The sequence below is a fragment of the Pelagimonas phthalicica genome (assembly GCF_004364805.1).
GTDB classification, from domain to species: domain Bacteria; phylum Pseudomonadota; class Alphaproteobacteria; order Rhodobacterales; family Rhodobacteraceae; genus Pelagimonas; species Pelagimonas phthalicica.
This window is the reverse complement of sequence record NZ_SOAP01000002.1, coordinates 854,003-910,722: the sequence shown is the minus strand read 5'-3', so window position 1 is coordinate 910,722 and position 56,720 is coordinate 854,003. Positions and strand designations below refer to the sequence as shown.

General features: G+C 57.1%; 56 protein-coding genes and 1 tRNA gene (2 of these 57 running past the window's edge). 39 read left to right on the top strand and 18 right to left on the bottom strand.

What is annotated here, in order from left to right; genetic code table 11:
* The 5 genes from CLV87_RS14555 to bioB form a co-directional block, all read left to right on the top strand.
* A protein-coding gene (locus CLV87_RS14555) for a trypsin-like peptidase domain-containing protein (RefSeq protein WP_099246495.1) crosses the window boundary here: on the top strand, nt 1–344 show its final stretch. Its footprint begins 2,281 nt before the window's first position; only the last 344 of its 2,625 coding nucleotides appear in the window; its start codon lies off the left edge, out of view; it ends in the stop codon at nt 342–344.
* 232 nt (nt 345–576) lie between these two features.
* The gene (locus CLV87_RS14550; protein ID WP_099246493.1) at nt 577–1,161 is read left to right on the top strand and encodes an HNH endonuclease; all 585 of its coding nucleotides are present in this window, start codon (nt 577–579) and stop codon (nt 1,159–1,161) included.
* Between the two features lie 208 nt (nt 1,162–1,369).
* Nucleotides 1,370–1,969 (top strand): GntR family transcriptional regulator, encoded by a 600-nt coding sequence (locus tag CLV87_RS14545; RefSeq protein ID WP_099246491.1) that lies wholly within the window; start codon nt 1,370–1,372, stop codon nt 1,967–1,969.
* 157 nt (nt 1,970–2,126) lie between these two features.
* Nucleotides 2,127–2,690: a biotin transporter BioY gene (locus CLV87_RS14540; RefSeq protein ID WP_099246489.1), complete on the top strand. Its 564-nt coding sequence runs from the start codon at nt 2,127–2,129 to the stop codon at nt 2,688–2,690.
* On the top strand, nt 2,683–3,639 hold the full coding sequence (gene bioB / locus CLV87_RS14535) for a biotin synthase BioB (RefSeq protein ID WP_099246487.1): 957 nt from the start codon (nt 2,683–2,685) through the stop codon (nt 3,637–3,639). Before CLV87_RS14540 ends, bioB begins: the two co-directional genes overlap by 8 nt.
* A 143-nt stretch (nt 3,640–3,782) precedes the next feature.
* Here bioB and CLV87_RS14530 read toward each other — a convergent pair whose 3' ends face one another.
* On the bottom strand, nt 3,783–5,444 hold the full coding sequence (locus tag CLV87_RS14530) for a U32 family peptidase C-terminal domain-containing protein (RefSeq protein WP_099246485.1): 1,662 nt from the start codon (nt 5,442–5,444) through the stop codon (nt 3,783–3,785).
* A 216-nt stretch (nt 5,445–5,660) separates the two neighbouring features.
* Here CLV87_RS14530 and CLV87_RS14525 point away from each other — a divergent pair, with 216 nt between their 5' ends.
* On the top strand, nt 5,661–7,268 hold the full coding sequence (locus CLV87_RS14525) for a tryptophan halogenase family protein (RefSeq protein ID WP_099246483.1): 1,608 nt from the start codon (nt 5,661–5,663) through the stop codon (nt 7,266–7,268).
* Between the two features lie 247 nt (nt 7,269–7,515).
* Here CLV87_RS14525 and CLV87_RS14520 read toward each other — a convergent pair whose 3' ends face one another.
* From CLV87_RS14520 to bcp, 5 genes are all read right to left on the bottom strand, one after another.
* Nucleotides 7,516–7,974, bottom strand: a complete 459-nt coding sequence (locus CLV87_RS14520) for a macro domain-containing protein (protein WP_099246481.1) — start codon at nt 7,972–7,974, stop codon at nt 7,516–7,518.
* Between the two features lie 73 nt (nt 7,975–8,047).
* Complete coding sequence (locus tag CLV87_RS14515; protein WP_099246479.1) at nt 8,048–8,575, bottom strand: bactofilin family protein; 528 nt, start codon at nt 8,573–8,575, stop codon at nt 8,048–8,050.
* Entirely contained in the window at nt 8,565–9,875 is a 1,311-nt protein-coding gene (locus CLV87_RS14510; RefSeq protein WP_099246477.1) for a M23 family metallopeptidase, read from the bottom strand. The genes CLV87_RS14515 and CLV87_RS14510 overlap by 11 nt, the downstream gene beginning before the upstream one ends.
* Nucleotides 9,876–10,038: 163 nt before the next feature.
* Nucleotides 10,039–10,869 carry a ferritin-like domain-containing protein gene (locus tag CLV87_RS14505; RefSeq protein ID WP_099246475.1) on the bottom strand — a complete coding sequence of 277 codons (831 nt, stop codon included), beginning with the start codon at nt 10,867–10,869 and terminating at the stop codon, nt 10,039–10,041.
* Nucleotides 10,870–10,926: 57 nt separating this feature from the next.
* On the bottom strand, nt 10,927–11,391 hold the full coding sequence (bcp, locus tag CLV87_RS14500; RefSeq protein WP_099246473.1) for a thioredoxin-dependent thiol peroxidase: 465 nt from the start codon (nt 11,389–11,391) through the stop codon (nt 10,927–10,929).
* Nucleotides 11,392–11,475: 84 nt separating this feature from the next.
* On the opposite strand from bcp, the gene CLV87_RS14495 reads away from it, so the two are divergent.
* The 6 genes from CLV87_RS14495 to CLV87_RS14470 all read left to right on the top strand — a co-directional run bounded on the left by CLV87_RS14495 (nt 11,476) and on the right by CLV87_RS14470 (nt 19,901).
* On the top strand, nt 11,476–14,763 hold the full coding sequence (locus tag CLV87_RS14495) for a YhdP family protein (RefSeq protein WP_235871936.1): 3,288 nt from the start codon (nt 11,476–11,478) through the stop codon (nt 14,761–14,763).
* A gap of 18 nt (nt 14,764–14,781) precedes the next feature.
* The gene (queA, locus tag CLV87_RS14490) at nt 14,782–15,840 is read left to right on the top strand and encodes a tRNA preQ1(34) S-adenosylmethionine ribosyltransferase-isomerase QueA (protein ID WP_099246471.1); all 1,059 of its coding nucleotides are present in this window, start codon (nt 14,782–14,784) and stop codon (nt 15,838–15,840) included.
* 111 nt (nt 15,841–15,951) lie between these two features.
* Nucleotides 15,952–17,217 carry an MFS transporter gene (locus CLV87_RS14485; RefSeq protein ID WP_099247792.1) on the top strand — a complete coding sequence of 422 codons (1,266 nt, stop codon included), beginning with the start codon at nt 15,952–15,954 and terminating at the stop codon, nt 17,215–17,217.
* 117 nt (nt 17,218–17,334) lie between these two features.
* On the top strand, nt 17,335–17,919 hold the full coding sequence (locus CLV87_RS14480) for a DUF924 family protein (RefSeq protein WP_099246469.1): 585 nt from the start codon (nt 17,335–17,337) through the stop codon (nt 17,917–17,919).
* A gap of 147 nt (nt 17,920–18,066) precedes the next feature.
* A complete protein-coding gene (gene lpdA, locus CLV87_RS14475; RefSeq protein WP_099246467.1) occupies nt 18,067–19,461 on the top strand; it encodes a dihydrolipoyl dehydrogenase in 1,395 nt (464 codons plus the stop codon).
* Between the two features lie 11 nt (nt 19,462–19,472).
* Nucleotides 19,473–19,901 carry a DUF1801 domain-containing protein gene (locus CLV87_RS14470; protein WP_099246465.1) on the top strand — a complete coding sequence of 143 codons (429 nt, stop codon included), beginning with the start codon at nt 19,473–19,475 and terminating at the stop codon, nt 19,899–19,901.
* Between the two features lie 74 nt (nt 19,902–19,975).
* Here CLV87_RS14470 and CLV87_RS14465 read toward each other — a convergent pair whose 3' ends face one another.
* From CLV87_RS14465 to CLV87_RS14455, 3 genes are all read right to left on the bottom strand, one after another.
* The gene (locus CLV87_RS14465; RefSeq protein ID WP_099246463.1) at nt 19,976–21,133 is read right to left on the bottom strand and encodes an HD domain-containing protein; all 1,158 of its coding nucleotides are present in this window, start codon (nt 21,131–21,133) and stop codon (nt 19,976–19,978) included.
* A 37-nt stretch (nt 21,134–21,170) separates the two neighbouring features.
* Nucleotides 21,171–21,452, bottom strand: a complete 282-nt coding sequence (locus CLV87_RS14460; RefSeq protein WP_099246460.1) for a hypothetical protein — start codon at nt 21,450–21,452, stop codon at nt 21,171–21,173.
* A 67-nt stretch (nt 21,453–21,519) separates the two neighbouring features.
* Complete coding sequence (locus CLV87_RS14455; RefSeq protein WP_099246458.1) at nt 21,520–22,173, bottom strand: alpha/beta hydrolase; 654 nt, start codon at nt 22,171–22,173, stop codon at nt 21,520–21,522.
* A 198-nt stretch (nt 22,174–22,371) separates the two neighbouring features.
* Between CLV87_RS14455 and iscR the strand changes: the two genes are divergently transcribed.
* The 15 genes from iscR (at nt 22,372) to CLV87_RS14380 (ending at nt 32,314) form a co-directional block, all read left to right on the top strand.
* Nucleotides 22,372–22,839, top strand: a complete 468-nt coding sequence (iscR, locus tag CLV87_RS14450; protein WP_099246456.1) for a Fe-S cluster assembly transcriptional regulator IscR — start codon at nt 22,372–22,374, stop codon at nt 22,837–22,839.
* A gap of 69 nt (nt 22,840–22,908) precedes the next feature.
* On the top strand, nt 22,909–23,952 hold the full coding sequence (locus CLV87_RS14445; RefSeq protein ID WP_099246454.1) for a cysteine desulfurase family protein: 1,044 nt from the start codon (nt 22,909–22,911) through the stop codon (nt 23,950–23,952).
* Between the two features lie 13 nt (nt 23,953–23,965).
* Nucleotides 23,966–25,489: a Fe-S cluster assembly protein SufB gene (gene sufB / locus CLV87_RS14440; protein ID WP_099247790.1), complete on the top strand. Its 1,524-nt coding sequence runs from the start codon at nt 23,966–23,968 to the stop codon at nt 25,487–25,489.
* Nucleotides 25,490–25,491: 2 nt separating this feature from the next.
* On the top strand, nt 25,492–25,743 hold the full coding sequence (locus CLV87_RS14435; protein ID WP_099246452.1) for a hypothetical protein: 252 nt from the start codon (nt 25,492–25,494) through the stop codon (nt 25,741–25,743).
* A 51-nt stretch (nt 25,744–25,794) separates the two neighbouring features.
* Nucleotides 25,795–25,995 (top strand): hypothetical protein, encoded by a 201-nt coding sequence (locus CLV87_RS14430; protein ID WP_099246450.1) that lies wholly within the window; start codon nt 25,795–25,797, stop codon nt 25,993–25,995.
* Nucleotides 25,992–26,195 carry a hypothetical protein gene (locus CLV87_RS14425; protein ID WP_099246448.1) on the top strand — a complete coding sequence of 68 codons (204 nt, stop codon included), beginning with the start codon at nt 25,992–25,994 and terminating at the stop codon, nt 26,193–26,195. The genes CLV87_RS14430 and CLV87_RS14425 overlap by 4 nt, the downstream gene beginning before the upstream one ends.
* Before the next feature lie 36 nt (nt 26,196–26,231).
* Nucleotides 26,232–26,543, top strand: a complete 312-nt coding sequence (locus CLV87_RS14420) for a heavy metal-binding domain-containing protein (RefSeq protein ID WP_099247788.1) — start codon at nt 26,232–26,234, stop codon at nt 26,541–26,543.
* Between the two features lie 106 nt (nt 26,544–26,649).
* A complete protein-coding gene (locus CLV87_RS14415) occupies nt 26,650–27,129 on the top strand; it encodes a hypothetical protein (protein WP_141561256.1) in 480 nt (159 codons plus the stop codon).
* Between the two features lie 16 nt (nt 27,130–27,145).
* Nucleotides 27,146–27,742: a hypothetical protein gene (locus CLV87_RS14410; protein WP_099246443.1), complete on the top strand. Its 597-nt coding sequence runs from the start codon at nt 27,146–27,148 to the stop codon at nt 27,740–27,742.
* A 22-nt stretch (nt 27,743–27,764) separates the two neighbouring features.
* Entirely contained in the window at nt 27,765–28,520 is a 756-nt protein-coding gene (gene sufC / locus CLV87_RS14405; RefSeq protein ID WP_099246441.1) for a Fe-S cluster assembly ATPase SufC, read from the top strand.
* On the top strand, nt 28,520–29,800 hold the full coding sequence (locus CLV87_RS14400; protein ID WP_099246439.1) for a SufB/SufD family protein: 1,281 nt from the start codon (nt 28,520–28,522) through the stop codon (nt 29,798–29,800). Before sufC ends, CLV87_RS14400 begins: the two co-directional genes overlap by 1 nt.
* Before the next feature lie 23 nt (nt 29,801–29,823).
* Complete coding sequence (locus CLV87_RS14395) at nt 29,824–30,312, top strand: YIP1 family protein (protein WP_099246437.1); 489 nt, start codon at nt 29,824–29,826, stop codon at nt 30,310–30,312.
* Entirely contained in the window at nt 30,309–30,890 is a 582-nt protein-coding gene (locus CLV87_RS14390; protein WP_099246435.1) for a YIP1 family protein, read from the top strand. The genes CLV87_RS14395 and CLV87_RS14390 overlap by 4 nt, the downstream gene beginning before the upstream one ends.
* The gene (locus tag CLV87_RS14385) at nt 30,883–32,103 is read left to right on the top strand and encodes a cysteine desulfurase (RefSeq protein WP_099246433.1); all 1,221 of its coding nucleotides are present in this window, start codon (nt 30,883–30,885) and stop codon (nt 32,101–32,103) included. Before CLV87_RS14390 ends, CLV87_RS14385 begins: the two co-directional genes overlap by 8 nt.
* A gap of 134 nt (nt 32,104–32,237) precedes the next feature.
* Nucleotides 32,238–32,314: transfer RNA gene (locus CLV87_RS14380), tRNA-Arg, on the top strand.
* Between the two features lie 66 nt (nt 32,315–32,380).
* Here the strand turns inward: CLV87_RS14380 and CLV87_RS14375 are convergent.
* Entirely contained in the window at nt 32,381–35,029 is a 2,649-nt protein-coding gene (locus tag CLV87_RS14375; protein WP_099246431.1) for a methyl-accepting chemotaxis protein, read from the bottom strand.
* A 75-nt stretch (nt 35,030–35,104) separates the two neighbouring features.
* On the bottom strand, nt 35,105–36,265 hold the full coding sequence (locus tag CLV87_RS14370) for an ABC transporter substrate-binding protein (protein ID WP_099246429.1): 1,161 nt from the start codon (nt 36,263–36,265) through the stop codon (nt 35,105–35,107).
* A gap of 273 nt (nt 36,266–36,538) precedes the next feature.
* On the opposite strand from CLV87_RS14370, the gene CLV87_RS14365 reads away from it, so the two are divergent.
* A complete protein-coding gene (locus CLV87_RS14365) occupies nt 36,539–37,057 on the top strand; it encodes a DinB family protein (RefSeq protein WP_235871935.1) in 519 nt (172 codons plus the stop codon).
* Nucleotides 37,058–37,093: 36 nt separating this feature from the next.
* Here CLV87_RS14365 and CLV87_RS14360 read toward each other — a convergent pair whose 3' ends face one another.
* Entirely contained in the window at nt 37,094–37,471 is a 378-nt protein-coding gene (locus CLV87_RS14360) for a VOC family protein (protein ID WP_099246427.1), read from the bottom strand.
* 144 nt (nt 37,472–37,615) lie between these two features.
* Here CLV87_RS14360 and CLV87_RS14355 point away from each other — a divergent pair, with 144 nt between their 5' ends.
* From CLV87_RS14355 to CLV87_RS14325, 7 genes are all read left to right on the top strand, one after another.
* Entirely contained in the window at nt 37,616–38,815 is a 1,200-nt protein-coding gene (locus CLV87_RS14355) for an aminotransferase class V-fold PLP-dependent enzyme (RefSeq protein ID WP_099246425.1), read from the top strand.
* The gene (locus CLV87_RS14350; RefSeq protein WP_099246423.1) at nt 38,812–40,251 is read left to right on the top strand and encodes a cryptochrome/photolyase family protein; all 1,440 of its coding nucleotides are present in this window, start codon (nt 38,812–38,814) and stop codon (nt 40,249–40,251) included. Before CLV87_RS14355 ends, CLV87_RS14350 begins: the two co-directional genes overlap by 4 nt.
* 84 nt (nt 40,252–40,335) lie before the next feature.
* Entirely contained in the window at nt 40,336–40,776 is a 441-nt protein-coding gene (locus CLV87_RS14345; protein WP_099246421.1) for a TrgA family protein, read from the top strand.
* Nucleotides 40,758–41,918: a gamma-glutamylcyclotransferase gene (locus CLV87_RS14340; RefSeq protein WP_306438022.1), complete on the top strand. Its 1,161-nt coding sequence runs from the start codon at nt 40,758–40,760 to the stop codon at nt 41,916–41,918. The genes CLV87_RS14345 and CLV87_RS14340 overlap by 19 nt, the downstream gene beginning before the upstream one ends.
* Before the next feature lie 69 nt (nt 41,919–41,987).
* On the top strand, nt 41,988–43,013 hold the full coding sequence (locus tag CLV87_RS14335; RefSeq protein ID WP_099246417.1) for a cysteine synthase A: 1,026 nt from the start codon (nt 41,988–41,990) through the stop codon (nt 43,011–43,013).
* Nucleotides 43,013–45,355: a DUF3772 domain-containing protein gene (locus CLV87_RS14330; protein ID WP_099246415.1), complete on the top strand. Its 2,343-nt coding sequence runs from the start codon at nt 43,013–43,015 to the stop codon at nt 45,353–45,355. Before CLV87_RS14335 ends, CLV87_RS14330 begins: the two co-directional genes overlap by 1 nt.
* Entirely contained in the window at nt 45,352–46,068 is a 717-nt protein-coding gene (locus CLV87_RS14325; protein ID WP_099246413.1) for an alanyl-tRNA editing protein, read from the top strand. Before CLV87_RS14330 ends, CLV87_RS14325 begins: the two co-directional genes overlap by 4 nt.
* Nucleotides 46,069–46,185: 117 nt before the next feature.
* Here CLV87_RS14325 and CLV87_RS14320 read toward each other — a convergent pair whose 3' ends face one another.
* From CLV87_RS14320 to CLV87_RS14305, 4 genes are read right to left on the bottom strand one after another with little or no spacing between them, the layout of a single operon-like run.
* Nucleotides 46,186–47,463, bottom strand: coding sequence for an aspartate aminotransferase family protein (locus CLV87_RS14320; protein WP_099246411.1), 1,278 nt, complete (start codon nt 47,461–47,463; stop codon nt 46,186–46,188).
* Nucleotides 47,464–47,466: 3 nt separating this feature from the next.
* Entirely contained in the window at nt 47,467–48,570 is a 1,104-nt protein-coding gene (locus tag CLV87_RS14315) for a mandelate racemase/muconate lactonizing enzyme family protein (protein WP_099246409.1), read from the bottom strand.
* 1 nt (nt 48,571) lies between these two features.
* On the bottom strand, nt 48,572–49,168 hold the full coding sequence (locus CLV87_RS14310; protein WP_099246407.1) for a dimethylsulfonioproprionate lyase family protein: 597 nt from the start codon (nt 49,166–49,168) through the stop codon (nt 48,572–48,574).
* Nucleotides 49,165–51,609: an FAD-dependent oxidoreductase gene (locus CLV87_RS14305; protein ID WP_099246405.1), complete on the bottom strand. Its 2,445-nt coding sequence runs from the start codon at nt 51,607–51,609 to the stop codon at nt 49,165–49,167. Before CLV87_RS14305 ends, CLV87_RS14310 begins: the two co-directional genes overlap by 4 nt.
* A 67-nt stretch (nt 51,610–51,676) precedes the next feature.
* Here CLV87_RS14305 and CLV87_RS14300 point away from each other — a divergent pair, with 67 nt between their 5' ends.
* Genes CLV87_RS14300 through CLV87_RS14285 form a run of 4 tightly spaced genes read left to right on the top strand, consistent with a single transcriptional unit; the run spans nt 51,677 to nt 55,518 of the window.
* A complete protein-coding gene (locus tag CLV87_RS14300; RefSeq protein WP_099246403.1) occupies nt 51,677–52,564 on the top strand; it encodes a MurR/RpiR family transcriptional regulator in 888 nt (295 codons plus the stop codon).
* Nucleotides 52,561–53,649 (top strand): aromatic ring-hydroxylating oxygenase subunit alpha, encoded by a 1,089-nt coding sequence (locus CLV87_RS14295; RefSeq protein WP_099246401.1) that lies wholly within the window; start codon nt 52,561–52,563, stop codon nt 53,647–53,649. Before CLV87_RS14300 ends, CLV87_RS14295 begins: the two co-directional genes overlap by 4 nt.
* Nucleotides 53,650–55,125: an aldehyde dehydrogenase family protein gene (locus CLV87_RS14290; RefSeq protein ID WP_208293344.1), complete on the top strand. Its 1,476-nt coding sequence runs from the start codon at nt 53,650–53,652 to the stop codon at nt 55,123–55,125.
* Between the two features lie 3 nt (nt 55,126–55,128).
* Nucleotides 55,129–55,518, top strand: a complete 390-nt coding sequence (locus tag CLV87_RS14285) for a carboxymuconolactone decarboxylase family protein (protein WP_099246399.1) — start codon at nt 55,129–55,131, stop codon at nt 55,516–55,518.
* On the opposite strand, the gene CLV87_RS14280 is transcribed toward CLV87_RS14285, so the two are convergent.
* Both CLV87_RS14280 and CLV87_RS14275 read right to left on the bottom strand, forming a co-directional pair.
* A complete protein-coding gene (locus tag CLV87_RS14280; RefSeq protein WP_099246397.1) occupies nt 55,515–55,934 on the bottom strand; it encodes a Fur family transcriptional regulator in 420 nt (139 codons plus the stop codon). The two genes, CLV87_RS14285 and CLV87_RS14280, sit on opposite strands and share 4 nt — an antisense overlap.
* 91 nt (nt 55,935–56,025) lie before the next feature.
* Nucleotides 56,026–56,720, bottom strand: partial view of a DUF533 domain-containing protein gene (locus CLV87_RS14275; RefSeq protein WP_099246395.1) — the 3' portion only. It continues 88 nt past the right edge of the window; only the last 695 of its 783 coding nucleotides appear in the window; its start codon lies beyond the right edge, outside the window; its stop codon occupies nt 56,026–56,028.

Sequence of the window (56,720 nt, the reverse complement as noted above, 5' to 3'; positions counted from 1 at the left end):
ACGAGCGAGGGGAAGGCGTAAATCAATCTGACCTTACAGCGGTGAGGTGGTACCGTCAGGCGGCAAACCAAGGGCATGCAAGGGCGCAAAACAATCTTGGTTTCTTCTATGAAAATGGCCGTGCTGTTCAAAAATCCCCCAAAAAAGCGGTAGAGTTGTACATCTTGGCGTTGAAGGGCGGGCGCAAGTGGCTGGTGACGAACCGAGACCGGTCTGACTGGGATCCTGATACGGCGCGCGCAATGCAGCGTGAGCTCAAGAAATTGGGTTATTATTCGGGTCCAATTGACGGAAAAATTGGCAATGGAACAGTTTCCGCAATGAGAAAGCTGCTGCCCGGGTAAAGGTCTGTTTTGGAGGTATGGTTTAACCGCCCCAAAGTGGCAATCCTGATGCCCGGGGCGATTCAAATCGCCTGTCACACACCCGTAACAGAATCGTCTTATCCACAGGGACAATACTGTATCTAGCGGGGGTTGCCTTAGTCTAAACGCGAGATATAGTGTTACAGAGGTTGGGGCGGTCCCCGCCCCGGTCGCTTGGCGTAAAGCAGACAGGGCGAGGGAAGAGTCCCCAATGGATGGTGATTTCAGGACAGAATTTGTACGCGAGCCGGGTGCGCTCAAACAACATCCTGCATTGGTGTTGAATGCGGATTATCGTCCGCTTTCCTACTACCCGCTCAGCCTTTGGCCCTGGCAGGATGCGGTCAAAGCGGCCTTTCTCGACCGGGTCGATATTGTCGCTGAATATGACGAGGTGGTGCGCAGCCCCAGTATGACGCTGCGAATACCCAGTGTGGTTGTCCTCAAAGATTATGTAAAACCGAGAAAGCGCGTGGCCTTCACGCGCTTTAATCTTTTTTTGAGGGATGAGTTTCGCTGTCAGTATTGCGGGGCCAAGGGGGATTTGACCTTTGACCATGTTGTGCCGCGCGCAGCGGGCGGGATCACCAGTTGGGAAAATGTGGTGGCGGCCTGTTCGCCGTGCAACCTCAAAAAAGGATCGCGCAGTCTGCGCCAAACCGGAATGTCGCTGTTCAAACCCCCGCGCCAACCCTCGGCGCAAGAGCTTTTGAACATGGGGCGGCGTTTCCCGCCAAACCATCTGCATGACAGCTGGGTGGATTACCTGTATTGGGACGCAGAATTGGACGCCTAGGGGCAAGATCAGGTAAATCCTACGGACGCATGGAGCGCTGCAAAGCAGCGGCGTTGACCGCTTGAAATTGACCCCGCCAGTTCCTGCGCGTTCAAAGCCCCTGCTTTATTGCCCTTCCTGCGCCAGTGGTGTCAAATCAATGCATCCTGCCCCTAAGGTCTTTGCTATCGGCTTGCAGAAGGGGCGCGGGCGCGGATAAGTTGCCGCCATGGCTGATATCCCGCTCTCCACCAAAATCGCACAGACCCTTGCCGAAGAAATCATCCGCTCGGATTTTCAGCCCGGTGACCGTTTGGCGCAGGATCACATTGCGAAACGGTTTGAGTGTTCCCATGTGCCAGTGCGCGAGGCCCTGGGGCAATTGGTGACCATGGAACTGGCCGAGGCGGTCCCGCGTCGTGGCGTGCGGGTGGTCAAGCTGAGCTCTGACGATATTCGCGACATTCGCGATATGCGCCTGGCTCTGGAACCTTTTGCTGTGTCTCTGGCCGCGTCCAGGGTGACACCGGCGCAGTTGTCCGAGATTGACGATCTGCGCCTGAGCTGCGATCGCGCGCAGGATGCGGTGTCATGGGAGCGTGCCAATCGTGACTTTCACCTAGCGATTCTGCGCCCCTGCGGCCGCAAACGTCTGTTGAAGACGGCAGAAAATCTACAAAATCTCTCAGCCTGGCATTTTCATGTCAAATGGAGTCAAGGCTGGCGTCGCAAAAGTGATCCAGACCATCTTGCCATAACCTTGGCAATGAAAAAGGGTGACGGACCAACGGCTTCTGCGGTTTTAAAGCGGCATTTGTCGCGCGGGTGAGCCGCCTCAAATCATAGAGAAATCTGAACTGGTTGCAGCATCCAAGGGGGCTGACCCCGTGTTGCTGCAAAATTCTTCTTGCGGGTCACTTTTTTATATCGATAAAAAGGGTGAATCTTAACCTTGTTGCAAAAAATATCGATAAAAGGAAAATCCAATGCAGATCGCACTCACACGCAACGGATTGCTGACCCGTGTCTTGCTGGTTGTCTTTGCCACAGCCTTGCTGACCCTGTCGGCCAAAATCAAAGTCCCGTTTTACCCGGTGCCCATGACGATGCAGGTGGCTGTTGTCCTGCTGCTTGGCGCGGCGGGTGGTGCACGCTTTGCCTTCCAATCTTTTGGCGCGTATCTGCTGGCAGGTGCCGCCGGCCTGCCTGTCTTTGCTGGCACTCCGGAAAAAGGCATTGGCTTGGCTTATATGACTGGTCCGACCGGGGGCTATCTGCTCGGCTTCCTTGTGGCGGCCGTTTTGGTTGGATGGGCTGCGGATCAATTTGGGCGCAAGGGCATGGTGCTGTCACTGCCTGTCGCGCTGGTGGCCATCTACGCGCTTGGCGCGGCTTGGCTGGCGCAGTTTGTTCCTGCTGACAAAGTCATGGCCTACGGTGTCTCCCCCTTTGTTCTGGGGGATCTGTTCAAGCTTTGCCTTGCCGGCGTTCTGGCCTGGTTTGCACCTGCCAAACTGACCAGCCTCATCCGAGGCAAAACGGATGTTTGATCTGAACAACTCCTCCGTGGCCGAGACTGCGGATCAGGCAGAGGCGCTGTTAAAAGCGCCTCTGCTCGACCTTCTGCATCAGTCGGCAGACGTCCATCGCGCACATCACGACGTCACCGATATCCAAAAGGCGAGCCTACTATCGGTGAAAACCGGGGGCTGCCCTGAGGATTGCGCCTATTGCCCGCAATCAGCGCATCACAAAGAGGTTGGGCTGCAAAAAGAGCATTTCATGAACCCTGACGCGGTGATCCAGATGGCGCAACGGGCCAAATCCGCCGGGGCCGAGCGTTTCTGCATGGGGGCCGCCTGGCGCAAGGTGCGCGATGGGGCCGAATTCGACGCAGTGTTGGAAATGGTGCGCGGTGTGCGCGGGTTGGATATGGAGGCCTGTGTCACCCTTGGCATGTTGCAGCGTCATCAGGCCGAGGCTTTGGCCGAGGCGGGGCTGACCGCCTATAACCACAACCTCGATACCGGGCCGGAGTTCTACGGCGAGATCATTGGCACCCGCACCTATCGCGACCGGTTGGAGACGCTGGAGCATGTGCGTGTTGCGGGTATGTCCATCTGTTGCGGCGGCATTATCGGCATGGGGGAAAGCTTGCGAGACCGGGCGGATATGCTGGCGGTCCTCGCCAATTTCACCCCGCCACCGGAAAGCGTGCCGATTAATGCTTTGATTCCGGTTAAAGGCACGCCTTTGGGGCATTTGCCGCGGGTGCGTGCGCCGGAGATCATTCGCATGGTGGCGACGGCCCGTATCCTGATGCCAAAGGCCCGTGTGCGTCTGTCTGCAGGGCGGGATGGGTTTTCGATCTCGGATCAGATCCTGTGCTTCATGGCCGGGGCCAATTCGATCTTTTACGGCGATGAATTGCTCACCGCGCCTAACAGCTCGCTTTCTTTGGACAAAGAGCTGTTCGAAACCTTGGCGGCGATAGAATAGACCGCTTGTCGGCCCCCGGGGTTTGCTCTCGGGGGCACCGCATGGGGCAGGGGCAAGATTAAGCTCGGCGGTACACCCTAGTTTGTCTGCAACCGCGCGTCTAGGCACCCAAAAATTTTGCAAAATTTTTGCAGCGTCGAGGCTCAACCGGGGAGCTTGAGCTCTGACGCTTCGGCCCGGCTCAACTGTTCGCCTTGCTTGCGTCTCAACAAGACCTCCCGGGCTTTGGCATATTGTTCGTCCTGCCAGAAAATCAGGCATCCATTGCAACCCTTGCCACAACATCCATCAACGCCAACACGGTTGGTCTTGAACCGACGTGCATTGTCGTCTTTGCCGATCTCTTCGATCAGGGCGTCGCGGCGTTTTTCATAAGCCTTGTCATTGCGCTGCCCTTTGAGTTCCAGCCCCTGAGTCAGCTTGTCAAAGCGCACCCTGGCCCAATGTTCCTCGGTCAAGGCGCGTTCCTTGCGCAGCACGGTAAAGGTCGGGAAGCGGGCGCGCAGCTCGTCCAGATCTTCGTGATCGAACAGGGCAAATGGGATGCGGATTTTGGTTTTCGTTGATCCATGCACGGTGTCGAGCATTTTGCCATTCTCGGCATTTTCAAACTCATACATGCGCAGCAACACAGTGTCTCGCGCGATGGGGGAGACAAATTCCAGCACTTCGCCAGCCGTTAGCTTGTTTTTGACCTCAACAAGGAAAGCATCCTCCGTGACCTCAGTCACGACCCCGGCATATTCCCACTGGGCAATGGCGGCGGTGTGTTCATAGTCATGGGAATAATTGGTCAACCGCCCCTCGTGAAAGGCCAGCGTATAGCCGCGGTTCCCGACTGATTCCAGCTCGCGCATATAGGGTTTTGGGTCCCAGTTTTCCGGGTCAGCATAGTAGTCGTCAATCGCCATGCGATAGGCGCGCGCCACGATGGCGGCGTAATATTCCGACTTGCCGCGCCCCTCGACCTTGAGGCTGTCAACGCCGATTTTCAGGTATTCATCCAGTTTCGGCATGATGCAGAGATCGCGTGAATTCAGGATATAGCTGCCGCGATCATCCTCTTCGATCGGCATCAGCTCACCGGGGCGGCAGCCTTCTTCGAGCAGGAATTCAAACAGGTCAGCGTTTTCTTCGGTGATGCGGATCTCTTCACGGGTACCATCCTTGAGACGCAGCTTCAGCCCATAGTTCCAACGGCAGGAATTGGCGCAATTGCCCTGATTTGCGCCGCGCTCGGCCATAAAGTTGGACAGAAGGCAGCGACCGGAATAGGTCATGCACATTGCCCCGTGGACAAAGGCTTCGAGTTTGATATCAGGACACTTTTCGCGGATTTCGACCAGTTCCGGATAAGAAACTTCGCGCGCCAGAACAACCAGTTCTGCGCCTTGTGCTATCCAGAAATCTACCGAGAGCCAGGAACAGATATTGGCCTGGGTAGAGATATGCAGCGGCAGTTCCGGCGCGCGTTGGCGCACATATTGGAACACGCCTGGATCAGCGATGATCAACCCGTCGGGCTGCACCTTGCGCACCGTGTCAATATATTCGTCGAGTTTGGGGATGTCTTTGTTATGGCTGAACAGGTTCAGCGTCAGATAGGCGCGCCGCCCGTGATCATGGCAAAACTGAACGCCTTCGATGACCTCTTCGAGGCTGAATTCCGACTTTGTGCGCAGCGACATATCTGGCGTCCCCAGATAGACCGCATCCGCACCATAAAGGATGGCCATCTTGAGTTTGCGCAGATTGCCCGCAGGCATCAGAAGTTCGGAACGATGAGTGGTCAGATCAAAGGACATGGCGATACCAAAGCTTGGGAAGCTGGCTGTTTAGGGGAATTCAGCGCGTTTGTGAATGCGGCGATCTGATCTCGTGTTTCGGGGGTGAGGGGCGCTGCCCCGTCTCGAGCAGGCTCGAGACTCCCCGGGATATTTTTGGCCCAGAGAAACACGAAAAAAGTGGCGATGTGGCGGATTTCTTGCTTACCTTGGGGCAACCGGCCTGAGGGGGACGCCATGGCAAAACCGATCACATCCATCACAATTGTCGGCGGGGGAACGGCTGGTTGGTTGGCCGCCACGTTTTTGCGAACCAAATTGGCACGCAAGATCAAGGTCACACTGGTCGAAAGCCCCAACGTTCCAACCGTCGGTGTGGGCGAGGCCACGGTGCCCAATATGCCCGCCACTTTGCGTGAGATGGGGCTGGATGATCAGGAATTCTTTCGCCGATGTAACGCGTCGATCAAGATGGGTGTCATGTTTCGCAATTGGAACGTGGATCACAAGGGCGACTTTATCAGCTACATGAACCCTTTCATTACGCCGCCGATGATTGACGGGATGGAGGCCGGGTATTTCTACCATGCTTATGGCGCGGGCAAGCGGGATTTCATCCAGAGTTTTTGCCCATTGATCGACCTGTTGGAGGCCTGGAAATGCCCGCTATCGCTTGGCGGGAAAGAGGACCCGATGCCGAAGGTCGGCTATGCCTATCACCTGGATGCGGTCAAATTTGCAGGCATGTTGGCCGAGGTTGGTCGCGAGCGCGGCGTGACGCATATTCTGGATGATGTCGACGATATCGAATTGGATGAGCGTGGCCATGTCGCTGCTCTACAACTGCGCGAACGTGGGCGGCATGACGTGGAATTCGTGATTGATTGCACCGGGTTTCAGGGGTTCCTGCTGCAAAAGGCCTTGGGTGAACCGTTTGAAAGCTATGCGGACTACCTGGGCAATGACCGTGCCATGGCGCTTCAGATCCCGCATCAAGATCCGTCAAAAATTCCGGCAGCGACCAGTTCCACGGCACTTGGGGCAGGGTGGTCTTGGTCGGTGCCTTTGTTCAACCGCGTTGGGACCGGCTATGTGTTTTCCTCGACGCATCGCACGGATGATCAGGCCCGCGATGAGTTCATGGCACATCTTGGAGACAAAGCCCCTGAAGGGGCTGAACCGCGGGTTATTCCGATGCGGGTGGGGCGCACGCGGCGTGCCTGGGTCAAGAATTGTGTGGCTCTGGGCCTGTCGGGCGGTTTTATCGAGCCTCTGGAAAGCACGGCCATTCACATGATTGATATGGGGCTGCGTTGGTTGCTGATGTATTTCCCCAGCCAGGATTTCGATGAGGCGACCCAGAACCGTTACAATCAGATCGTGGACAGCATGTATAATGAGGTGCGCGATTTCATCTGTCTGCATTACCAGTTGGGCAATCGCACGGATGATCCATATTGGATCGATGCGCGCACGCAGTTGAAAATACCAGACCGTCTGGCTGAGAATCTGGAATTGTGGAAGCACCGCCTGCCGGGGCCCTTGGATCTGCCGACCAGTTTCCTATTCACGCATACGACCTTTCAGGCCGTTCTTTTGGGCAAACGGGTATACGAGATGGGTTATGGCGACGGAGCCTTTAGCCGGCCCTATGCGATGAATGAGAAAAGCTGGAGAGAGTTCCTGCGCAAATCTGCGGCCCATACCCGCGCGACGGTGGCCTATAAGGGGGCTCACCGAACGATCCTACTGGCGCTGCGCGGTGAGCTGGGGCCAAAGGCAACGGTTACCAAGAAGTTGGGTCAGGTCGAAGAAGATCTGTCTTTGGAGCCGGGGCTATTTTAGGCGCGTGATCTGCTTATTCGGGGTGTCTCATCCGGGCGTCGCCATGCCGCCCGCAAGACGGGCAGCGGATGATGCGGCTGACGACATCTGACCCGCTGACGCGTGCATCAATGCAGGTAAGCTCTGTTGTCGGACAATAGGGGCAGAAAACAGGGCTCTCCGGGGATGCGACCTTGGCGATGCAGGCTTGTGTCCATTCTGATTGTGAAGCCATGAAATGATCCCATCGGTTTTCTTGGAATCTGTCTTAGTTGGGAGCAAATTCCACGAGCGTATGATTTAGGCCTTGCAGTTGTGTTTCGATAATTTTCACGATGCGGGTCCAATCTCCGCCAGCCAGTCCGGCCCCGATCATGGGATATCCGATGCGCTGCTTGGAAAACCGCTGGGCGATCTCAGCAAAGCAGCGCTCCAATGCCGCATAATCGACCTTGGGTCCGCGCCCCTTGTAGGAGAACTGCGTATAGGCATTGACGATGATCAGCTGCCTGCCATTGCGGCTGACCTCAGCGACAGAAAGACTGCCAAGCTTGTCGCGGCTGCCATAATCGGTGTCTTTGTCGGCGGCCAAAGCTTCGGGAAAACTGTCGCGGATCGGGCGCGCGATCCCGGCCCCCATAGTGTGAAAGCAATTGCAGCCATGCACGATTACATCAAATTCACCCTGTAAGGCTAGGGCGATAAGATCGCCTTTTACGGTTCTCATTAATCATACTCCCTAAAACACAACGGGCACCTCGATTGCTCGGGTGCCCGCAGTTTTCTTACTGAAGATACGGTTAGCCTTCCGCTTTTGCCGCCGGTGCTGGGGCAGGGGCCGGTGCTGCCGCAGGGGCGGCTGCGCGGGCCTTGCCGCCGTTGAGGGGGTCGTCCTGGCGCTGAACCGAACCCTCGAAATGGGCACCGGATTCGATGGCGATGGTCTTGTGGATGATGTCACCCTCGACGCGTGCCGTCGCAGTAAGACGAACCTTGAGACCACGAACGCGGCCCACGATGCGGCCATTGATCACCACGTCATCTGCGATGACTTCACCCTTGATGGTTGCGCTTTCGCCAATGGTCAGCAGGTGGGCGCGGATGTCGCCTTCGACAGTGCCTTCGACCTGGATGTCACCGGTTGTCTTGATGTTACCGGTGATGTGCAGGTCCTGGCTCAGGATCGAGGCAGGGGGCTTGGCCTTGGGCGCGGCAGGCTTGAAATCGCCAGCCGGAGCGCGCGGGGCTTCTGCTGCTGCGGGCTTGGCCGCGGCGGGTGCATCTTCGGGTTTTTGGCCCGGTTCATTGATTTTGCTTTTAGAAAACATCGTTCGCAGCCTTGATAAAGATCATCGGATTGACGGGTTTGCCGCCGACTCGGGTTTCATAGTGCAAATGGGTCCCTGTCGACCGTCCAGTGTTCCCCATATCACCGATCCGCTGCCCGCGCGAGACCCTTTGGCCGACCTTCACGCGAATTTTCGACAGATGTGCATAGCGGGTTTCGATGCCGAACTCATGCTGAACCTTGATCAGACGGCCATAGCCGGAGGACCAACCTGCATGAATGACAACACCATCGGCGGTTGAATAGATCGGGGTGCCATGCGGCGCGGCAAAATCGGTGCCCGCATGCAACCGACCCCAGCGATAGCCAAAGCCCGAGGTGAAGCGGAACTTATCCTTGAGCGGGCTGGCAAAGGGCGCTTTTTCAGCGGCAATGCGGTAGAGGTTCAGACGGTCCATCTGACCCAGAATGGTATTGGCGCGCTCGGTATCCAGCGTTGGCGCGGCCCCACGGGTGGTAAAGCTGATCGGGGTCAGCGGGCCACCCTGACCGCTATAACCTTTGCGCACCTGGCGCAGGATGGTGTCCGGGTTCATGCCAGCCGCCTTGAACATTTTGTCCAGCGGTTTCACCGAAACGGTCATGGCTTCTTCGAGTTGGCGGAAGATGCGGTCGTTCTTGTCTTCCATCGCCTCGATTTCGGCCTGCATTTCTGCGGCGCGGATCAGGGCGCTTTGCGCATCGGCAACAACCTGGTCGCGTTCGGCGGCAGTCTTCGCCAGCGCGTCGGCCAGAATATTCATCGTGCTGTCAGCCCCGCCCGAGGCCGCAACGGCAACATCGCCGCCTTCGATCTGCGCCTCAAGCGCGGCGAGGCGGTCATTGACCAACTCGCGCTCTTTCATCGTGTTGCGCAGGGTTTCCTGGATCACGTCGATCCCGGTTTCCAGCTCGCGACGGCGGGTTTCGCTGTCCAGCAGTTCTGACTGCATCAGCGAGATTTGCCTGAGCGCGGAGTTGAAGCGATCCTGAGCGGCCACAGCCTCGGCGGCGCGGGTGTCGCGCTCGGAGGACAGGGCGTTGAGGCGCTGCTGATACGTGATCTGTTCGCGCTTGGCCTGTTCGCGGAAATTGCCTGACCCGATGGAATCCATCAGCAGGATCGCGGTCGCGACAATCGTCCAAGCGACAACCGCCGTTGCGCCAAAGAAGGCGACGGCCTGCGTTTCCGATTTCAGCCTGATAAAGCGTGTGTCATTGTCAGAGCGCAGGAATAACCGGCGTTCTGGAAAGAAGCGCTCTAGAAGCGCATGTGTCTTGATTGCCAGACGTGTTCTCACCCGACTGTCCTTTGTCACCCGTCCCAAATGTCGGCCTGCGGCTGTCCCCCTCCGCGTCCAACAGGAAATGGCTTAGCCGGGCCTTCACAATAGCGCAAGAATTTTAGGCGGGTGATTCGGTCTCATGGGCGAGCTGTGGCCGAAATGGCAAAAAACCGCCGATTCAACGGGTTCTTGGCGGGTGTTGATCTGCGAGCGGCCAGTAAAAATCCGGTGGCAATCCGGCTTCCGCGCGCTTTTCCTCGTTAAAGGGCGGTTTCAAGGCACCGTGAAAATATTTTCTCACAAGTGTGTGAAACTGCTCTTTCGGGTCCAGGTTGTGCCGCCCACAGAGGAAATGGAACCATTTGCTACCATAGGCGACATGGCCAACCTCTTCGGCATAGATGGTTTCCAAGGATGCGACGGCGCGATCCGCCTTGGCCTTGCGAAACAGGTCAATCATGCCGGGAGTTACATCCAAACCGCGCGCCTCGAGAACCATGGGAACCACGGCCAGCCGCCCCATGAAATCGTCCACTGTGTCCTCAGCTGCGCGCCACATGCCAGCATGGGCGGGCAGGGCCCCATAGAAACTGTCCAACTCCTTAAGACAGTCACATATCAAATTGAAATGCTTGGATTCTTCGTCGGCGGATTTGACCCAATCGTCATAAAACCCCAGTGGCATTTCGATATGAGCAAAACGCGGGATGATGTCCCAGTGCAAATCGACCGCGTTCAACTCGATATGTGCAACAGCGTGCAGCAGGGCGATGCGCCCCTGCGGGCTGCCGGGTTTGCGCTTGGGCACGTCGCGCGGGTCAAGCAATTCCGGTTTGGCAGGTCGCGAGGGGCGCAGGGGCGCGTCCGCCCGTCCAATGCTCAACGGTGTGCCAGCCTCGCGCGCGGCGAACCATTGCGCGGCATAGTCACGGGATTTCTTGGTTTTTTCGAAACCATCGGCGGTGGTCAATACATCCACCGCCATCTCGGAAAGGGTCATCTCAGCCATAATGGGCGGTCTGACACGATGTGATGGGCTTGCCAAGAGGCGGCAAGCCCAAATGGGTCAAAGCGCGCGAACCGCGTCGAGCACCTCTTGCGCGTGATCTTTGACTTTGACCTTGCGCCAGGCCTTAACGATCTGACCGTCGCCATCGATCAGAAAGGTCGCGCGTTCGATGCCCATAAAGGTTTTGCCATACATCTTCTTTTCCACCCAAACGCCGAAATCTTCGCAGAGCGTGCCGTCTTCATCGGACAAAAGCGGCACGGCTAGCGCTTTTTTGCTGATGAACTTTTCGTGGCTGGCCATGCTGTCTTTGGAGACGCCGAATACCGCACAGTTCAGGCTCTGGAACTCGCCGTAAAGCGCTGTGAAGTCTAGGTTTTCCGTTGTGCAGCCCGGTGTGTTGTCACGCGGATAAAAGAACAGAACCGCCGGGTTACCTGCCAGATCAGACAGCGAAACCGTCTCGCCGGAGCTGGAGGGGAGTGAGAATTCTGGGGCGGCGGTCAAACTTGTGTCAGACATGGGTGTCTCCTGCGCGGGAATGGTTTAGACTGGTTTCTAACGTCAACTCGACAACAAGAATAGATCGCCGAGGCCGAGCAGCAAGTGAGCGCGCGCGAAACAGACACATCTAAAGAAAAGCCCAAGCGCAGCCGCCGCCGCACTGGCGGTTTGATTGCTTTGGGCAGTCTGGTTTTTGTTCTGGTATTGGCCGGGATTGGGGCGGCGCTGATGGTTGGGCGACCGGTCGATGCGCCCCCTTGGCTACGTGATAAGATCGAAGAGCGGATTGCGCAAACCGTGCCTGGCATTGATGTCCATTTTGGTCGGATGAGCCTGTTGGTGCAGCGCAGTGGCCTGGCCCGGATCATCCTTTGGGATGTGAATATCCAGAACAAGAGGGGCGAACAGATCGCTGCCTTGTCCGATATTGAGGCTGGCCTGTCGCCGACGGCCCTATTGCGCGGGCAATTGGTGATGAAAGAGGCGCAGGTCTCGGGTGCCTTTGTGACATTGCAGCGTGATGAGCACGGGCGATTGGGACTGGCTTTGGGCGATGCCTTTGCCGAGGGCACGGACATGCCCGATGTCACTGAAATTCTGGCACAAGTGGATCAGGCGATGCTTGATCCCCGCCTGTCCGAGCTAAAGCTGTTCGAGGCGGATGCCCTGACTCTGCGCTATGAAGATCTGCGCGCCCGCCAAGGGTGGACTGCGGATGGCGGCCGTCTGCGGTTGGAAAACAAGGACGGCGAATTGCAGCTATCCGGCGATGTTGCCTTGCTGGGCGGCGGCGACGGGGTTGCGACCCTGTCCATCAATGCGCAAAGCCCGATTGGCAAGCCTGAACTGGATTTCGGCTTTGCCTTTCGTGATCTCGGCTCGCGCGATATTGCCACCCAAAGCCCGGCCTTGGCCTGGCTCAAGGAGTTGGACGCGCCGATCTCTGGCTCTTTGCGCTCGCGGATGCGGTCCGATGCCACTTTGGGGCCCTTGAATGCGACGCTCAAGATTGGGGCAGGGGTCTTGCAGCCCAACCTTGCCACCCGCGCCATTCCGTTCGACGGGGCCAAGACCTATTTCTCCTACGACCCGCAAAACGCGCTTTTGCAATTTGACGAGATCTCGATTTCCTCGGATCTGGGACAGATTTCAGCAGAGGGCAAAGCGCAACTGCAAGGCATCGAAACCGGCTGGCCCGAGGGGTTGTTTGGCCAGGTGCGACTGTCTGATATCAGACTGGCCAAGGGCACGTTGTTTGATCGCGCCTTGGATGTCAGTGGGGCTGATCTGGCCTTTCAGCTGAAACTGGATCCGTTTCAATTTACGCTGGGCGAATTGTCGGTCACCGATCCCGATTTTCCGATCATGGCCAAGGGCGATGTCTTTGCCCGCTCAAACGGCTGGGCCCTGTCACTAGACGCAACGGCCGAACATACGACGCCCGAGCAGGTCATGTCATTCTGGCCCGAGGATTTTCGCGTGAAGTCACGCAAATGGGTGAGCGAGAATGTGAAATCAGGCGTGCTGAAGGATGTGACCTTTGCCCTGCGCGCGGAGCCCGAGGAAAAGCCCCAGACCTTTGTCGATTTTCGTTTTGATGAGGGGGTGGTGACCTTTAACAATCGCTTGCCACCGATACAGGATGCGATCGGGCGGTTGAACATTTACCAGGGGCGTTTGGGGCTTACTCTGGAAAGTGGGGTTTTGTACCCGGAAAAGGGCGGGGCGATTGCGCTGGATGGTTCGGAATTTGTCATTCCCGATTTCAAACAAAGGCCCACGATGGGGTTGCTTGATCTCAAAGCGGCCTCATCGTTGACGGCTGGTTTGAGCTTTTTGGACAACGAGGTGTGGCGCGTTCTTGCCAAGGTCGGCAAAACGCCGGATCTGGCCACCGGGCGGGCCGAAGTGGCAGGCAAGGTTGAGATCCCGTTGGTCAAGGGCCTGAAACTGGCTGATGTTTTGCTTAGGCTTAAGGGCACGCTGCGCGATGTTGAAAGCGCGACATTGGTGCCCAATCGCACTCTCAACGCCAAATCCCTGGCCTTGGATCTAACCAACAAAAAAGTGTCAGTTTCTGGCGACGTCTTGCTGTCCGGGGTGGCTGCGCAAGGCCGGTGGGAACAATCGCTGACCGGGGGCAATGGTCGCGTGCTTGCCGATGTGTCGCTGTCGCCGAAATCGCTGGCGGCATTTGGTGTGGCCTTGCCAGATGGAATGATCCGAGGAAAAGGCACCGGAAAATTTGTGCTGGATCTGGTTAAAGATCAAACACCCAAGTTCACCTTGTCCAGCGATCTCAAGGGGATCGGTCTGGCCATTGCGCCACTGGGTTGGGCCTTGCGCGAAGGGTCCACCGGGGCGTTCACCGTCGCCGGGCAGTTGTCGCAACCGGTGAAACTAGATCGAATGACGTTGAACGCTGCCGGGCTGGAGGCGCAAGGAAATGTGGCCTTAAAGGCCGATGGCAGTTTCGACCGCCTGACCCTGGCGTCGCTCAAACTGGGGTCCTGGCTGGATGTGGCCGGATTCATTCGTGGGCGCGGCACTGGCAATGCGCCGGCTATTGAGGTCACCTCTGGGCGGGTCGACCTTAGACAGGCGCAATTCGGCACTGGCGGTGGATCGGGCAGTGGCGGGTCTGGCGGTGGCCCCTTATCGGTGACGTTGGAGCAATTGCAGGTCACAGACAGCATTCAAATGCTGAACTTCCGCGGCAATTTCGATCTGGCCAAGGGGATGGAGGGGCGGTTTGATGCCGCTCTGGGCAAGCGGGCCAATATCACCGGGCGTGTGGTGCCGCAGGGCAATCGAAGCGCGTTTCGCATCAGGGGCGAAGATGCGGGAGATATTCTGCGCGACACCGGCTATTTGAAAACGGTTCAGGACGGATCGTTCAAACTGGACCTTGCCCCGGTGAAAGGCACGACAGGCAGCTATGATGGCAAGTTGGAGATCGAGGGCGCGCGGGTGCGGCAGGCTCCGGCGATTGGGGCCTTGCTGGATGCGATCAGCATTGTGGGGCTTTTGGATCAGCTGAACGGGCCCGGCATCTTTTTCGCCAATATCGAGGCCAAGTTTCGCCTGACCCCAAGCCAAGTCATCCTGACCGAAGCCAGCGCTGTTGGCCCTTCGATGGGGATTTCCATGAATGGCTATTACGATTTGGCCCGAGGTCGCATGGATATGCAGGGTGTTCTGTCGCCGATTTACTTTGTGAATGGGATCGGGCGCCTGATTGCGCGCAAGGGCGAAGGGTTGATCGGGTTCAACTTTGATCTGACCGGATCGGTTGACAATCCGCGTGTGGCGGTTAATCCGCTGTCGGTCTTCACCCCCGGCATGTTCCGGGAAATCTTCCGACGCCCACCTCCCGAGGTGAGCCAATAGTCCGCAGGTATGTGTCCGATGCAGCTCAGCGATTTTGATTTTGATCTGCCCGAAACCTTGATCGCGACGCGCCCCGCACGCCCGCGCTCTTCGGCCAAGCTGTTGGTGGCAGAAGGGGACAAGATCCATGATCGGGTGGTGACCGATTTGCTGGACTGGCTGCGGCCCGGCGACCGTTTGGTCCTGAACGATACCCGGGTTATCCCGGCGCGCCTTAGCGGCACGCGGCACCGGGTCAGCGCGCAGGGCGAAACAGAGGCACGCATCGAAGTCACCCTGTTAGAGCCGCGCGCAGATGGTTGCTGGTCTGGTCTGGTCAAGCCTCTGAAAAAAATCAAAGAAGGCGAGGAGGTTGTCTTTTCACCTGAACTGTCGGCGGTACTGGAGGCCAAGGAGGATGGGCAAGGCGTTTTACGCTTCAACCTGACCGGCGAAGATTTCGACACCGCGTTGAACGCGGCCGGGGCCATGCCCTTGCCGCCTTATATCGCTGCCAAACGCGCGGCTGATGAACAGGATCACGAAGATTATCAGACAGTCTGGGCCAAAAACACCGGCGCGGTCGCCGCCCCGACCGCGTCACTGCACTTTGACGATGCATTGTTAAAGGCATTGCGCGAAAAGGGCGTCACATTTACCCATGTGACTTTGCATGTCGGCGCGGGAACGTTTTTGCCGGTCAAAGTGGACGACATCACCACCCATAAAATGCATGGCGAATGGGGGGAAGTCTCGGATCAGGCGGTGGCCGAGATCAAAGCTACGCAAGAGGCCGGCGGGCGGGTCATTCCCGTGGGAACCACCGCCTTGCGTTTGATTGAAACAGCGGCGCGCAGCGGCGACATCGCCCCGTTCAAAGGGGTGACGGACATTTTCATCTATCCGGGTTTCACCTTTCATGTGGCCGACGCGCTGATGACCAATTTCCACCTGCCAAAGTCTACCCTGATGATGCTGGTATCGGCCCTTATTGGCAAAGACCGCATCATGGACATCTATGCACACGCCATCGAAAACCAGTATCGGTTCTTCAGTTATGGCGATGCCTCTTTGCTGATCCCTGACCGCAGTCTTTGACGCAAAGCGCTTGCGATAGCGCAAAAATTTTCCCGGATGTCGTTTGCGAAATAGTCAGCGGGTCAAAAGCACTCTAGCGTCCTAGGTCTGATTGCGTTGGACGAGGGCATCATGCTGGACGTATTGAAAAATTCCTGGGCTTTGTTGCTGGGCATGTTGTTGCTGATGTTGGGCAACGGGTTGCAAGGGTCGCTCTTGGGTGTGCGTGGCCCCGAGGCCGGGTTTTCAACCCTGATGATGTCGATGGTGATGTCGGGCTACTTTGCCGGGTTCCTCTTTGCCAGCCGCGTGACGCCGGGCATGATCAAGCGCGTTGGCCATGTGCGGGTGTTTGCGGCGCTTGGCTCGCTGGTATCAGCCGTGCTGATCCTGTTTCCGGCTGTGGTGAACCCCTTTGCCTGGATGGCGGGGCGGGTGATTATCGGGTTCTGTTTTTGCGGCGTCTATGTGACGGCGGAAAGCTGGCTGAATGACAGTGCCAGCAATGAGACCCGTGGCCAGGCGCTGTCTGCCTATATGATCGTTCAAATGGCCGGTGTCATCGCTGCGCAGGCGCTTTTGGTTGTACCGGATAGCAGTGGCTTCCTGTTGTTCGTGATCCCGTCGGTGCTGGTCAGCGTGGCATTTGCGCCAATTCTCTTGTCAATTTCGCCCACTCCAGCCTTTGAAGCGACCAAACCGATGACCCTTCGTGAGCTCTACGGTTTCTCGCCTTTGGGCATGGTCGGCATGTTCTTGCTTGGCGGCGTTTTCTCGGCGCAGTTCGGTATGGCGGCGGTCTATGCCACCGAGGTCGGGCTGAGCCTGGGGCAGATTTCTATGTTCATCGCGGCCTTTTATGTGGGGGCCTTGGTACTGCAATACCCGTTGGGCTGGCTATCCGACCGGATGGATCGCCGCATGTTGATCTTTGCCGGGGCGGGTTGTGGGGCGGCAGGGGCAGGGGCCGCGATGGTATTGGGGGGCAATTTTGTTATTCTCCTTGTCGCGGCCTTTATCATTGGGGGGTTCTCTAACCCTTTATATTCATTGTTGATTGCCCATGCGAATGACTATCTTGAGCCTGCGGATATGGCCAGCGCCTCGGCTGGGTTGCTGTTTGTGAACGGGCTGGGTGCGATTGCGGGCCCGCTTGTCATTGGTTGGGTCATGGCCATGGTTGGGCCGCCGGGCTTTTTCCTGCTGATCCTGCTGCTCTTGGCCGCTCTGGCGTCTTACGCCCTGTATCGTATGACGCAGCGGGCAGGTGTTTCTGTCGAAGACACCGGTATTTACACGGCATTGTCCCCTAGCGCGACGCCGATTGCCGTAGAAGTTGCGCAAGAATACGCCATCGAGGTTGCCGAAGAGCTTGATGATGAGGCAAGCGGCGACTAAATGCGTGTAAGCCCTGTTATATATTGACAGAATTCGTGACTTGGATTGTAGATTCATTGCACGGTAACGTTTTTATGACGCAAGGGTTTGCGTGGCGTGGGAGCAGGAGGAAGAGTGATGTCGACGCCCGAGGAGATTCTGTCATTTTGGCTTGATGAGGTTGAGCCAAAGGCATGGTATCTGCACGACGACGATCTGGATCAGCAGATCAGAGACCGGTTTTTGAAAACATGGGAAGGGGCGATGGACGGGCGCTATGCGCTGTGGCTGACCTATCCCAGCGGCGCTCTGGCCTATATCATCCTGCTGGATCAGTTCTCCCGCAATATGTTCCGTGACAGCGCCAAGGCGTTTTCAGCGGATCGCGTTGCCTTGGCTGCTGCAAAACAGGCGATCAATCGCGGCTGGGATCTCAAGATTGACGAACCGGCCCGCCAGTTTTTCTATCTGCCACTGATGCATTCGGAAAACCTGTGTGATCAGGATCGTTGCGTGCGTCTGATGAAAGAGCGAATGCCAGAAGCCGGTGAGAATAATCTGCTGCATGCGCAGGTGCATCGCGAAGTGATCCGCCAATTTGGCCGCTTCCCTTATCGCAACGACGCGCTGTCGCGCCGCTTTACCGAGGCCGAGAAACGCTATGTGGATCAGGGTGGTTATGGAATGACCCTGCGCAGTTTGCAGGAAACGCAAGCCGCTTGATTTTGCCGGTGGGCCTCTCCGTTTTGGAGACCGCCCACCCGCCCACCCCGGTCTCCAAAACGGAGAGGGGAGATGTTGCCGCCCGAGTTGCTCTCTCTCACGCCCTGCGTTAGCGTTCTCATGGGATGCTAGCAGGAGGAGACCCACATGGCCGCACAGCAATTCGACATGATCGTCATCGGAGCAGGCCCCGGAGGCTATGTGGCTGCCATTCGTGGCGCGCAGCTGGGCCTGAACGTTGCGGTGGTCGAACGCGAGCATCTAGGCGGTATCTGCCTGAATTGGGGCTGTATTCCGACCAAGGCCATGTTGCGGTCTGCCGAAGTGTTCCACCTGATGCACCGCGCCAAGGAATTTGGTCTGAAAGCCGAGGGGCTGGGCTATGATCTTGATGCGGTGGTGAAACGGTCGCGCGGGGTGGCCAAGCAGCTTTCGGGTGGTGTTGGGCACCTGTTGAAAAAGAACAAGGTCACCGTGATCATGGGCGAGGCGACGATCCCCGCCAAGGGGCGCGTTTCTGTCAAGACCGACAAGGGCAGCCAAGAGCTACAGTCCAAGAATATCGTATTGGCCACGGGCGCGCGGGCGCGGGAATTGCCCGGGCTTGAGGCTGATGGCGATCTGGTCTGGGCCTACAAACACGCCTTGAACCCGCCGCGCATGCCGAAAAAGCTCTTGGTGATCGGATCGGGGGCCATCGGCATCGAATTCGCGAGCTTTTTCAACACGCTCGGAGCCAAAGTTACAGTGGTTGAGGTCATGGATCGCGTGCTTCCGGTTGAGGATGCCGAAATTAGCGCCTTTGCCAAGAAACAGTTCGTCAAACAGGGGATGGAGATCCGCGAAAAGGCCTTGGTCAAGCAATTGGATCGCGGCAAGGGAGAAGTGACGGCCCATATCGAGCAAGGTGGCAAAATTGAAAAAGTGATCTTTGATACGGTCATTTCTGCGGTTGGAATTATTGGGAATGTCGAAGGGCTGGGCCTTGAGGCGCTTGGTGTGCGGGTTGAGAAAACCCATGTTGTAACGGACCCACATTGCCGGACCGGCGTTGACGGGCTTTATGCCATTGGCGACGTGGCCGGAGCCCCTTGGCTTGCCCATAAGGCCAGCCATGAGGGCGTCATGGTGGCCGAGTTGATTGCTGGTCAAAAGCCCCATGCCGTCGATCCCGACAGCATCGCCGGTTGCACCTATTGCCACCCGCAAGTGGCCAGCGTCGGTCTCACCGAGGCACAGGCCAAAGAGCAAGGATTTGACATCAAGGTTGGTCGTTTCCCCTTCATCGGCAATGGCAAAGCCATCGCACTTGGCGAACCCGAAGGGCTGGTGAAAACCGTGTTTGATGCCAAAACCGGCGCGCTGCTTGGCGCGCATATGGTTGGGGCCGAGGTGACGGAATTGATCCAGGGCTATGTCGTTGGGCGCCAGTTGGAAACCACCGAAGAGGATCTGATGCAAACCGTCTTCCCGCATCCGACCCTGTCCGAGATGATGCATGAAAGCGTGCTCGATGCCTTTGGCAAGGCGATCCATTTCTAGAAAGAGTAGCGATGGCTGAGAACAAGACCGTTCCGACAGGCGCTTCGGTGGCAGAGTACCTCGCCACCGTCATGCCGGATCGTCGGCGCTCGGATGCTCTTGTTCTCGACGCTTTGTTTCAGCGAACCACAGGCTGGCAGCCGCAAATGTGGGGGCCAAGCATCATAGGCTATGGGCAATATCACTACACCTATGACAGCGGGCGTCAGGGCGATTTTCTTGCCACCGGCTTTGTCCCACGCAAGGCGAATATGGTGGTCTATATCATGCCGGGATACGCGGATTTTTCTGACATCCTCGCCCGGCTCGGGCCGCATAAGCTTGGGAAATCCTGCCTCTATCTTGGCGCGCTGAGCCGGATTGATCTGGATGTTTTGGCGGAACTGATCACCGCAGGCCTGCAAGATTTGCGGCGACGCTGGCCCATTGACGCAACCTGACCTGTTTCTTTGGGCCAAAAATATCCCGGGGAGTCCCAAGCTTGCTTGGGACGGGGCAGCGCCCCTAGCAAGCGTCACGCATTCGCCTTGATCCCGTCAAGAAACGCCCGAACACGAGGCGCGACCCATGCCCAAAGCCCCGGTGCCCCATTGGCGATCTTTTGTCCGACCCGCGTCTCGAACATCTCCCAAGTGACGTCATAGTCGACCCAAGACCCGCCACCGGAATTGAGGTTTTGGATAGGCGGTACAAAACGGTCCAGCGATTTGGCGAATTGCGCCTCGGGGCTTTGATTGGCTTCAAATTCGTCCCAGATGGCCCGAAAGCTGTGGTTGAGCTGATCCGGCAGCAAGCCGAAAATTCGGTCCGCGGCGGCCTGTTCCGCCGCCTCAATCGCGCTTGCGTCATGGTCGCCAAAGACCGGCGCGTCACCGGCGTCAATCTCGACCAAGTCATGGAGCAAGAGCATTTGAATGGTCTTGTAGATATCAACGGTCGGGGCTTGATCGGCCAGGATCAAGGCATAGAGAGCGACATGCCAGCTATGTTCGGCGCTGTTTTCAAAACGCGACCGATTGCAAAGCAGTGACGCTCTCTGCACAGATTTCAACCGGTCCGCCTCGGCAAGAAAACTGAGGCACCTGTCCAGATCGCTGCTGATGGAAAAAGGCGTGTCAAACAGCTCGGACGCGCGCCTGTAGAGCGTAGGCCAGTCTGATTTCATCCGCTTTGCGCGGCCTTCAAACAAGGTGTGGCGGGCAATGTCTTCGTGGCCCGGTTGGCGTTCTGGCGCGCAGAGCACCTGAAAAATCGGCTGAATATGGTCGATGCGCTTGGCAAAAACAGCCGAAGGTGTCTGGTTGGTCTCGAACTCTTCCCAAAGCGCGCGGATCTCTTGCGCTTGCCCCTCGGGCAATAAGGCAAAGAGCCGGTCTGCGGCCTTTTGTTCCTTGGCTTCGATCTCGGCCTGATGGTGGTTTTGATCGACCGGGTGGTCGCCCGCGTCGATTTCCACCACATCATGCAAAAGCAACATAGACAAAGCGCGGCCCAAATCGGCCCCGGCTGGCATGTCATTGGCGAAAACCATCGCCCAGGGCGCCACATGCCAACTGTGTTCGGCTGAGTTTTCCGGGCGGCTGCGATCCAAGAGAACATTGGAGCGCGTCACGGATTTCAATTGGTCCGCTTCGACGAGAAAGGCGATCTGCGCGTCTAGCCTGTCATTCATGTCCTGTCCTCATTACCAGGGCAGGGGGGTGCCTGCCTCACAGTGCTTCGTTGTCCGTGCCCGGTGCGACGGCCTTGGGCACGTCTTTGCCTTGTTTCTTGGCCTCGAGCGCAGTTTTGACATGTTCTGTCAAAAATTGCCGTGCGCGGCGTTCGGCCAGACGAATGCGAACCGCAGCGCGAAAGATCTCTTCTGAGCTGGGTGAAGAGGCCCCAAGCACATTGGCAACCTGCTCGGGCAGTTGCTCATCGCCCAGGGCATCCATGGCTTTGATCACATCCTGTGCAAGCTTGTCAGAAAGGTCTTCTACAACGGACATCTGCGCCTCTGCTCCTTTGGGTTAAAAAAGGCCGCGTCATGCGCGGCCCTTTTGTCTTTTCGCTGTCTTAGCGTGTGTTTTCGGTCAACCGGCGTTTCACGTAACCGGTGACATTGTCGATCATGGTATCCATGTAAGGCTCTTCGAAGAAGTGGCCGGAGCCGTCGATTTCTTCATGGGTGATCGTGATGCCCTTTTGCTCATGCAGCTTGTTCACCAGCGCCGTTGTGTCAGCGGGCGGGGCGACACGGTCGGCCTTGCCATTGATGATCAGGCCAGAGCTAGGACAGGGGGCCAGGAAGGAAAAGTCATACATATTCGCCGGGGGCGAAACAGAGACGAAACCGGTGATTTCCGGGCGACGCATCAGCAGCTGCATACCGATCCAGGCCCCAAAGCTAAAGCCGGCGACCCAGCAATGCTTGGAATTGTTATTCATAGATTGCAGGTAGTCGAGCGCGGAAGCCGCATCAGACAGTTCGCCGACACCTTGATCATATTCACCCTGCGACCGGCCAACACCGCGGAAGTTAAACCGCAACACGGTAAAGCCCATATTGTAGAACGCGTAGTGGAGGTTATACACCACCTTGTTGTTCATGGTGCCGCCAAATTGCGGATGCGGATGCAACACGATGGCAATCGGGGCGTCACGGTCTTTTTGCGGGTGATAGCGGCCTTCGAGGCGGCCTTCGGGTCCAGGAAAGATGACCTCGGGCATGGGGCGGTAACGGGCTCCTGCAACGGTGCGTACAAATTCTTGACGAATTCGCTTGGGCACTTTAGAATTGTTCTAAATCCGGGTGAATCCCGGTTTTGGCTTTTGAAGCAGATAGGCAATTGCTGCGACAAGGTCAATTGTTTGAGCGTTTGGAACCCGGAAAGTTCCAGAAAACGTAGGGAAAAGCGGGGGGATCAGATGAAGTTGAGCACCAAAGGCCGGTACGCCATGGTCGCGCTGACGGATATTGCTTTGCAAAGCGAGGATGCTTTGGTGACGCTGGGCGAGATTTCCAAACGTCAGGATATTTCGCTGCCCTATCTTGAGCAGTTATTCGTGAAGCTGCGCCGCGCAGGTCTGGTTGAATCGGTGCGTGGCCCCGGTGGAGGCTACCGTTTGGCACGGGTGCCCTCTGATATTCGGGTCGCCGATATTCTTGCTGCCGTCGATGAGACGGTGGATGCCATGCATAAAGGGGCCGGGGCCTCTGGCGGTTTGTCGGGCAGTCGGGCGCAATCCTTGACCAACCGGTTGTGGGAAGGCCTCAGCGCGCATGTCTATGTGTTTTTGCACCAGACCCGCCTATCGGATGTTGTGAAAAACGATCTTGCCCCGTGTCCGGCGGTTCCGACCCTCTTTGCGGTTGTGGACGAGGAAAAGGATTAAGGGGCGCTGCCCCTCTTGGTGCCTGAAAGGCCCCAATTCACCCCGGGATATTTGGAGCCCAAAGAAACCATGAACCGCACCTATCTTGATTGGAATGCAACAACCCCGCTGCGCGATGAGGCGCGGGCGGCGATGATTGCGGCCATGGATGTGGTGGGCAACCCGTCTTCGGTTCATGCTGAGGGACGGGCGGCCAAAGCGCTGGTCGAGCGGGCGCGGGGGCAGGTGGCATCTGCCTTTGGCGCGGATGGCGCGGATGTGATCTTTGTCTCTTCGGCGACAGAGGCGGCGGCTTTGGCCTGCGCCGGGCGTGGACTGGTTGGTGCCGATATTGAGCATGATGCGGTTGGGGCGTGGATCGATCCGGTCTTGAGCGTGGCTGGCGATGGCCGAGTGGCTGTCGAAGACCCGGCGCAGACCGCTTTGCAACTGGCCAATTCCGAAACAGGGGTGGTGCAGGAGTTGCCGCAGGGGCTAGCCGTGGTGGATGCGACACAAGCCTTTGGCAAGATCCCGACCGCTTTCAATTGGTTGGGCTGCGAGATGGCCCTGGTGTCGGCCCATAAGCTGGGTGGGCCAAAGGGGGTCGGCGCCTTGGTGATCAAGCGCGGCACCGATCTGGCAGCGCAATTAAAGGGCGGTGGTCAGGAAATGGGGCGCCGGGCTGGCACCGAAAACGTGCTGGGGATTGCCGGTTTTGGCGCGGCAGCCGAAGCAGCGGCCCGGGACCTGGATGCAGGGCACTGGGGTGCAATTGAAGAAATTAGAAACATTCTAGATTCAACTATTGCAGCCGAAGCTCAAGAGACTATTTTTGTCGGGAAAGGCGCGACTCGTCTGCCAAACACCACTTGCTTTGCCGCTCCGGGATGGAAGGGCGAAACGCAGGTGATGCAGATGGATCTGGCGGGCTTTGCCATCAGTGCGGGCAGTGCCTGTTCCAGCGGCAAGGTCAAGGCCAGCAAGGTGCTGCGCGCCATGGGATATGAAGAGCATGTCGCCCAGAGCGCCGTGCGGGTGAGCCTGGGGCTGACCACAACACAAGATGACGTGATGCGTTTCGCAGAAACGTGGATCAAAGCATACAAGCGGCACCGTGCGCGGGCTGCATAAGAAGGGGAAAACCATGTCGTTGAACGAAGACGTGCAGGTCAAAGAAGGCGTTGATCAGGAAACCGTGGATGCGGTCAAAGCGGTCAGCACCTACAAATATGGCTGGGACACAGAGATCGAGATGGAATACGCCCCCAAAGGCGTGTCTCCCGAGATCGTCAAACTGATTTCCGAAAAGAACGAAGAGCCGGAATGGATGCTGGAATGGCGTCTGGCCGCCTTTGAGCGTTGGACTCAGAAGGAAGAGCCGAAATGGGCCATGGTCAACTATCCTGAGATCGATTTTCAGGATCAGTATTACTATGCCCGTCCCAAGAGCATGGCGGAAAAGCCCAAATCCATTGATGAGGTCGACCCGAAGCTGCTGGCCACCTATGAAAAGCTGGGTATTCCGCTGAAGGAACAGATGATCCTGGCCGGGGTTGAAGGCGCTGAGGATGCGCCAGCCGAGGGTCGCAAGGTGGCCGTGGATGCGGTTTTTGACTCGGTCTCCGTGGGCACCACCTTTCAGGCGGAGCTGAAAAAGGCCGGGGTGATCTTTTGCTCGATCTCCGAGGCGATCCGCGAACATCCTGAGCTGGTTAAGAAATACCTCGGCTCGGTAGTGCCGGTGTCCGACAATTTCTATGCCACGCTGAACAGCGCGGTTTTCTCGGACGGGTCCTTTGTTTATGTGCCCCCGGGCGTGCGCTGCCCGATGGAACTGTCGACCTATTTCCGTATCAACGCGGAAAACACCGGCCAGTTTGAACGCACGCTTATCATTGCCGATAAGGGCAGCTATGTGAGCTATCTTGAAGGCTGTACCGCACCGCAGCGTGACACGGCCCAGTTGCATGCGGCGGTGGTTGAGATCATCATCGAAGAAGATGCCGAGGTGAAGTATTCCACCGTGCAAAACTGGTTCCCCGGCGACGAGGAAACCGGCAAGGGCGGTATCTATAACTTTGTGACCAAGCGTGCCGATTGCCGTGGCGATCGCTCCAAGGTGATGTGGACGCAGGTGGAAACCGGCTCGGCTGTGACCTGGAAATATCCAAGCTGCATCCTGCGCGGCGAGGAAAGCCAGGGTGAGTTCTATTCGATTGCGATTGCCAACAACTTCCAGCAGGCGGATACCGGCACCAAGATGGTGCATCTTGGCAAGAACACCAAGTCGCGGATTGTCTCGAAGGGGATCAGCGCCGGTGTGGCGCAGAACACCTATCGCGGGCTGGTCTCGATGCACCCCAAGGCCAAGGAATCGCGCAACTACACGCAGTGTGACTCACTGCTGATCGGGGATAAATGCGGAGCCCATACAGTGCCGTATATCGAGGTCAAGAATAACTCATCCCGGGTGGAGCATGAGGCGACCACGTCCAAGGTGGATGACGATCAGCTCTTCTATTGCCGCCAGCGCGGCATGGACGAAGAAGAGGCCGTCGCCCTGGTGGTCAACGGCTTCTGCAAAGAGGTGCTACAAGCGCTGCCGATGGAATTCGCCATGGAGGCGCAACAATTGGTGGCGATCTCGTTGGAAGGGTCCGTGGGGTAAGAATGAAACCATCAGAATTGATTTCTTCGAAGGTCAACGAAGTAACAAATGCCATTTTGGAAATGGATGACAATCCAGCTGTTAGGAAAGCTTTGGTAGAGGAAGCATTGCTCACGCTTATGGCAGATGCCGCTGAGCGTGTAGAGATCGACAAAATCGACTTGGTTCCGATGGTGAGCTCTGCTCTTCACTACGTTGGGATAGGTGTGCGTGACTTACAGGAAGGATACCATCCTGATGTAGTCGGTCGCTGAAACCAAGTTTTTGAAAGGGTGCTGGAAAATGTACTCGGAAAGAGAAAATAATTGGCCAAAACCCTTCTCACAACCTCAATTCTGACCGGCCTGTTCTGCGCCATCTTCTCGCTGATGGTTAGCTTGGTGGCGGTACAATTATCGATGGTTGCGGTGCTGCTGGTGTCCTTTGTGTCGGGCTTTCTGGGCTCGACCGTGGCGCAACTGGTGCAACGCTGGAGAGACGCGCGCAAACAAGGAGAGTTGACATGACCGACTATAACAAAGGCGGTTTCTGGGATTTCCTGCCTTACGCGCTTCCGGTGTTGGGCGGGGCGATTGGTATGTTCTGGGCTCGCTACGGGACCGAGCATTTCAACCCGGTGATTGCCGTGGCCGTTGGCGTGATCGCGGGCATTGTGATCGCACGCGGGGCGCTGCATTTGGCTGACCGTTTTGGCTGGCGGGGGTAGGGGCGCATGACCCCTTGGAGTAAAAAGGAAAACAAGATGATTGTGACCACCACCCCCAGTGTCGAAGGCTATCAGATCGCCGATTACAAAGGCATCGTCGTGGGTGAAGCCATTCTTGGGGCCAATGTGTTCCGCGACATCTTTGCCGGGATCACCGACATCATCGGTGGGCGCTCGGGCGCTTATGAGGCCAGCCTGGGCGAAGCGCGTGAGACCGCGCTGCGCGAGTTGGAAGAGCGCGCCAAGGCCAAGGGGGCCAATGCGGTTGTGGGCGTCGATCTCGACTATGAGGTGATCAACAATATGCTGATGGTGTCAGCCAGCGGCACAGCGGTGGTTCTGGGCTAAGACGTGACGATTTTTTCTGAAATATCCCGGGCATTGCCTCATTTTTGGCGCTATTCAGCGTCACAACCCGTACGTGTATTAAGTAACGCACACGGGATTTGCGGCAATGTCATATCAAAGAACGGATTTTCAGGAAAGGCTCTCCCAGCTAGACAGATTGGATTGCGTCGAATTGACGGATCATCTTGCACATGTTGGGTCAAACGATCGGCAACTGAATCGACGGGTGCGCAAAGACATTCTAGGCTATCCCCTGGCCGTCATCATCGGCTTGGCGCTGGGATACGTGGCACTGGTTCTGATCTTTGTCTTTTTTCCACCGCAAACGGGTTTGGTTGCTCCGCAAAACATGGTCTACGTGATGGTCTCCAGCGCGTTGACCTTTGGGCTCGGGGCCAGTTTCGGCCCGGCTTTGGCGATTATGGGAATGATTTTAATCGGCTATCGAGAGTTGAACTTTCTGTTCGTCGCCGGTCTGTTTGGTTACCTCAGCTATCACACGTCGCAAGTTCTGGTGGATTTCTGCAATCAGGTGATCCTGATCGCACCCCCCGCATGGTTGGTGCACGCCGCGTCCAACCTCTGAGACAGGGGGGCTGCGCATGACGGCCCTCGTGCAGAGACCGGAACTCACACTACCGCAGGCAGAGGCCGAATTGTTGTCACACGCCTATAAGGCGGCGGATTTCATATTAGAATTTGGCTCGGGCGGCAGCACTGTCATGGCGTCCGAACTGCCCGGGAAACGGGTGTTTTCGGTCGAATCCGATCCCGATTGGGCGGCGATGATGAAAGGCTGGCTGGAACAGAACCCGCCCGCCACCGGAACCAAGGTTGACATGATCCATGTCGATATCGGCCCGACCAAGGAATGGGGCTATCCCCAGGATGACAGCCATTGGCGGCAATATCAAAACTATGCGCTAGGGGTCTGGCGGCAAAAGAATTTTGTCCAGCCTGATGTCGTTCTGGTTGACGGGCGCTTCCGTCAGGCCTGCGCGCTGGCCACCGCGTTTCTGTCCAAGAAGCCGGTCGATCTGTATTTCGACGATTACACAATCCGCAAGCATTATCACAAGGTCGAGGACTATCTCGGCCCCCCGCAAATCACCGGGCGCATGGCGTATTTCCGCGTCACGCCCATGGCCATTCCGCCTGAAAAACTGTTTCAGGTGGTGAAGTTTTTGCAGAACCCATAGGGCTGCCGAGGAAGGAAAAGACATGCTGGAAATCAAGAACCTGCACGTGCAATTGGAAGAAGAGGACAAGCAGATCCTCAAGGGCGTCGACCTGACCGTCGAGGCGGGCAAGGTGCACGCCATCATGGGCCCGAACGGCTCGGGCAAATCGACCCTGTCTTATGTCCTATCGGGCAAAGACGGCTATGAGGTCACCGACGGTGAAGCCACTTTGGCCGGCGAAGACCTGTTGGATATGGAACCCGAAGAGCGCGCCGCCGCAGGCCTGTTCCTGGCCTTCCAATACCCGGTGGAAATTCCCGGTGTCGGCAACATGACCTTTCTGCGCACCGCTGTGAACGCACAGCGTAAGGCGCGCGGCGAAGAGGAAATGTCAGCGGCTGACTTCCTCAAGCTGGTGCGCTCCAAAGCCAAAGAGCTGAAGATCGACGCGGATATGCTGAAACGCCCCGTGAATGTTGGCTTTTCCGGTGGTGAGAAAAAGCGTAACGAAATCCTGCAGATGGCGATGCTGGAACCCAAGATGTGCATCCTGGACGAAACAGACTCGGGCCTTGATGTGGATGCGATGAAGCTGGTTTCCGAGGGCGTGAACGCCCTGCGTGACGAGGGCCGTGGTTTCCTCGTGATCACCCATTATCAGCGCCTGCTAGATCACATCAAACCCGATGTTGTGCATATCATGGCGGCGGGTCGTATCGTCAAAACCGGCGGGCCCGAGCTGGCGCTGGAAGTGGAACAAAACGGCTATGCCGACATTCTGGCGGAGATCGCGTAATGGCTTTGACGCAAGTGAAACAAGACGCCACTGCGGCGCGCCTTGCCGGGCTGAGCCTGCCCGAGGGCGGCTGGTCGGCGGGTGCGCGCAAGGATGCGCTGGCGCGGCTTCAGGCCATGGGGCTGCCCCATGCCCGTGACGAATACTGGAAATACACCAAGCCAGCCGGTCTGGTCGCAGCGGAACCGGCTAAAGCGGCCATCTTTACCACTGACGAAGCCCCAATGTTTGACGGTCTGGACCGTCTTAAGATTGTTTTTGTCGATGGTGTGTTTGATGCCGAGACCTCGGATGATCTGGCGCTGGAAGGGATCACCATTGATCGCCTTGCCGACGTGAAAGATATCCATTGGGCCAATGGGTTATACGGTGTTCTTGAAGCCAGAGGCCAGGACCCGGTTGAGCGCCCCTTGGCGGCGTTGAACACGGCATTTGCGACGGATGGTATTCTGATCCACGCTGCCAAAACCCCAAGCAAGCCGATCAACCTGATCTATCGCCACGGCGATGAAAGCTCGGACGCGATCCTGCATCATGTGGTTAAGGTCGATAGCGGTGCCAGCCTGACCATTCTTGAAAACGGCCCAGCCGCGGCGCGTTTCAACAAATGCCTTGAGGCTGACATTGCCGATGGCGGCGCGCTGCATGTGGTGCGCACGCAGGGGCGTGATCACGAACGTCAGGCGGCGACGCATATGTTTGCCCGTCTTGGCAAGGAAAGTGTGTTCAAGGCCTTTACCCTGACCGTCAATGGCGTGCTGACCCGCAATGAATGCGTGATCGAACTGACCGGCGATGATGCGGTGGCCCATGTGGCGGGTGCCTGTATGGGTGACGGCGATTTTCACCATGATGACACGGTGTTCGTCACCCATGACGCGGTGAACTGCGAAAGCCGCCAGGTCTTTAAAAAGGTGCTGCGCAACGGTGCGACAGGTGTGTTCCAGGGCAAGATCCTGGTGAAACCGGATGCGCAAAAGACCGATGGCTATCAGATTTCCCAGTCGCTGTTGCTGGATGAAGACAGCCAGTTCCTCGCCAAACCAGAGCTCGAGATCTATGCCGATGACGTGGCCTGTTCGCATGGCTCCACCTCGGGCGCGATTGACGAAGATGCACTGTTCTATCTGCGCTCGCGCGGTGTGCCGCATGCCATTGCGCAAGATCTGCTGGTACTGAGCTTCTTGGCGGAAGCGGTAGAAGAGATCGAGGATGAGGCGCTTCAGGAGGAGATCCTGACACGTGCCGAGGCTTGGCTCTCGCGTCACCGCAAGGACTGAGACAGGGGTATGAGGCCAGAGACATGGCGCTGAGCAGCGATATCGCGGCAACCTATCGGGGGCCGGGCAAGGTGATTGCCCGCCTCTTGGGCTATGGTATCCGCGAGGATAGGGCGCTTGCCATGCTGATGGGCGGCTGTTTCGTGATGTTCATCGCGCAATGGCCACGTCTGGCGCGGGATGCGCATTTCAGCGGTGGCTCCGTGGGCGAAGTGATTGGCGGCGAATTTGCCACGATGATCTTTGTCCTGCCTTTGCTGTTCTATCTGCTGGCCTTTGCCGCCCATGGCCTCATGCGGTTGCTGAAAGGGCAGGGGGACAGCTACAATGCGCGACTTGCCTTGTTCTGGTCCTTTCTTGCGGTCTCGCCATTGATCTTGTTGCAAGGATTGGTAGCCGGTTTTATCGGGCCGGGGCTGCAATTGGAGCTGGTCAAGCTTTTGTGCTGGTTGGTGTTTCTCTGGTTTGGACTGTCTGGCCTGCGCAAAGCCTATTGGGGAGCGCAGGGATGATCCAAGCCGCGCTATCCCTTGCCCTGCGATCAATCACGCAACCACGCCAAGTCGCGCGGTGGCTGATTGACCTGCGTCTGAGCCGCGAAGCGTTGGTTACCGGTTTCGCTCTGGTGGTTGTCATCAACAGCTTGCTGTTTGGTGTGTCGGTCCTTTTGGACCCCGCCCCCTTGCCATGGTTCCTTGCGCGTCCTGCCGTATATGGCGGCCTTCAAGCTCTGTCATTGATTGCAACCCTGCTGGGCTTGTACTTTGGCGGCCGTGTGCTTGGCGGGCAGGCATCGATCCAGGATATTACTGTTCTGGTGATCTGGATGCAGATCCTGCGCGCGCTGATTCAGGTTCTCTTGCTTGTTCTCTTGCCCATTTCGGCTGTTTTGGGCGGGTTCCTTTTGTCGCTGACCTCGGTGATTGGTATTTGGATCATGGTCAGCTTTGTGGATGAAGCACATGGTTTCTCCAATCTTCTCAAATCTCTGGGCGCGATCATCATCGGGCTTTTCGGTATGGCCGTTGTGCTGTCCATTCTTCTGATCCTTCTTGGGATCGACCCATCGGGAATAACTGCAAATGTATGATGTCAACAAAATCCGCGCCGATTTTCCGATCCTGTCGCGCGAGGTGAATGGCAAGCCGCTGGTTTATCTGGATAACGGGGCCTCGGCGCAAAAGCCGCAGGTGGTGATCGATGCGGTGACCAGGGGCTATGCCGAGGAATACGCCAATGTGCATCGCGGCCTGCATTACCTGAGCAACCTAGCGACTGAGAAATACGAGGCAGTGCGCGGTATCATTGCACGTTTCCTGGGCGCGCCGGATCCGGATGAGATTGTCTATACCACTGGTACGACGATGGGCATCAATATGGTGGCCTATGGTTGGGCCATGCCGCGCCTGCAACCCGGTGATGAGATTGTCCTGTCAGTGATGGAACATCACGCCAATATCGTGCCTTGGCATTTCCTGCGTGAACGGCAAGGTGTGGTGCTGAAATGGGTTGATGTCGATGATCAGGGGGCGCTTGATCCGCAAAAGGTCATCGACGCGATTGGCCCTAAGACCAAGCTGGTTGCGATTACGCAGATGTCTAACGTTCTGGGCACGGCTGTGGATGTGAAATCCATCTGCCATGCGGCGCGTGAAAAAGGCGTGCCGGTGTTGGTCGATGGCTCACAAGGGGCGGTGCATATGCCGGTCAATGTGGCGGATCTCGGCTGTGATTTCTATGCGATCACAGGCCACAAACTCTATGGCCCCTCCGCCTCGGGCGCGATCTATATGAAGCGTGAGCGCATGGAGGAGATGGCTCCGTTTATGGGCGGCGGCGATATGATCCGAGAAGTTCACAAGGACTGTGTGACCTATAACGACCCGCCGATGAAGTTTGAGGCCGGAACGCCGGGGATTGTGCAACAGATCGGTCTTGGCGTGGCGCTTGACTATATGATGGGCGTTGGCATGGAAAAGATTGCCGCTCATGAGGCGGAGCTTCGGGATTATGCCATAGCGCGTCTGGAAGGGATCAACTGGCTGCAGGTTCAGGGCAAGGCCCCGGGTAAAGGCGCGATCTTTTCCTTTACATTGGATGGTGCTGGGCATGCGCATGATATCTCGACCATTTTGGATAAGAAGGGGGTGGCCGTGCGCGCCGGACATCATTGTGCCGGCCCTTTGATGGATCACCTAGGTGTCAGCGCCACCTGCCGAGCGAGCTTTGCCATGTATAACACCCGTGACGAGGTGGATAAGCTGGTCGACGCGCTTGAATTGGCCCATGATCTGCTGGGATAGTGGGGACGCTCTTTCCTGACGGAAAAACGCCCCACCCACCATCCCGCAGGCCGGGTGTGGCCTTGAAAAAACTTTGAGATTTGCAATCAAGGCGCGTTGCACAAGCTTGGCCTGCGGCCTATAAGGCCAGACAGGCACCTGTAGCTCAGCTGGATAGAGCGCTGCCCTCCGAAGGCAGAGGCCAGAGGTTCGAATCCTCTCAGGTGCGCCAAGCTTTTGCGATGTTTGGCCTTAAAGATGTTGAGGGTTCTGCGATGCTGGCCCCATCTTACAGAACTTATGCTGCTTCTCCTGTCTCGTCAGAAACTGAGTGATCTTCAGCAATCCAATCACTGTCATTGCTCCCGATGTTGAACTGGCCGGTGAGTTCCGCCATTCTGTCTGCATCGGCGTTCAACATTTGACCTGCATCGGTGGTCTCTTCGACCATGGACGCATTTTGCTGTGTGACGCGATCAAGTTGAGTGATGCCGAGGTTGATTTCATTCAAGCCCGCGCTTTGTTCTGCGGTAACCTCAGCAATGCCGGAAACCAAGTTTGAGACTTGCGAGAAGCGTTCCAGGATAGATGTCAGCGCATCGCCGGTTTTGCCAACGAGTTCTACGCCGCGCTCCACATGTTCTGAGCTTTCATTGATGAGGTTCTTGATCTCTTTTGCGGATTCGGCAGAGCGTTGAGCAAGCGCGCGCACTTCGGAGGCCACAACTGCAAACCCTTTGCCGGATTCTCCGGCGCGCGCGGCCTCAACCCCAGCATTCAGTGCCAAAAGGTTGGTTTGGAACGCAATGTCATCAATGACATTGACGATCTGAGAAATTTGCCCGGAACTGCTGTCGATCTCGGTCATTGCTGCCACTGCCGAATTGACCACTTCGCCGCTTTCTTCGGCTTCGCGCTTGGCTTCTTGCATGGCCGTTTCGACATTCTTGGCACTGTCGGCCGAACTGCGAACGCTGGCCGTCATTTCGTCGAGCGCTGCAGCGGTTTCTTCGAGTGTGGCGGCCTGGCTTTCGGTTCGGTGCGAGAGCTGCCTGGTGGCCTCGCCAATGCCCGCCGCGCCGGTGTGAATGCTGGAGACCGAGGACACGACTTCGGACAGGGCATGGCGCAAATTGTCCTGTGCGCTGTTAAAATCTTCCTTTAGCTTGCCATAGCCTTCGCTCATCGCTGCGTTGATCGGGCTGCTGAGATCGCCGGCGGACAGGCGTTCCAGCCCTTCGCCAATTGCCGTCACGGCAGCTTTTTGCTCTGCGCTGCGCGCGGCGCGTTCCTTTTCCGTGGCTTCTGCGAGCTCCTGTCGTTCGACCAGGCTGTTGCGGAAAATGGCCAAGGCTCTGGCAATGCGGTGGATCTCGTCCGAGGATTTTTCGAAACCTTTGACTTCTGCCAGATCACCTTCTGCCAAACGTTCCGTTGTGGCGCTGATTTTCCTAAGCGGGGACAGGATCAAGACGCGCGTCAGCAGGATCGCGAGCAGCAAAATACCGGCCGAACCAGCCAACAGCATCTGAACCCATTGCTGGTTTTGATGGATGTCCTTGCTGATCCCATGGGCCATAGTAGCAATGTCGTCCAGACTTTGCTGGCCGATTTGTGCTGCAAAGGACGAGATTTCCTGCACGGCTTTTGCCGTCGCGACGGATTCTCGGCGCGCGGAAGCTGTTGATTGCAGCGAGGCGGTTTTGAAGGCTGGTAATCCCTGTTTCGGATCCGCCAGGGCAATCAGCCCTGACAGGTCTTTGTACAAAACCCCGTCCTTGAAATCCAGAAACGTCTCCAACTCTGCAGAGGCAGCGGCGAGGCCACCCGTGGCGGAATGTGTTTCGAACACGCCTGGCGCGACGACAACATTCAGGGCGGCCATCTGAAAAGCGCTGATGGCTGCGTTAATCTCGAGCAGCTTGTTCAGAAAGCCAACCTCGTTCGTCAGCAAGTTTTCAATAACCGTGCGATTGTCTGAACTGGCCTCTTCGGCGGCGATAATCAGGGTGAACACCATGTCATCAACTGCCGTTGAAAGCTCGACATCGACATCCCGGCGTGCCGCCAGAACTGCGGATTGGTTTTGCGACAGCCGACCCTGTCCTTGTGCCATTGCTTTGGAAAAGATCTGTGCGGCCTCTTGCAGTTTAGACACATCCAGAGTGACTTCTTCTGAGCTTTCAAGCGTTGCGATGATATCGCTTAGCCGTTCGTTGGCTGCGCGGGACAGGTCAGTCAGGATCGATCGTGTGCTGGAACTGGTCGAATTGCTAAGGGCAAAGGTTGTCCCGGACAAAAGATTGATTTCGGCGCGGGCCTCTAACAGGGATTGAAGGGCCGCGAATTTGTTGTCGACGAGATCGCTAAAGGTTGCGTCAATGCCTGAAATCGTCTTTTCACCACCGCTCTTAAGGTTCGTTGACGCTTCGACGGCCAGTTCATTTAACAATGTTTGCACCGCTGAACTTAGCTTTTGCATCTCAGTAATTTGCGCGCCAATCCATTGTTCATTTCGGAAATTCGCTTTGCGGGCGGTAATCAACTCTTTCAGCGTTTTTTCGGCGTTCAAACGCTGTTCTTCGAGCTGTTCTTGCAGGTCCACAGGAAGTTGGGCAATCAGCTCTTGCAGTCTCAGCAGCGAGCTCTCAGTGCTTTTTTCAACTTTCTCCATGGCGTTTTCGGAATCGACCAACAGGATCGAGGTCATGGAATCCTTGGTATCGCTGCTGGCGGATATCAGCTGTTTGCTGACTTCAAGCGCCGGAAGCTTTTCATCCGTCAAATGCCCCATGCCATCCGAAATTTGACCAAAAACCAGAGAAACAAGAACACCAACGGATGCAGATGCGGCCCCCATGCAAAGCAGGATCAAGGTGATCTTGCTTCCGATGGAGGAAAAAAGTTTGAACTTGCGGTTTGGCTTGTTTGCGCGCTTTTTTGCCATGGTCCTGCTTCTCAATCTTTGGTCGTTTGGGGAATGGCGGTCAGCGGGTGTTAAACCGCTGACCGCGCGTGCTTGTTAGGACGCGTCAGCAGAGGCGATGGGGGCGAAACCGCCATCTTTGGTGATGCGTGTCAAAAAGACGTCGTCCATGCCTTGGTTGTCGCCAGGGCCGAACTCCATGTGAACCCCGCCAAAATCGATGCTGCGCAGTCCGGCCAATGCCGCCAGAAAGCTTTCACGTGTCAGGTCTTGGCCAGCTGCCTCAAGCGCTTTGATCGCCAAGCGGCCGGTCAAATACCCCTCGAGGGTAACAAAGCCTGGTGTTGCCTCAGGATCCGCTGCTTTCAGTGCTTGATGGTATTGCGCAACAACAGCGCGGGACCCGTCCCATGGAAAGGGAACTACCTGGCTGATGATGACACCTTCGCCATCCGGGCCCAGCTCTTTGGCCAGCGCGTCAGAGCCGACAAATGAGATGTTCACGAAGGTCGGATTGAATTTCATCTTACGCGACAGGCGGATGAATTCGGCGACCGGCTTGTAAGCGCCAACCATGACCACGGCGTCGGGCTTGGCCTTGCGAATGGATATCAGGGCCTTTTTCACGGCAACAGTGTTGCGGGTATAGGTCCCTTCAGCGGTCAGGGTCATGCCGCGGCGTTCAAGCGCAGCGGTGACACCGGCTAGGCCAACACGGCCAAATCCGTCATCCTGATAAAGCAGGGCAATGCTCTTCATGCCTTGTTCGTCAACCAGATGTTTGATCCAGGCCTCAGTCTCGGCGAAATAGGTGGCGCGGACATTGAAAACATTGCCATGCTCAGCCTTGCGCAGGAAGCCGGCACCGGTGAACGGGCCGATGAATGGCATATTGGCGGCGGTGGCCACAGGCTGGGTTGCCGCAGATGTCGGCGTACCGACGGCCCCGATCAGGCCGATATGGTTATTGCCGGAAATGACATCCTGAACATGTTGCACTGAACGATCGGGTTCATAGCCGTCATCCATGCTGTCCAGATTGATCATGCGGCCATGAACACCGCCTGCTGCGTTAGCCTCTTGAAAGGCTGCCATCATCCCAAGGCGCATCCCTTGGCCAAGTGCGGCGGCCGGTCCTTCGAGTGCCGCGACCTGGGCAAAGGTCACTTCGGTGTCGGTGATGCCCTGGTCAGCATGTGCCAAGGCGGGAAGGCAAACCGCCAAGGCTGCCAATAGGGTCGTCTTTGCTCGTTTCATTAAAATTCTCCAAAGGTCGGACATGCGACCAATGTCGGAGAAGGAGCCTTAAGATTGACTGCACAGAGCCAAAATTTGTGCAAAAAAAGAAGTTAAACTTTGCGCTTTCCAGCTTTCTGAGCGTTGATCGCGTAGAGGTTGGTACCAGAGTTGCCAATTAAAACAGTTTCTATCTAAACTGTGTTGCAATTCATCTGAGCCGCGAATGGGCTCTGATATGTCACAATACGCTGCTTTCATTTAACCAAAGGCGTTGTGACGTTTAAAGAACGGGTGGTTGGGGCGATGATTTCTCCTGAATATGTGCGCGAGATGGCGCGCTACAATCAGTGGCAAAACAAGCAGTTGCAGGCGATGATGTCTGGGCTGAATGATGACGTTCTTTTTCAACACAGGGGCGCGTTCTTTGGCTCAATTATGGCCACAGCCAATCATCTGCTTTGGACAGATCAACTCTGGTTGTCACGTTTCGATGTGATGCCAGCACCCGAGGATGATAGTGCGATGGGGGCAGAGCTGACATCATCTTTTTCGGAATGGGAGATTATGCGGTTTCGGACGGATGTGGCTACACAACAATGGGCAGAAAAACTGCGCGCCATTGATCTGACCGGCGAGCTTAGCTGGTTTTCCTCAGTCTATGGACAGCGATTCTGTACCCCCAAATGGGTTTGCGTTGCAAATATGTTCAATCACCAAACCCATCATCGCGGGCAATTGCACATGATGCTGACTGCTATTGGCTGTGAGAGCATGGTGACTGATTTGTTTCTATTGCCGGAAGGGGCGTAGGGCCTTCCTACTCTGGCAGGACAAGCCCCCAGACAGCTATTTTCCTTCGAAAAAGCCGACCGAATTTCCGTCTAGGTCGATCGCATAAAAGAACCGGCCAGCGGGCAGAGGTATGGGGTCGGAGACAACCTCACCTCCGGCATCGCGCACGCGTTGCATGACCTCTTCCAACTTGCCTTTGGCGGCCAGGTGCAGGGTTGGCCCGGTGCCACGTTCCGGAGGGGTTCCGGGATAGATGCTCAGTGCGATGCCCATGGCGCGGTCTTTGACCTGAAAAACAGCCATCGGATTTGGTCCGTCTTCGGTGACCGTGATCTCACCCTGGGTGACAGTTCGATAAAACGCCACTACCTTGTCCAAATCCGTAACCGGCAATTCGCCCCAGACCAGAAAATCCTTTGGTATCCAGCTCATATTGTCTCTCCTTTTGGTTTTTCGACTTGCCTCACGGTTTGGCACAGCTACCTGACAAGCTGTGTCAGTTTGGGGACGTTGCGGGCTGGCTTGACCAGATTGAACAATGCCGCTTTCTTGCGACGGTGGATTGAGGAGCAGCACATGTTGGATGTCGATTTTGTCAGAAGCCGGTTTCCGGCCTTTCAGGAGCCTAGTTTGCAAGGGCAGGCGTTTTTTGAAAACGCCGGTGGGTCCTATACCTGTCAGCATGTCATTGATCGGCTGACGCGGTTTTACCATCAACGCAAGGTGCAGCCCTATGCGCCCTATGCGGCCAGCCAATTGGGGGGGCAAGAGATGGATGAGGCGCGGCAGCGGTTGGCAGCGCTGTTGGGGGGCGCTACGGATGAGCTGTCTTTTGGCCCGTCCACCACGCAGAACACCTATGTTCTGGCCCAGGCGTTTCGGCAAATGATGTCTCCGGGTGAGGCGATCATCGTCACGAACCAAGATCATGAAGCCAATAGCGGCCCATGGCGGCGATTGGCCGAGGATGGGATTGAGATTCGGGAGTGGAAGGTTGACCCGGCTACTGGACGTTTGAACCCCGAAGATCTGGAAACTCTGCTGGATGAGTCTGTGCGACTGGTCTGCTTTCCGCATTGTTCCAATGTCATCGCCGAGATCAACCCGGTCCAAGAGATCACCGCCTTGGCCCATGCTGCCGGGGCATTCACCTGTGTGGACGGTGTCAGCTATGCGCCGCACGGGTTTCCCGATGTTGGGGCGCTGGGTGCGGATATCTACCTGTTCTCCGCCTACAAAACCTTTGGTCCGCATCAGGGGATCATGACGATCAGGCGCAGTCTGGGCATGACCCTGCCCAATCAGGCGCATTATTTCAATGCGGACAGTCTATATAAACGTTTCACCCCGGCAGGGCCGGATCATGCCCAAGTGGCGGCCTGTGCCGGGATGGTGGATTACGTCGAAGATCTGGCCGGACACCATGGCGTGGACCCGTCCAAGGTGCATGACCTGATGCGCGATCACGAAAGCGCCTTGTTGCAACCTTTGTTGGATTACGTAAAGGGGCGCAATGATCTGCGCCTTTTGGGGCCAGAGGAGGCAGCGGGCCGAGCACCCACAGTGGCCGTTTGCGCCAACCGGCCTGGGATCGAGCTGGCCACCGAACTGGCAAACCATGGGATCATGGCCGGTGGCGGAGATTTTTATGCGGTTCGTGTACTTGAGGCCCTTGGGATCAAACCGGAGCATGGCGTTTTGCGGCTGTCCTTTACGCATTACACAAATCAAGATGAAATCGAGCAGTTGATCAAAGCGCTGGATCAGGTGCTGTGACGAATCTCGAGCCGCCTGTCATCGTTTGGTTTCGTCGTGACCTAAGGTTGCGCGATCACGCAGCCTTGACGGCGGCGGCCCAAACCGGGCGTCCTGTGATCCCGGTCTTTATCTTTGATGAGGTTTTCGAAACCCTGGGCGCGGCGTCTAATTGGCGTTTCGATCAGGCCTTGGCAACGTTTGGCAGTTCTTTGAAAAAGGTCGGGTCGCGTTTGATCCTGCGAAAAGGACCGGCTTTGACGGTCTTGCAAGAACTCTTGGCCGAGACAGGCGCGACAACGGTCTATTGGCAACGCGCCTATGACCCTGACAGAGTGGCCCGAGATACCGGCGTCAAAGCGGCTCTCAAGGCCCGGGGCGTTGAGGCGAAAAGCTTTGCTGGTGCGCTCTTGCATGAACCTTGGACGGTACAGACCGGGCAGGGGGGTGATTACAAGGTTTATTCTGCCTTTCGTCGGGCCGTGTGGCACCGACTGATTGCAGGCGAATTATTGGATGTTCCGAAACTGCGCGCGCCAAATACCTGGCCTGCAAGCGCTGCGTTGGCGAGTTGGAGCCTGGCCAAATCGATGAACCGTGGTGCGCAGGTCTTGGCGCAGCACAACAGTGTCGGAGAGGCCAATGCGCTGGCCAAGCTGGATGACTTCACCACCAACCGGATCTCCAGATATCAAGCCGAACGGGATTTGCCCGCGTCGGATGCCTGTTCCGGCCTGTCGCCTTTCCTGACCTGGGGCGAGATCAGCATCGCGCGGTGCTGGGCGGCGGGCCAAAAGGCTGCGCATCAAGGCCAAGATGGCGCAGATAAGTTCCTGAGCGAATTGTTATGGCGCGACTTTGCCGCCTATCTGATGTGGCATCACAAGAAACTGGCCACGGTCGAGTGGCGTGCGGAATGGCAAAGCTTTCCCTGGCTCAAAAATGCCGACCATCCGCATTTTCAGGCATGGATACGTGGGCGGACGGGCGTGCCCTTGGTCGATGCCGGGATGCGTGAATTATATGTCACCGGGCAGATGCATAATCGCGTGCGCATGATTGTGGCGTCTTACCTGACGAAACATCTGCAAATGGATTGGCGATTGGGGATGGATTGGTTTGCCGATTGCCTGACCGATTGGGATCCGGCCTCGAACGCGATGGGCTGGCAATGGGTGGCTGGATGTGGCCCCGACGCCTCGCCGTATTTCCGCGTCTTCAATCCCGAAACACAACGACAAAAGTTTGATCCGCAGGAACACTACATAAACCGGTGGTTGGCCGAGGGCAGATCAACACCAGAGCCAAGTGCATTGTCCTATTTCGAGGCGGTCCCTAGAACGTGGCAAATATCCGCAGATGCGGACTATCCCGCGCCTATCGTTGGCCTGTCTGAGGGCCGCGCAGGAGCTTTGGGGCGATATGAAACCTGGAAAGACAGTCGCGAGGGCCAGTAATCGCCGCTTCGACGCCGCAATATCTTGCGCCCCGTCCCCATTGGACGCTATGTTTTGTGGCATAACCGATAGCGAGACGTGATTATGCCCACTGCTGCCAAATTGTTTTCCGGTATTTGTTTGGCCGTGCTGGGCTATATCGTATCCGAGATCCTTAAGACACAACTGCCATCAGGCACGGCCTTTGGGCGGTTCTCGGAAATCAATTCGGTCATCGGGTTCATCTGCGGTTGGCTTGTTCTGGGGTCACGCGCTGGGCGTGGTTTTGCTGCGGGCATTTCAAACGGGTTTACCGGAGTCGCCGCCCTGACTTTTTGGGGGCTGTTCGTTCAGTCCGTTTACGAGATGGTGCAGGAATCGATGAAGCACCGGTATGATGGTGTCGTTGAAGCCATTGCTGCGATTTTCGAAATCGGCGTGAAACTCGGCGAACACCTGATCAACGCCCCCGTCATCCTGACCTTGCTGGTTGGCGCTATTGCGTCGGGCATGATTAGCGAAACTGTATCTCGCCACTGGAGATAACTCTGACTGATTTATTCCTTTACGGCACGTTGCGTTACGAGCCGCTGCTTTCTTTGGTTCTGGGACGTCCTTTTGAGACCTTGAACGGGGCCGCGGCGACCTTGCCGGACCATGCGGTGCATTGGGCCAAGGACGAAGCCTTTCCATTTATCGTATCCAAGCCCGGCGCAAAGGCCACAGGTCTATTGCTGCGCGACCTGAGCCGCGACGATCTGGACAGCCTGAATTATTACGAAGGCGGCTTTGCCTACGATCTGGTGCGCAAGACCGTTCAAACAGAGACCGGTCCGTGTGAGGCCGATGTCTATGTTCCGCAGGATGATCGTTGGGCGCTGGGCGATCTTTGGTCCTTGCAGGATTGGGCCGCGCGTTGGGGACAGATGACACTGCACGCTGCCCAAGAGGTGATGACCCGCCGAGATCGGTTTTCAGCTGGTGACATCCAACCGCTTTTGCCGTTTTTCCGCGCCCGTGCCTGGGCGCAGGAACTGGCAGCCGAGGGCGCGCCGCAGACCGTTCGCAGCCAGATGAGCGCGCGTGATGTAACAATCACCAAGGAACGCCCGGGCTTTGACGGTTTCTTTCGCCTCAAGGCCTTTGAGGCGACGCATAAACGGTTCGATGGCGGGCAAAGCAACGTCCTTCAGCGCGAGACCTTTATGTCTTTTGATGTGACGCTTGTTCTGCCCTATGACCCGGTCAATGATCAGGTTCTGCTGGTCGAACAATTGCGTCTGGGCACATTTAACCGGGGTGATCCGGCCCCTTGGGTCCTCGAACCGATTGCCGGGCTGGTTGATGCGGGCGAAGACCCCAAACAGGCCGGCATTCGCGAAGCACAGGAAGAAGCAGGCTTGGATCTGGCAGAATTGATAACCATGCCAAAGGTTTATGCGTCGCCCGGCTATTCGACGGAATTCTTCCACTGCTATCTCGCGCTTTGTGACCTGACCGGGCGCGGACAGGGGCAGGGCGGTTTGGCTGAGGAAAACGAAGATATCCGCAGTCACGTGCTGTCCTTTGACCATGCGATGCGCCTTGTGGATAGCGGCGAGGTCAATGTTGCGCCCTTGGCGATGATGTTGCTTTGGCTTTATCGACAACGTTCCACATTGCGCGCAAAAACAGGAACGATCTCGTGATTTCTGCGCCTTGAGTTCAGTGCGCGCGCGCCCTACACCTGTTTGGTAAACGTGACGAAAGGACTCGGCATGCGCATTGCCTCTGATTTGGCTCAGGCCATTGGAAACACCCCGCTTATCCGCCTCAACAAGGCGTCCGAAGAAACGGGGTGCGAGATTCTGGGCAAGGCGGAATTCATGAATCCGGGCCAATCGGTCAAGGACCGGGCCGCCCTGTTCATCATTCGCGATGCGGTTGCCAAGGGCCTGCTGAAACCCGGTGGCACCATTGTCGAAGGCACCGCCGGTAATACCGGGATTGGTCTGGCTCTGGTTGGGGCATCGATGGGGTTCAAAACCGTCATCGTGATCCCAGAAACCCAAAGCCAAGAGAAAAAGGATATGATCCGCCTTGCCGGCGCTGAGTTGGTTCAGGTTCCTGCGGCTCCTTATTCGAACCCCAATAACTATGTGCGTTATTCCGGCCGCCTGGCCGAGGAATTGGCCAAGACCGAACCCAATGGCGCAATCTGGGCCAATCAGTTCGACAATGTCGCCAACCGACAGGCCCATGTGGAAACCACCGGCCCCGAAATCTGGGAACAACTGGGCGGCAAGGTTGACGGGTTTGTTTGCGCGGTTGGATCGGGGGGGACATTGGCCGGTGTCGCCGAAGCCTTGCAGCCCAAAGGGGTCAAGATTGCCATGGCAGACCCAGAAGGCGCGGGCCTGTTCAAAATCTATACCGGCGAAGAGAACCCGGGCAACTCGATCACCGAAGGGATCGGGCAGGGCCGCATCACCGCCAATCTCGAAGGGTTCAAACCGGATTTCACCTATCGCGTTCCTGACGCCGAAGCTTTGCCGGTTGTGTTTGACCTGCTGACCGACGAGGGGCTTTGCCTTGGCGGATCCTCTGGTGTCAACGTTGCAGGTGCCATTCGCATGGCCAAGGAAATGGGGCCGGGCCACACCATTGTGACCATCCTTTGCGATTATGGCACACGCTATCAGTCCAAGCTGTTCAACCCGGAATTCCTCAAGGACAAAGGCCTGCCGACCCCACCATGGTTGACCAAAGCACCGGCCAGCATCCCTGGCGTTTTTGAAGACTGATGCCGATCCTGCGCCGCGTTCTAAGTTGGGCGCTTGTTGCCCTGATGTGCCTGGCTTTTCAGGCCTCTGCTCAGGATAACGGCCCCGACTACGCGGCCTGGGAACGCCTGGCCTCAGAGGTTGAGGCTGATCTGGAACTGGGGCAGGCATCAGACCTGCGCCTGGAAAACCTGCGCAGTCAGGTTGCGATTTGGCGCGACAACTTCCTTGAGGCCAGCGAAGCCAATGCTGCGCGGATTGAAACGCTGCAATCTCAGCTGGATGCTTTGGGACCGGTGCCCGAAGAGGGGCAGGAAGAAGCCAGCGAGATCACGCAACGGCGCAAGGAGTTGACAGATCGGCTTGCGTTCCTGTCTGCACCCGTCAAACAAGCGGACGAAGCCTATCGCCGGGCCAATGGTGTGATTGGCGAGATTGACGATATTATCCGGGCCCGTCAGGCCGATGCGTTGCTGGAGCTGGGTCCGTCCCCCTTGAACCCCGCACATTGGGGGCAAGCCTGGGAGGATTTGCGGTCCTCCTTGTCCAAATCCTGGGCGGAGTTGGAGCGCCGCTGGGCCTCGGACCTGTTGCGCAACAAAGCCAAGACGCAATTGCCCGCCATCATCCTGCTGGCCGCTTTAGGGTTTGTCCTGCTGACGCGCGGCCGCGGCTGGGCGCGTAGCTTGGCCCGAGGCGCGGATAAGTTTGGTCGTAACCGTCGGGCGGTTTGGCGCTTTCTGATTTCACTGGGTCAAATCCTACTGCCTATGGCGGGTATCTATGCCTTGACCCAAGCGGTTCTGGTTTCTGGGCTGGCTGGCCCCCGTTGGAGCCTGTTCCTGGAAAGTCTGCCGGTTTGGGCGGCGGTGTTGCTAGGGATCCACTGGCTGGCGGAATGGGCCTTTAACGATGATGACAGCATCGCAGTCATGCCCTTGGCCCCCGAAGAACGGGTCAAAGCTCGCTGGTTCTCGGACGTTTTGGCGGCGCTTTACGTGGCGCGCGGCCTTTTAGAAGTTCTCATCCAGTATGACCGCTTTTCTGCCGAAACATTGGCGGTCATCGAATACCCGTTGTTGCTGCTATCAGGGCTGTACCTGTTCCGGCTTGGACGCGTGCGCAATGACGCGGCCATGGTGGGTAGCAAGGCGGCAAAAGAAGGGGATGCCGGGCTATTCCGCTTGCGTTTTGCCCGGCTGTTGGGGCGCGCGGCCATGGTGTTGGGCGTTGTTGGCCCTGTTCTGGCGGCGATTGGCTATCTGCGTGTGGGCAGCGCCACTGTTTACCCGGCCATCGCATCACTGGCGGTTATTGGTGCCATTCTGGTTTTGCAGAGCTTTATCAACGATCTCTATGCGCTGATCACCCGCCAGCCTGACGACCAGAATGAAAACGAAGGTCTCTTGCCGGTTCTGGCTGGGTTCATTCTGACCATCGCCTCCCTGCCAATCCTGGCCCTGATCTGGGGCGCGCGTGAGGCGGACCTGACCGAGCTGTGGACACGGTTCCGCGAAGGGTTCCAAATCGGCGAAACGCGCTTTTCGCCCAGCGATTTCTTGGTCGTCGTTGTGGTCTTTGTGCTGGGCTACATGCTGACCCGGCTCTTGCAAGGGGCCTTGCGCAGTTCAGTGCTGCCACGGACGAAAATCGATCAAGGCGGGCAAACTGCGATTGTGTCCGGGATCGGCTATATCGGGATTTTTGTCGCGGCAATTGTGGCGATCACCATGGGCGGGCTGGACCTGTCATCGCTGGCCATTGTCGCTGGTGCCCTGTCTGTCGGTATTGGTTTCGGCCTGCAAAATATCGTGTCGAACTTTGTTTCAGGCATCATCCTGCTGATCGAACGCCCGATTTCCGAAGGCGACTGGATCGAGGTTAACGGTGTTCATGGAACCGTACGCGATATCTCGGTACGCTCGACTCGGATCGAGACTTTTGATCGCTACGACATGATCGTGCCCAACGCCGATCTGGTATCGGGCACCGTATCGAACTACACACGAGGCAACGTTCTGGGGCGGATCATTGTGCCGGTTGGTGTGGCCTACGGAACTGATACGCGCCGGGTTGAAAAGATCCTGATGAATATCGCACGCGACCACGACATGGTTCTGATGAACCCGGCCCCCTATGTGGTATTCCGTGGCTTTGGCGCGGATTCCCTGGATTTCGAAGTGCGGATGATCCTGCGTGACGTGAACAAAGGTCTCAGCGTACGAACTGAAATCAACCACCAGATCGCAGAACGCTTTACCGAAGAAGGGATCGAGATCCCGTTTGCGCAGCGCGATGTCTGGTTGCGCAACCCCGAAGCCCTGACAGGTGAGGCGAATAAGGATGAAGGAGCCCCGGAATGACCCAGCTGTTGTATCGCGAAGACGCCTATATCCGTGATGTCGCTGGTACGGTCGTGGCCCATACCGAAGAGGGTGGGGTGATCGTGGAACCCAACCTGTTTTATCCCACGGGCGGCGGACAGCCCGGCGATAGCGGTTGGCTGGAATGGGACGGTCTGCGCTTTCCCATCGCAACCGCCGTCAAGGGCGAGCAGGGGGAAAGCGTGTTGGTGGCGGCAGAACCTTTGCCTTTACCAGCCGTTGGAACCAAAGTGGTGCAGGTTCTGGATTGGGAGCGGCGTCACAAACACATGCGCGTGCATACGGCCCTGCATTTGCTCAGCGTCGTCATCCCTTTGCCGGTGACTGGCGGCGCGATTGGGGCCGGGACAGGGCGGTTGGATTTCAACATGCCCGAGGCACCGCAGGACGTGACCAGCCTTGAGGACAGCCTGAACAAGCTGATCGACCGGGATCTTGAAGTCACCGAGGGCTGGATTTCAGACGCGGACCTGGATGCCAATCCCGGTCTGGTCAAGACCATGTCGGTGCAACCGCCGCGTGGGGCAGGCAAAGTGCGCCTTGTGCGGATTGGCAGCGGCACCGAACAGGTCGATTTGCAACCCTGCGGCGGCACCCATGTGGCGCGCACCGGTGAGATCGGCACGGTACGCATCACCAAGGTTCAAAACAAAGGCAAGCAAAACCGCCGGGTCTCCATTACTTTGGAGTGATGGAGTGCCTTGGGCTTAGAGCGTTTCCAGTTTATTTTGGATCAGCTTTCGCTGCCTTTCGCCTTTGGCTCAAACGCAGAAAGCTAATGCTTTGTTTCACCAAAAACTGGAAACGGTTTAGGTGGCGCAGATTGCCTGAACGGCCTGCATGACTGCATTTTGTGTGAGCTCCAGATCCTCTTGGGTGATGGCCAGTGATGCATAGAGTTTGCCCGGCGATTTGAACACGCCATGGCTGCGCAAAGTCTTGTTATATAGCGTATTTCGACCGGGATCGTCATGATGCGCGCTGCGGTAATCGCGGCAATGCGCATCGGTGAAGTAAATGTCGAATAGGGTTTCATCACCGCAAATCTGATGTGGGATGCCTGCCTTACTCAGCGCGGTACTCTGCATGTCTTGCAGGGTTTTTCCCGTCTCGCGCAGCCGCTCATAATTCCCCGCGCGCCCCAATATCTCCATCGTTTTCAATCCTGCTGCGGCCGCAATCGGATTGCCCGACAGCGTACCCAATTGCATCAGCCATTTTTCAGCTCCCACGATGGATTTGTCGAAATGCATCATGATCTCGGCACTGGCCCCAAGCGCTGCCAGGGGAAAACCCCCACCGATGATTTTGCCCATGGTGCAGATATCCGGCACCACGCCATAGCGCTCTTGCGCCCCGCCAAAGGCCAGGCGAAACCCGGTGACGATCTCGTCAAAGATCAGCAGAACATGGTGTTTGGTACAAAGATCGCGCAGCCCTTGCAGATAGCCGGGTTCGGGCGGAATGATCCGTTGCAACGGTTCAACAATGATTGCGGCAATATCACTGTGCTCGGCCAATAAGGCCTCGACCGCGCTGAGGTCATTATAGGGTGCAATCAGCATCTGATCGGCCACGCCCTGCGGGATACCGGCACTGTCCGGCACAGCCTGGGGAAAGTTCACCCGCGCCTCGGGGGCGAGGCTCATTTGTGCCTCGGCGCTCATCCCATGATAGCCGCCTTCGAATTTCAGGATCTTGTTGCGCCCTGTATAGGCACGGGCCAACCGGATCGCATACATATCCGCCTCGCCGCCCGAGGCCACAAAACGCACCTGTTCGCAACAAGGCACGGCAGTGACGATGGCTTCGGCTAGTTCGATGCCTTTGGAATTATTTGCGAAAAACGTCATGCCCTTTGGCAGTTGTTCCAGCACGGCCTCCATGACTTCGGGGTGCCCATGCCCCAACAACATTGGGCCAGAGCCAATCAGGTAATCGACATATTCCGTGCCATCCTCATCCCAGACACGGCTACCCTGGCCATGAGAAATGATGATGCCAGGGTCAAAATTCCCGAAACCACCGGCGGGTAACACGGTCTGCGCACGGGCGATCCATTCGGACTGAGAGGTAAGTTTCTGCATGAGTTAAGCCAGTTCAAGCAAGGGGGAGCCAAGAAAGTCCAAATCAGGAGAAACGCCAAGGCCGGGACCTTTGGGCGGAGCAATGCGGCCATTTTTGCGGGTCGGGCCATCGGGGGCGATGCGCGGGCCAACGTAGGAGGACAGATCACAGGTGTTCAGCAAGGCATTGGGCGGGGTCGAGGCCGCGAAATGCAACGCGGCGGCAGTGACTATGTCAGACCCCCAGGTGCATTCAGCGCAGATTTCGGCCCCCAGGTGAACCGTCAGATCGCGGGCGCGGCGCATCGCAGAGAGACCACCAAATTTGCTGAGTTTCAGCGCGACTGCATCGAGAACGCCTAGGTCGGCTGCGCGCAAAAGCGAAGCCATATCAAAAGCATTCTCGTCGACTTTCATTGGCAGACCCGTAGCTTGTCGTACGGCGGCGCAGTCTTCTAGCGTCTTGCAGGGCTGCTCCAGCATAATATCCAGATGGGCAACGGCCCGGCCTGTGCGGGTGGCCTGCAACTTGGTCGCGCCGCAATTCCAATCGCCATAGACAAGCGGGCCATCGCCCACCGCTTCGCGCACCTTGATCAGGCGTTCCGCATCGGCTTGCCAATCCTGATCGGCTCCCAGTTTGACCTGAAACTGCCGGATCCCGGTCCCATAAGCCTCGCGCGCGATCCGCGCCATGTCATCCGGGGCAATGCATGTGATCGAATGATAAAGCGGCATATCAGCCTGCATCCGACCGCCCAGCAAGGCATAGAGCGGCTGGTCAACGGCTTTGCCAAACAGATCCCACAGCGCCATGTCCACCAAAGATTTGGCAAAGGAATGCCCAATCAGGTATTTGTCCAACCGGTGCATCAGGCTGTCTACCCCCAGTGGCGACTGGCCCAATATTTCAGGTGCCATTTCGGTGACGGCACTGGGAACCCCATCGGCAAAGGCGGGCAGATAATGCGGGATCGGGCAGACCTCCCCCCAGCCCTTCAGCCCTGTATCGGCCTCCAGGCAGAGGATATGGGTTTTGACCGTGTCACAGGTCTTGCCCTCGGACATGTGATAGGTTTCATGGCTGGTCAGGTCACAGGACCAAAGTGAAAGCCGAGAGATCTTCATCCTATGCCTCTTGTGCTGTGAGTTGCGGACCGGTTTCAAATTGATCCCGCCAAAACACCAGACACAGAACCGGGTCTGTGCCTGTGGTCATCGCATGTGGCTGGTTGGGGGCATGAAAGACTGTGTCACCAACGGTCAGCCACTGCGGGTCTTGCCCGGCGCGCAGGAATTCGGCCTTCCCAGCAAGAACAAGGTACAGCTCTTCTGCCGGGTGGTGATGCCACGGATAGTGCAGGTGCGGCGGCATGTAGACCAGCCAGGCGCGCAATTGATCCGAAGCAAAGCCTCCTTGATCGCCGACCAGACAGAAACAGCCGAAACGATTCAGAAAATCATCGCCAATTTCGCTGTCTCGGTAATGATCAAGCCAATGTGCAACCGGTGCAAGCGCCAGCACTGCGTCACGCAAAGATGAAGATGAGCCATGGCTAAGCGCTTGATCCGCTGTCAACAAATCGCGTGCAGGCAATCCCCGCGCCATTGTATTTTGAGGCCTGAGGTCGGTCGGAAAGGCGCTGAATTGTGCAAGAGTGGGGTGGGTGGCAAAACAATGCTCAAGCTCGGTTGCCGCTTGCGCCCAGACAGAGGCCTGTGTCATGCGCTCACCTTTGCATCTGTTCTGGGTTTGTCGGAATTGGGGTCATAGGCTGGTTCCCCCAAAACACGTGCGGCGCGCGCTTGGCCGTGAATGACGACTTCGAGCTCTGTGCCCGGTGTTGCGGCAGATGGTTTGACATAGGCAAAGGCGAGGATTTTTCCCACCGTCGGGCCAAACACAACCGAGGCAGTTGCCCCCACCACATCGCCATCCAGCATGACCGCTTCGCCACCATGGCCGTCTGCTTTTCCATCCGGTTCGATTTCCAGATAGGCGCAGATCCAGGGCAGATCGGTGTTCAGGGTCTTGTCACGCCCCAGATAGTCTTTGTCCTGACGGGCAAAGCGCAAGACGTCTGCTTCGGCAAGGGTGACCTCGTTAGTCAACTCTCCGGCCCCTTTGAATCCTTTTTCCATCCGCATGGCATTCATCGCGAAAGAGCCGTAATCTGTGATGCCATGGGGTTCACCAGCGGTCCAAAGCGCGTTGTAAACATCCAAACAGGCGGCATTGGGCATGTGGAATTCCCAGCCCAATTCGCCGGCATAAGACATACGCAAGGCCCAGATCGAATGGCCCGCAACGTTGATTTCCTGCGCAGAGAGCCAGCGGAACCCGGCATTGGACAGATCGGCATCTGTGCAGTTTGCCAAGACATCGCGCGCTAGGGGGCCGTTCAGGGACAGGGCGCTCCAATTCGCAGAAAGTGCTGTGATTGTAACATCTTCGCCGTCGCGTTGATGCGCGAGGTGATCCAACAAACGCTGCTCAAAGAAGGCGGCGCAGACCAGATAGAACCGGTCCTCTCCCATGCGAACAATGGTTGTTTCCAACTCAATTCGCCCGGCGCGGTTTAACATATGAGTGAGCGTGATCGCTCCGACCTTTTGTGGCATACGGTTGGCGGTCAAACGGTCCAGCAGCGCATAAGCGTCTGGCCCTTGGACCATGACCTTGGTAAAGGCGGTGACATCCATGATCCCGACAGCCTCACGCACCGCTTTGACCTCGGACGCAATCATGTCGTCCACCGGGGTGCGGTTGAAGGAATAGTGATCCTCTTGGGCGATGCCCTTGGCGAAAAAGCGGGGGCGTTCAAAACCATAGACCTCTTCATGTACGGCCCCTTTGGCTTTCAGCAGCTCATGCAAGGGGGAGGGTTTGATCGGACGCCCCGCCAAGCGGTTGAAATGCGGGAACGGGATTTCGTGGCGCAGGCAATAATCCTCTTCGGCTTTCACAACCTGCCAGTCTTTGGTCGCGTAACTGCCAAAACGGCGCGGGTCAAAGTCGCGCATGGAGATGTCAGCCGAACCATGCACCATCCAGCGCGCCAATTCTCGGGTCAGGCCAGGCCCCCAGCCGATGCCGATTTGAGTGCCACAGCAGCACCAATAATTGCGCACGCCCGGGGCAGGGCCGATCAACGGGTTGCCATCTGGCGGGTGGCTGATCGCGCCGTGCACATCGCGCTGAATGCCGAGTTCAGCAAAGACCGGCATGCGGTTCAGGCTTTCTTCAAGATAGGGCATGACCCGGTCGTAATCTGCGTCAAACAGCCAGTTCTCATATTCCCAAGGGCAATGATCATGCCAGACGGAGTTCGGGTTTTCCTTTTCGTAAATCCCGATCAAGCCGCGGTTTTGCTCCATCCGGATATAGCCCGAGACTTTTTTGTCATCGCGGATGACTGGTAATTCACGCTCCAGCCCCTGAAACTCCGGCACCGGTTCGGTGACGAAATAATGGTGGGTCATCGAGGTCATGGGCAATTGAAGGCCGGACCACTCGCCCATCTGGCGCGCATAGGTCCCGCCCGCATTCACCACATGTTCGCAGGTGATCGCGCCGCGCTCTGTCTCGACTTGCCACTCACCCGAGGGCAGTTGCGTGATATTGGTGGCGCGGCACTGGCGGATGATCCGCACGCCTTTTTGCCGTGCGCCCGCCGCCATGGCCATGGTCACATTGGTCGGGTCAACATGCCCGTCATCCGGGGTGTGCAACGCACCAAGAACCCCGTCGAGATTGTAAAACGGATGCTGTTTGGCAATCTCCTCGGGCCCGACAAGCTCGATGTTAAATCCAAGCGCCCGCCCCACGGATAAGGTGTGACGCAGCCAGTCCATTTCATCTTCGGTATAGGCTAGGCGGAAAGAACCGCAGCCATGCCAGGTGACGGGCTGGCCCGTTTCGGCCTCTAACACCCCGGAATACAAGCTGATATTGTAATCAACACATTTGCCAAGACCAAAGGAACTGGTCGAATGGGTGATCTGCCCGGCTGCGTGCCAGGTGCTGCCCGATGTCAGTTCGGACTTTTCCAGCAGAACCGTGTCTGCACCCCAGCCCTCATGGCCCAAATGGTAGGCTAGCCCCACCCCCATGACACCGCCGCCCACAATGACAACCCGTGCGGTGCTCGGAAATTCATTCGCCACGACAACATTCCTTTTCGAGTCGATTTACACTCGACAGGCTAAGCAAACAAAAATACCATCGTCAATCATGAATGGTACAAACATATCAAAATCGATTCTGGAGCGGCTGGCGGGCGAATTGCCCGAGCTGACGCCCGAAGCCCGCAAGGCCGCAACCTATGTGTTGGAAAACCCCCGCGATGTGGGGGTGTCCACGGTGCGCGAGATTGCTGAGGCTGCAAATGTAAAACCCAACACCGTGGTGCGCATGGCGCGTCAGGTGGGGTTTGACGGTTACGAGGATTTTCGCGCGCCGTTCCGCGATGCGATCCGGCGTGGCGCGGCTGATTTTCCGGATCGTGCCCGTTGGTTGCAGGACATTTCCAAATCCGGGGATCTTGGTGGGCTTTATGCGGATATGGTGCGTGATGTGCTGGCCAATGTCGAAGCGACTTTTGCCGATATCTCGACAGATGCGTTGAAATCTGCAGCAGACGCTATCTGGAACGCGCGGCGCGTCTTTACGCTTGGGGTTGGGGTCAACAATTCGGTGGCGCGCAACTTTACCTATCTGGCCTCAACCGGGATGACCGAATTTCACGCCATCCCAAGGCCGGGATCGACCCCTGTGGATGATCTGGCCTGGGCCGATAAGCGTGACGTTCTGATTGCGATCACCTGCAAACCCTACCGGAGCGAAGTGGTCGAGGCCGTGAATATTGCGCGCGAACAGGGCATGACGATCATTGCCCTGTCTGACAGCCCGGCCAGTCCGATCATTCATGCGGCGGATCACGGCTTTGTTGTCTCAGTCGACACGCCGCAATTCTTCCCGTCCAGCGTCAGCATCATTGCCTTGCTTGAAACGCTGCTGTCATTCGTCGTTGCCGTGGCGAGCGATGAAATCGTCGAACGGGTCGAGACCTTTCACAAGCGCCGCCATCAATTGGGGCTATACCAAGCGGAGGAAAAATGAACGACCCGATCACGTCTTTGGCGGCGCGGTATTACACCGATCCGCAGGTTTTCCGGTTAGAAACCGAGGGGCTATTGGCACGGACTTGGCAATTCGGCTGCCATGGGTCTGACCTGACCAATACCGGCGATTACGCCTGTTTTGAGATCGCCGGTGAAAGCCTGTTTGCCATCCGCGGACGTGATGACAAGATCCGGGTGTTCTACAATGTCTGCCAACACCGCGCCCATCAATTGGTCAGCGGCAAGGGGTCGACCCGCGTGGTCGTTTGCCCTTACCACGCCTGGACCTATGAATTGACCGGCGAATTGCGGGCAGGGCCAAATATCAAGGCGGTGGATGGGTTTGATAAATCCAAGGTTTGCCTGACCGAAGTGCGCGCCGAAGAGTTTCTGGGCTTTGTCTTTGTCAATCTTGACCCCGATGCCGCGCCGATGGAGGAATGGTTTCCCAATGCGCGGGCTGAGCTCGAGGAATGGGTGCCCAATTGGGCTGATCTGAAACCGCTGGAATGGGTGGAAATCCCAGAGAACTGCAACTGGAAGGTTTCGGTCGAGAACTATTCCGAATGTTACCACTGTTCGTTGAACCACCCGACGTTTGCCAATGGGGTGATCAAGCCGGAAACCTATGACATTCAACCCCAAGGCATGTGCCTGCGCCACACAACGCAATGCCAATCTCTGGATCAGATGACCTATGACATCCAATCCGGCTTTGCTCATCAGAACGAGTATTCCAGTTGGTTCCTATGGCCGATGTTTTCCTTTCAGGTCTATCCCGGCAACGTGCTGAACACCTATCATTGGCGCGCTGTTGATGCCGATCATGTGGTGGTCTGGCGTGGTTGGTATTCGGTCGGTGGTGTCGAAGATGCCAAGATCCGGCAATTGGCGGTGCAGGACCGGGAAACCACCGTCGAAGAGGACATTCATCTGGTGGAATCGGTGCAGCGTGGCCTTGGCTCACGTGGATATGTGCCCGGTCCGCTGGTGATTGACCCTTGTGGCGGGGTGAATTCCGAACATCCGGTCATGCATCTGCAGCGCTGGATGCGCGAAGCTGTGGATACTCCGCAGGTTTGAATGACCTCACATGAAATGGACGGACAGGCGATGAAGCCCTATTGGCAGAATTACATTGATGGTGCGTGGGTTGATGGCGGGGCAGGGCGGATCGATGTGATCGACCCTGCCACCGGCGAAAAACTGGCCGAGCACGCCTTGGCGGATGCGGGGGATGTCGATCGCGCTGTAATGGCGGCGCGCCGGGTGCATCTGTCAGGCGCATTGTCGGATCTGCGCCCGGTGGAACGTGGCCGCATGGTGCAGGCCATGGGGCGTTATCTGCTTGAAAACATCGGTGACATCGCGCGGGTCCTGACCCTGGAGCAGGGCAAGCCACTCTGGGAATCCAGGATCGAGATTGAGGGGGCCGCGCGCTATTTCGAATATTACGGTAATCAGGCTGAAACGGTTGAGGGGCGTTCGATTCCGCTGGGCAAGGGCTACTTTGATTTCACCACTTACGAGCCCTTTGGGGTCTCTGCCCAAATCATCCCGTGGAATTACCCGGTGGAGATGACTGCACGATCTTTGTCTGCGGCCCTGGCCACGGGCAATACCTGCGTGATCAAAACGCCCGAACTGACCCCTCTCACCAATGCCTGGTTCGCGCATGCTGCCGAAGCGGTTGGATTGCCAAGCGGGGCGGTCAATATCCTGTGTGGTTTGGGCCATGAGGCAGGCGCGGCCCTGTCCGGCCATCCCATGGTCAACCAGATTGTCTTTACCGGTTCAGTGCCAACGGGTGTCGCCATTGCTACGGCGGCGGCGCGTAATGTTGTGCCTTGCGTGTTGGAACTGGGCGGGAAATCCGCTGCGATTGTGCACAATGATGCGGATTTGGATGCCTTTGAAAACGACCTGCGCTGGGGGATCTTTTTCAACGCAGGACAGGTATGTTCCGCCATGAGCCGGGTGATTGTGCATGAAAGCGTGCATGACGACTTGGTCGACCGCATGGTTGGGGTGGCCAAATCCTTGATCGTAAAACCCGGCATTGATCAGCCGGAGTTTGGGCCGACCATGGGGGCGATGGTGTCGGTTGGACAACGGGACCGGGCCGAGGCGATGGTGGCACAAGCCGAAGCTGATGGGGCGCAGGTTGCGACGGGTGGTCGACGGCTCAACACGCCCGGTGCCTGTCTTGAGCCAACAATCCTGACAGACGTTAGTCCAGACATGACCATCGCCAATGACGAAGTGTTCGGCCCGGTCCTGTCGGTGTTGAAATTCTCGTCAGATGACGAGGCGATCAAAATCGCCAATGGCACGCCCTATGGGCTGGTCGGTGGTGTCTTTACCCGCGATCTCGACCGAGCGACATCGGCAGCCCGGCAAATTCGCGCTGGTCAGGTCTTTGTCAACGAATGGTATGCGGGCGGGGTTGAAACACCCTTTGGCGGTTATGGCAAATCCGGTTATGGACGAGAGAAAGGGCGCGAGGCACTGTGGAATTATGTGCAGACCAAAAACGTCGCCATCAAACTCAAGGGGTAAATCATGAGCACATTTGACGAGGATCTGTTCCTCAAAGGATTGGAACAACGCAAATCCACACTGGGCGCGGAATATGTCGAAAAGAACCTGGCGGCGGCGGATGAGTTTACCCGCCCGTTTCAAGAGGCCATGACCGCCTGGTGTTGGGGCTTTGGCTGGGGGGATGATGTCATCGATGCCAAAACCCGGTCGATGATGAACCTTTCAATGATCGGGGCCTTGGGCAAAATGCATGAATGGGAAATTCACTGCCGGGGCGCGATCAATAATGGCGTCACCAAGGAAGAAGTGCGCGCGATCATTCATGTGATCGGAATCTATTGCGGGGTTCCGCAGGCCTTGGAGTGTTTCCGTGTGGCGAAGAAGGTCTTTGACGAGGGGGAAAACGCCTAGTTTTCGTCTTTCTTGAGCGGAACGCCATATAGCTCAAGCTTGTGACCCTTGAGCTTGTAACCCAATTTCGCAGCGATCTTTTCCTGCAGGGCTTCAATCTCGGGGTCAACGAATTCAATGACTTCGCCAGAATTCATGTCGATCAGGTGATCGTGGTGCTCGCGCTCGGCATCTTCGTAGCGCGCGCGCCCATCGCCAAAATCCACCCGTTCCAGAATCCCGGCCTCTTCGAACAGTTTCACCGTCCGATAGACGGTTGCGATGGAAATCCCGTCATCGCGGGCCGAGGCGCGGGCATAAAGTTCTTCGACATCCGGGTGATCTTTGGAGCTTTCCAGAACTTCGGCAATGATCCGGCGCTGGCCTGTCATGCGCAAACCCTTGGCGGCGCAACGCGCGATGATGGTGTCGGTCATTTGGTCCAGCCCCGGCTCGAAAAATTTCGCCTCTCATAGGCAAAGTCGCGCCTCAGGCCAAGACCAAAGGCGCGCGTTGTGGATAAGTGTTTCAGTTGTAAAGCGGCTGCATGCCCATCTGCATATGCAGCATATTGACTGTGTTTTCATCCAATCCCATGGCCCCGGCAAGGTCGTGCAGATATTCCGCTTCGGCCTGGGTGTCGACCTTGATGGTCATAAGAGATGCGGAATAAACCTGCATGCGCTGGGCCTCGGGCGTGTCATTGGCCAAGGCTTCGGGATTGACCGGTGCGGCCAGTTGCGCCTGGACAAAGGCCATGTCCTCGGGGGCGGCATCCTCGCCGATGGTTTCCAGCAATTTGGCCTTTTCCGCCTGGTCAATGCCACCATCTGCCTTGGCGGCCTGGATCATGGCGCGCAACATCAGGCTGGCCATTTCTTCGCTTTCGGGCGTGGTGTCCTTGTTGTTGAAGGCATCCAACATGCTGGAAAGCCCGCCGCCCTGGGCCGCGGCCATGGCTCCGGCCAAGCCAGCCCCTCCGCCCCCCATGAGAGAGGAAAGATCGAAACCACCGGTGACCTTGTCCATCATCTCGGCCATGGGGTTGCTGTCACCGCCCATCATCGCGCCAAGCCCGCCTTGCTGGAATTTTTCCATCATCTCCTGCATCGGGTTGCCAGCCCCGTCGGGCATTTGCCCCGACATCAATTGGCCCATCTGCGCTTGCATTTGCGAGGTTGGTTCCTGTCCCTTGATCTGGGCCCCACCACCAATCAACCCGG

Bases quoted from the DNA above. Each gene is read 5' to 3' on its own strand.
- CLV87_RS14375 (WP_099246431.1), bottom strand. From the start codon at position 35,029: ATGGCAAAAAAGCGCGCAAACAAGCCAAACCGCAAGTTCAAACTTTTT.
- CLV87_RS14335 (WP_099246417.1), top strand. From the start codon at position 41,988: ATGCGCATTGCCTCTGATTTGGCTCAGGCCATTGGAAACACCCCGCTT.
- CLV87_RS14355 (WP_099246425.1), top strand. From the start codon at position 37,616: ATGTTGGATGTCGATTTTGTCAGAAGCCGGTTTCCGGCCTTTCAGGAG.
- CLV87_RS14410 (WP_099246443.1), top strand. From the start codon at position 27,146: ATGACGGCCCTCGTGCAGAGACCGGAACTCACACTACCGCAGGCAGAG.
- iscR (WP_099246456.1), top strand. From the start codon at position 22,372: ATGAAGTTGAGCACCAAAGGCCGGTACGCCATGGTCGCGCTGACGGAT.
- CLV87_RS14465 (WP_099246463.1), bottom strand. From the start codon at position 21,133: ATGAATGACAGGCTAGACGCGCAGATCGCCTTTCTCGTCGAAGCGGAC.
- CLV87_RS14310 (WP_099246407.1), bottom strand. From the start codon at position 49,168: ATGACACAGGCCTCTGTCTGGGCGCAAGCGGCAACCGAGCTTGAGCAT.
- CLV87_RS14420 (WP_099247788.1), top strand. From the start codon at position 26,232: ATGATTGTGACCACCACCCCCAGTGTCGAAGGCTATCAGATCGCCGAT.
- CLV87_RS14390 (WP_099246435.1), top strand. From the start codon at position 30,309: ATGATCCAAGCCGCGCTATCCCTTGCCCTGCGATCAATCACGCAACCA.
- CLV87_RS14520 (WP_099246481.1), bottom strand. From the start codon at position 7,974: ATGAGAACCGTAAAAGGCGATCTTATCGCCCTAGCCTTACAGGGTGAA.
- CLV87_RS14400 (WP_099246439.1), top strand. From the start codon at position 28,520: ATGGCTTTGACGCAAGTGAAACAAGACGCCACTGCGGCGCGCCTTGCC.
- CLV87_RS14505 (WP_099246475.1), bottom strand. From the start codon at position 10,869: ATGGCTGAGATGACCCTTTCCGAGATGGCGGTGGATGTATTGACCACC.
- bioB (WP_099246487.1), top strand. From the start codon at position 2,683: ATGTTTGATCTGAACAACTCCTCCGTGGCCGAGACTGCGGATCAGGCA.
- CLV87_RS14460 (WP_099246460.1), bottom strand. From the start codon at position 21,452: ATGTCCGTTGTAGAAGACCTTTCTGACAAGCTTGCACAGGATGTGATC.
- CLV87_RS14285 (WP_099246399.1), top strand. From the start codon at position 55,129: ATGAGCACATTTGACGAGGATCTGTTCCTCAAAGGATTGGAACAACGC.
- CLV87_RS14530 (WP_099246485.1), bottom strand. From the start codon at position 5,444: ATGTCCTTTGATCTGACCACTCATCGTTCCGAACTTCTGATGCCTGCG.
- CLV87_RS14295 (WP_099246401.1), top strand. From the start codon at position 52,561: ATGAACGACCCGATCACGTCTTTGGCGGCGCGGTATTACACCGATCCG.
- lpdA (WP_099246467.1), top strand. From the start codon at position 18,067: ATGGCCGCACAGCAATTCGACATGATCGTCATCGGAGCAGGCCCCGGA.
- CLV87_RS14395 (WP_099246437.1), top strand. From the start codon at position 29,824: ATGGCGCTGAGCAGCGATATCGCGGCAACCTATCGGGGGCCGGGCAAG.
- queA (WP_099246471.1), top strand. From the start codon at position 14,782: ATGCAGCTCAGCGATTTTGATTTTGATCTGCCCGAAACCTTGATCGCG.
- CLV87_RS14455 (WP_099246458.1), bottom strand. From the start codon at position 22,173: ATGCCCGAGGTCATCTTTCCTGGACCCGAAGGCCGCCTCGAAGGCCGC.
- CLV87_RS14290 (WP_208293344.1), top strand. From the start codon at position 53,650: ATGACCTCACATGAAATGGACGGACAGGCGATGAAGCCCTATTGGCAG.
- CLV87_RS14345 (WP_099246421.1), top strand. From the start codon at position 40,336: ATGCCCACTGCTGCCAAATTGTTTTCCGGTATTTGTTTGGCCGTGCTG.
- CLV87_RS14330 (WP_099246415.1), top strand. From the start codon at position 43,013: ATGCCGATCCTGCGCCGCGTTCTAAGTTGGGCGCTTGTTGCCCTGATG.
- CLV87_RS14370 (WP_099246429.1), bottom strand. From the start codon at position 36,265: ATGAAACGAGCAAAGACGACCCTATTGGCAGCCTTGGCGGTTTGCCTT.
- bcp (WP_099246473.1), bottom strand. From the start codon at position 11,391: ATGTCTGACACAAGTTTGACCGCCGCCCCAGAATTCTCACTCCCCTCC.
- CLV87_RS14315 (WP_099246409.1), bottom strand. From the start codon at position 48,570: ATGAAGATCTCTCGGCTTTCACTTTGGTCCTGTGACCTGACCAGCCAT.
- CLV87_RS14300 (WP_099246403.1), top strand. From the start codon at position 51,677: ATGAATGGTACAAACATATCAAAATCGATTCTGGAGCGGCTGGCGGGC.
- CLV87_RS14485 (WP_099247792.1), top strand. From the start codon at position 15,952: ATGCTGGACGTATTGAAAAATTCCTGGGCTTTGTTGCTGGGCATGTTG.
- CLV87_RS14545 (WP_099246491.1), top strand. From the start codon at position 1,370: ATGGCTGATATCCCGCTCTCCACCAAAATCGCACAGACCCTTGCCGAA.
- CLV87_RS14480 (WP_099246469.1), top strand. From the start codon at position 17,335: ATGTCGACGCCCGAGGAGATTCTGTCATTTTGGCTTGATGAGGTTGAG.
- CLV87_RS14280 (WP_099246397.1), bottom strand. From the start codon at position 55,934: ATGACCGACACCATCATCGCGCGTTGCGCCGCCAAGGGTTTGCGCATG.
- CLV87_RS14325 (WP_099246413.1), top strand. From the start codon at position 45,352: ATGACCCAGCTGTTGTATCGCGAAGACGCCTATATCCGTGATGTCGCT.
- sufB (WP_099247790.1), top strand. From the start codon at position 23,966: ATGTCGTTGAACGAAGACGTGCAGGTCAAAGAAGGCGTTGATCAGGAA.
- CLV87_RS14445 (WP_099246454.1), top strand. From the start codon at position 22,909: ATGAACCGCACCTATCTTGATTGGAATGCAACAACCCCGCTGCGCGAT.
- CLV87_RS14435 (WP_099246452.1), top strand. From the start codon at position 25,492: ATGAAACCATCAGAATTGATTTCTTCGAAGGTCAACGAAGTAACAAAT.
- CLV87_RS14540 (WP_099246489.1), top strand. From the start codon at position 2,127: ATGCAGATCGCACTCACACGCAACGGATTGCTGACCCGTGTCTTGCTG.
- CLV87_RS14470 (WP_099246465.1), top strand. From the start codon at position 19,473: ATGGCTGAGAACAAGACCGTTCCGACAGGCGCTTCGGTGGCAGAGTAC.
- sufC (WP_099246441.1), top strand. From the start codon at position 27,765: ATGCTGGAAATCAAGAACCTGCACGTGCAATTGGAAGAAGAGGACAAG.
- CLV87_RS14320 (WP_099246411.1), bottom strand. From the start codon at position 47,463: ATGCAGAAACTTACCTCTCAGTCCGAATGGATCGCCCGTGCGCAGACC.
- CLV87_RS14425 (WP_099246448.1), top strand. From the start codon at position 25,992: ATGACCGACTATAACAAAGGCGGTTTCTGGGATTTCCTGCCTTACGCG.
- CLV87_RS14415 (WP_141561256.1), top strand. From the start codon at position 26,650: ATGTCATATCAAAGAACGGATTTTCAGGAAAGGCTCTCCCAGCTAGAC.
- CLV87_RS14385 (WP_099246433.1), top strand. From the start codon at position 30,883: ATGTATGATGTCAACAAAATCCGCGCCGATTTTCCGATCCTGTCGCGC.
- CLV87_RS14515 (WP_099246479.1), bottom strand. From the start codon at position 8,575: ATGTTTTCTAAAAGCAAAATCAATGAACCGGGCCAAAAACCCGAAGAT.
- CLV87_RS14360 (WP_099246427.1), bottom strand. From the start codon at position 37,471: ATGAGCTGGATACCAAAGGATTTTCTGGTCTGGGGCGAATTGCCGGTT.
- CLV87_RS14525 (WP_099246483.1), top strand. From the start codon at position 5,661: ATGGCAAAACCGATCACATCCATCACAATTGTCGGCGGGGGAACGGCT.
- CLV87_RS14550 (WP_099246493.1), top strand. From the start codon at position 577: ATGGATGGTGATTTCAGGACAGAATTTGTACGCGAGCCGGGTGCGCTC.